Source organism: Streptomyces sp. NPDC052721 (assembly GCF_040678315.1).
Taxonomy (GTDB): domain Bacteria; phylum Actinomycetota; class Actinomycetes; order Streptomycetales; family Streptomycetaceae; genus Streptomyces.
In genome coordinates this window covers 46,658-102,534 of record NZ_JBFATL010000028.1, presented here as the reverse complement: position 1 = coordinate 102,534, position 55,877 = coordinate 46,658, and the positions used below count along the sequence as shown (strand labels likewise).

The window sequence follows — 55,877 nt, the reverse complement described above, 5'->3', positions numbered from 1 at the left end:
AGCCCGGACACGGTCAAGGTGTCGTACAAGCAGTCCACCGACAACTCCGTCAAGGTGATGGACACCTACCTCGCCGGCATGAAGAAGCAGTTCGAGCACCAGCACCCCGGCAAGAAGGTCGAGTTCGTGCCGATCAAGGCCCCGGACTCGGAGTACTACACCAAGCTCCAGCAGATGCTGCGCTCGCCCAGGACCGCTCCGGACCTGGTCTACGAGGACACCTTCCTCATCAACTCCGACATCACCAGCGGGTACTTGAAGCCGCTCGACCCCTATCTCGCCAAGTGGCCGGACTGGCGCCAGTTCATCGACACCGCGAAGGCCGCGGCCAGGGGGCAGGACGGGAAGACGTACGGCGTCCCGGACGGGACCGACACCCGCGGGCTGTGGTTCGACAAGCGGGTGTTCCGGAAGGCCGGGCTGCCGCTGGACTGGCAGCCGAAGACCTGGGACGACGTCCTCGCCACCGCCCGCACCATCAAACGGAAGGTCCCCGGCGTCGTCCCGCTCAACGTCTACACCGGCAAGCCGGCCGGTGAGCGGGCCACCATGCAGGGCTTCGAAATGCTCCTGTACGGCACGGGCGACGGTACACAGGACCCGCTGTACGACAGCGGCAGCAAGAAGTGGATCACCGGGTCGCAGGGCTTCAAGGACTCGCTCGCCTTCGTGGAGACCGTCTACCGGGAGAAGCTGGGCCCGGACGTCTCCGACGCCCTCGACCCGAACTTCAACACCACCGTCAACGGCGAGCTGCTCCCCCAGGGCAAACTCGGCATCGCCCTCGACGGCTCCTGGCTGCCGTATGCCTGGCTGCCGGGCAGCGGGCACGAGTGGCCGGACTGGTCGAAGCAGCTGGGGCTCGCGGCCATGCCGACGCAGGCCGGGCAGGCGCCCGGCAAGGTGAGCATGTCCGGCGGCTGGACCTGGTCCATCCCGGCCAAGGCGGCCAATCCCGACCTCGCCTTCGAGTTCGTCCGGACGATGCAGACGAAGGACAACGCCCGGAAGTGGTACATCGCCAACTCCGGGATCGCCGTACGCAAGGACGTCGCCGCCGATCCGAAGTACGTCGGCGCCCAGCCCGGCATCAAGTTCTTCACCGACCTGGTGGCCAGCACCCACTACCGGCCCGCGTACCCGGCGTACCCGAAGGTGTCGACCGCCGTGCAGGAGGCCATGGAGGCGGTCACGACCGGTGACCTGTCCGTGGAGAAGGCGGCGAGCGAGTACGACGCCACGCTCAAGGACGTCACCGGCGGCCAAGTGGTCCGGAAGTGAGGCGCCGGAACCCGGCCGTCCGGGTCCTCCCGGTCGCCCCCGCCCTGGTCCTGCTGCTCCTGTTCCTCGCCGGGCCGATCGCCTACTGCGTCTGGATCGCCTTCACCGACCTCCAGCTGACCGGCCAGGCCCACTCCTCCTTCGTGGGCTTCGCCAACTTCCGCAGGGCGTTCCAGGACGACGCGTTCCTGAACGCCGTCTGGCTCACCCTGGTGTTCACGGTGCTGTCCTCGCTCGTCGGGCAGAACACGCTGGGGCTGGCGCTGGCCGCGCTGATGAAGCGTGCGTCGAAGCCCGTCCGCACCCTCACCGGCGCCGTGGTCGTCACCGCGTGGGTGCTGCCGGAGGTCGTCGCCGGGTTCCTGCTCTACGCGTTCTTCCGGCGCGAGGGCACCCTGAACGCCATCCTGGACTGGCTCCATCTGCCCCGCCAGAACTGGCTGTTCACGCTGCCCATCCTCGCGGTGTCCTTCGCCAACGTCTGGCGCGGGACGGCGTTCTCGATGCTGGTGTACTCCGCCGCGCTGGACGAGATCCCCGCCGAGGTCACGGAGGCCGCCGAGGTGGACGGGGCCGGCGGCTGGCGGCGGCTGTGGCACGTCACGCTGCCGATGATCCGGCGTTCCATCGGCACCAACCTCATGCTCAACACCCTCCAGACGCTCTCCGTCTTCGGGCTGGTCTGGGTGATGACCCGGGGCGGGCCCGGTGACCGGAGCCAGACACTGCCGCTGTTCATGTACGAACAGGCCTTCCAGAACAGCATGATCGGGTACGGCACCGCGGTCGCCCTGCTCCTGCTGGTCGTCGGCTCCCTGTTCTCCGTCGTCTACCTGCGGCTGCTGCGGACGGAGGTCTGATGGCCAGGAACCGTGCCTCCCGGCGGTTCGCCGCCGATGTCTCGCTGCTGGCGGTGGCCGCCGCCTTCGCGCTGCCCCTCGCCTGGGTGCTGCTGTCCGCCGTGGACCCGCACGCCGGCCTCCGGGTCAGGGTCCCGGACGGCCTCACCCTGGCCAACTTCGACGCGATCCTGACCCCGGACATCACCTACACCCCGCTGCTCAACAGCCTCCTCCTGTGCGGGGGCGCCACGGCGCTGACCGTCGGCTGCGCCGCCCTCGCCGCGTATCCGCTGTCCCGGTTCCGGTCCCGGCTGAACCGGCCGTTCCTGCTGACGATCCTGTTCGCGACGAGCCTGCCCATCACGGCGATCATGGTGCCGGTGTACGCCCTGTTCGTCCGGGTGAACCTCATCGACACCCTCCAGGGCACGATCCTCTTCTTCGCCGCCTCCCAGCTGCCGTTCGCCATCTGGCTGATGAAGAACTTCATGGACGGCGTGCCGACGGAGCTTGAGGAGGCGGCCTGGACGGACGGGGCCTCGGCGGCGCAGTCCCTCGTCCGGATCGTGCTGCCGCTGATGGGGCCGGGGCTCGCCGTCGTGACCGTGTTCTCGTTCGTGATGATGTGGGGGAACTTCTTCGTCCCGTTCATGCTGCTGCTCACCCCGGAGCAGATGCCGGCCTCGGTGAGCATCAACGACTTCTTCGGCAACCGGGGCATGGTGGCGTACGGCCAGCTCGCCGCGTTCTCGGTGATCTACTCGACGCCGGTGATCCTTCTGTACGTCCTGGTGGCACGGCGGCTGGGCGGCGGGTTCGCGCTCGGCGGCGCGGTCAAGGGGTGAGCCGGAGGGGTTCCGTCCGTTGCCTGGCGAACGGCCGGAACTGTGCGTTCCCACCATCCGTGGTCCTGTCCGAACGGACGGTGGCCATCCCGTCGCCGCACCCCTAGCGTGTGGCGGGTGCGCCAACCCTCAGCTCCTGCGTTCAACGCCCCGGCGGCCCGCCGGCTGCGCGCCGCGCTCGGTATGGGCCCCGAGCACGTCGCCCACGGCTTGCGGGCCTCGTACGGGCTGCCGTATGTCACACCCGATCTGGTGATCGCCTGGGAACGCGGTGCCGTCAGCCCGGGCAATTTCGAACTGACCGCTCTCGCGGGCGTGCTGTGGTGTTCTCCGGGCGAACTCCTCGGCCGCCCGCGGACCCTGCGCGAGCATCGCATCGCCCGTTCCGTCGCGCCCGAGGACGTCGCCCGTGCCGTCGGCACGGACCTGCGGTCGTATCTGCGGATGGAGGAGAGCGGGCAGTGGCGGGGCGACGAGCGCCAGTCGGCCGCGCTCGCCCAGGTCCTCGCTCTCGCCCTGCCCGACTTCGTCGCCGTCACCGGCCGCGAGGCGAAGCTCGCCGGCCTGCTGCGCAGCGCGGTGACCACGCGCCGGCAGGCCTATGTGCGGCCGGTGCGCAAGCTGGTGCCCCTGGAACCGGACGTCCTCGACGGGGCGCTGCAGGAGCTGCACGAGGACTACCAGGGGCACATGGCCGCCACCCTCAGCTGGGGTGGCGGCAGCAGGAGCGCCAGCGATTCCGGGCGGGAGTTCCTCGACCGGGTCGTGGAGAACTTCTGGACGGCGGTGGAGAAGCGGACCGCCTAGAAAACCGACTCCGCCTCGTCCATCCGGTCCTTCGGCACCGTCTTCAGCTCGGTGACGGCCTCCGCGAGCGGCACCATCACGATGTCGGTGCCGCGCAGCGCGGTCATCCTGCCGAACTCGCCGCGGTGGGCGGCCTCGACGGCGTGCCAGCCGAAGCGGGTGGCGAGGACACGGTCGTACGCGGTGGGGACGCCGCCGCGCTGGACGTGACCGAGGATGACCGGCTTGGCCTCCTTGCCCAGGCGCCGCTCCAGCTCGTACGCCAGCGCGGTGCCGATGCCCTGGAAGCGCTCGTGGCCGAACTGGTCGATCTCGCCCTTGCTGTAGTCCATGGTGCCCTCGGCGGGGTGGGCGCCCTCGGCGACGCAGATGACGGCGAACTTCTTGCCGCGGGCGAACCGCTCCTCGACCATCTTGACCAGGTCGGCGGGGTCGAAGGGGCGCTCGGGCAGGCAGATGCCGTGGGCGCCGGCGGCCATGCCGGACTCCAGGGCGATCCAGCCGGCGTGCCGGCCCATGACCTCGACCACCATCACCCGCTGGTGGGACTCGGCGGTGGTCTTCAGGCGGTCCATCGCCTCGGTGGCCACGCCGACGGCCGTGTCGAAGCCGAAGGTGCGGTCGGTGGAGGAGATGTCGTTGTCGATGGTCTTGGGCACGCCGACGACCGGGAGGCCGGCGTCGGAGAGCATCCGGGCGGCCGTCAGGGTGCCCTCGCCGCCGATCGGGATCAGCGCGTCGATGCCGAACTCCCCGACCATGTCGGTGGCCCGCTCGCAGGCCTCGCGCAGCCGGTCGCGCTCCAGCCGGGAAGAGCCGAGGATGGTGCCGCCGCGGGCCAGGATGCCGCTGACCGCGTCCAGGTCGAGGGTGCGGTAGTGACGGTCGAGCAGACCCCGGTAGCCGTCCTCGAAGCCGATGACCTCGTCGCCGTACTGCGCCACCGCCCGGTGCACGACCGACCGGATCACGGCGTTCAGGCCGGGGCAGTCGCCGCCTGCGGTGAGAACTCCGATACGCATCGTGCTGTGTCTCCTGCTCGCTGTCGTGTGCCGGTGAGCCGCTGTCGATTCTTTCACGTCCACCGAGCCAGCGAGATCCTGACGGGCGCCTTATCCGTCGGCAGGGGTATTGTCAAGAGGGTCCTGCTCACCTCGGTGGGCGATTTTTATGCCGAAGAGGCGACGAAAGCGACATGAGGAACGGAGTGGACACGTGACGCGCAGCGTGTACGTGACCGGGATCGACCGCGGTGACGGACGCCAGGTCGTGGAGCTGGGGGTCATGGAACTCCTGACCCGGCAGGTCGACCGGGTGGGCGTGTTCCGTCCGCTCGTCCATGACGGCCCGGATCGCCTGTTCGAGCTACTGCGGGCCCGGTACCGCCTCGCGCAGGACCCGGCGACCGTCTACGGCATGGACTACCACCAGGCGTCCGCGCTCCAGGCCGAGCAGGGCACCGACGAGCTGGTCTCCGCCCTCGTCGACCGCTTCCACCTGGTGGCCCGGGACTACGACGTCGTCCTGGTCCTGGGCACCGACTTCGCCGACACCCAGCTGCCGGACGAGCTGTCGCTGAACGCCCGGCTCGCCAACGAGTTCGGCGCGTCCGTGATCCCGGTGGTCGGGGGCCGCAAGCAGTCCGCCGAGTCCGTGCTGGCCGAGACCCGCAACGCCTACCGCGCCTACGACGGCCTCGGCTGTGACGTGCTCGCCATGGTCGCCAACCGGGTGGACCGCGAGGACCGCGACGAGATCGCCGAGCGGCTCGCGAACCGGCTGCCGGTGCCGACGTACGTGGTCCCCGACGAGCCCGCCCTGTCCGCGCCGACGGTCGCGCAGATCGGCCAGGCCCTCGGCGCCAAGGTGCTGCTCGGCGACGACTCCGGGCTCGCCCGGGACGCGCTGGGCTTCGTCTTCGGCGGCGCCATGTTGCCGAACCTCCTCGGCGCCCTGACCCCGGGCTGCCTGGTCATCACTCCGGGCGACCGCGCCGACCTGGTCGTCGGCTCGCTCGCCGCGCACAGCGCCGGCACGCCGCCGATAGCCGGTGTGCTGCTCACCCTGAACGAGGTGCCGAGCGAGGAGATCCTCACCCTCGCCGCCCGCCTCGCCCCCGGCACCCCGGTCCTCTCGGTGTCCGGCAACAGCTTCCCCACCGCCGAGCAGCTGTTCTCCCTGGAGGGCAAGCTGAACGCGGCCACCCCGCGCAAGGCGGAGACCGCGCTCGGCCTGTTCGAGCGGTACGCCGACACCACCGACCTGGCCCGCCGGGTCTCGGCGCCGAGCAGCGACCGGGTCACCCCGATGATGTTCGAGCACAAGCTGCTGGAGCAGGCCCGCTCCGACAAGCGGCGGGTCGTGCTGCCGGAGGGCACCGAGGAGCGGGTGCTGCACGCGGCCGAGGTGCTGCTGCGCCGCGGCGTGTGCGACCTGACCCTGCTCGGTCCGGTCGACCAGATCCGCAAGAAGGCCGCCGACCTCGGCATCGACCTCGGTGACACCCAGCTGATCGACCCGGCCACCTCCGAGCTGCGCGACGCCTTCGCCGAGAAGTACGCGGCCCTGCGCGCCCACAAGGGCGTCACGGTCGAACTGGCCTACGACGTCGTGTCGGACGTCAACTACTTCGGCACCCTGATGGTCCAGGAGGGCCTGGCCGACGGCATGGTGTCGGGCTCGGTGCACTCCACGGCGGCCACCATCCGGCCCGCCTTCGAGATCATCAAGACCAAGCCGGACACGTCGATCGTCTCGTCGGTGTTCTTCATGTGCCTCGCCGACAAGGTGCTGGTCTACGGCGACTGCGCGGTCAACCCGGACCCCGACGCCGAGCAGCTCGCGGACATCGCCGTCCAGTCGGCGACCACGGCCGCGCGGTTCGGCGTGGAGCCCAGGATCGCGATGCTGTCGTACTCCACGGGGACGTCCGGGTCGGGCGCCGACGTGGACAAGGTGCGCGAGGCCACCGAGCTGGCCCGCTCGCGCCGGCCCGACCTGAAGATCGAGGGCCCGATCCAGTACGACGCGGCCGTGGAGCCGTCCGTCGCCGCCACCAAGCTGCCCGGCTCCGAGGTCGCCGGGCAGGCCAGCGTGCTGATCTTCCCCGACCTCAACACCGGCAACAACACCTACAAGGCCGTGCAGCGCTCGGCCGGCGCGATCGCCGTCGGCCCGGTGCTCCAGGGTCTGCGCAAGCCGGTCAACGACCTGTCCCGGGGCGCGCTCGTCCAGGACATCGTCAACACCGTGGCCATCACGGCGATCCAGGCCCAGAGCCCCGCCCAGGCCCCCGGCGCGAACCAGTCCCCCAGCGAGAAGGCGTCCCAGCAGTGACCTCCCCCACCCGTGTCCTCGTCCTCAACTCCGGCTCCTCGTCGGTGAAGTACCAGCTGCTGGACATGCGGGACAGCAGCCGGCTCGCGGTGGGCCTGGTCGAGCGCATCGGCGAGCAGACCTCCCGGATCGAGCACACCTGCCTCACCAGCGGCGACACCCGTGAGCGCACCGGGCCGATCGCCGACCACGACGCCGCCCTGAAGGCGGTCGCCGAGGAGCTGGCCCGGGACGGCCTGGGCCTGGACTCCCCCGAGCTGGCCGCGATCGGGCACCGGGTGGTGCACGGCGGGATGTTCTTCACCGAGCCCACCGTCATCGACGACGAGGTGCTCACCGAGATCGAGCGGCTGATCCCGGTCGCCCCGCTGCACAACCCGGCCAACCTCACCGGCATCCGCACCGCGCGGGCGCTCCGCCCCGACCTGCCCCAGGTCGCCGTCTTCGACACCGCGTTCCACACGACGATGCCGGAGCCGGCGGCGCGCTACGCGATCGACCCGAAGATCGCCGACCGTCACCGCATCCGCCGCTACGGCTTCCACGGCACCTCGCACGCCTACGTCTCGCGTCGGACCGCGCGGCTGCTGGGCAAGGACCCGTCCGAGGTCAACGTGATCGTGCTGCACCTGGGCAACGGCGCCTCCGTCTCCGCCGTCGAGAAGGGGCGGTGCGTGGACACCTCCATGGGACTGACCCCCTTGGAGGGACTCGTGATGGGTACGCGATCCGGTGATCTGGATCCGGCCGTCATCTTCCATTTGGCCCGGGTTGGGGATATGTCCATGGACGAGATCGACACTCTTCTCAACAAGAGGAGCGGTCTGTTCGGTCTGTGCGGGGACAACGACATGCGGGAGATCCGCCGCCGGATCGACGAGGGCGACGAAGAGGCCGCGCTCGCCTTCGACATTTACATTCACCGGATCAAGAAGTACATCGGCGCCTATTACGCGGTGCTCGGCACGGTGGACGCGGTGGCCTTCACCGCCGGGGTCGGCGAGAACGCGGCACCGGTGCGGGAGGCGGCCGTCGCGGGGCTGGAGGGCCTGGGCCTGGCGGTCGACCCGGAGCGCAACGCCGTACGCGGCGGGGAACCGCGGCTGATTTCACCGGAGTCCGCCCGGGTGGCGGTCGCGGTGGTGCCGACGGATGAGGAACTGGAGATCGCGACGCAGACCTACGCACTGGTCGGAAAGAACAACTGAATAGCACCTGAGCGGTGTGGCACTCATTTGTATCTTCCGCCAGACGGAATATTCCGTAGCGAAACAAACCGATAGGATCGCCCCATGCGCCGTTCGAAAATCGTCTGTACTCTCGGCCCCGCGGTCGACTCCCACGAGATGCTCGTCGCCATGATCGAGGCGGGCATGAACGTGGCCCGGTTCAACTTCAGCCACGGCACCCACGCCGAGCACCAGGCGCGGTACGACCGCGTCCGGGCCGCCTCCAAGGAGACCGGCCGTCCCATCGGCGTCCTCGCCGACCTGCAGGGCCCGAAGATCCGTCTGGAGACCTTCGCCGAGGGTCCGGTCGAGCTGGAGCGCGGTGACGAGTTCGTCATCACGACCGAGGACGTGCCGGGTGACAAGCACATCTGCGGTACGACGTACAAGGGGCTGCCGGGCGACGTCTCGCGCGGCGACCAGGTCCTGATCAACGACGGCAACGTCGAGCTGAAGGTCCTGGACGTCGAGGGGCCGCGGGTGAAGACGATCGTCATCGAGGGCGGTGTCGTCTCCGACCACAAGGGCATCAATCTGCCCGGCACGGCCGTCAACGTGCCCGCGCTGAGCGAGAAGGACGTCGAGGACCTGCGCTTCGCCCTCCGCATGGGCTGCGACCTGGTCGCGCTGTCCTTCGTCCGGGACGCCAAGGACATCCACGACGTCCACCGCGTCATGGACGAGGAGGGCCGCCGCGTCCCCGTCATCGCCAAGGTGGAGAAGCCGCAGGCGGTGGAGAACATGGAGGACGTCGTGATGGCGTTCGACGGCGTGATGGTCGCCCGCGGTGACCTCGCCGTCGAGTACCCGCTCGAAAAGGTCCCCATGGTGCAGAAGCGCCTGATCGAGCTGTGCCGGCGCAACGCCAAGCCGGTGATCGTCGCGACCCAGATGATGGAGTCGATGATCACCAACTCGCGTCCGACCCGCGCCGAGGCCTCCGACGTCGCCAACGCGATCCTGGACGGCGCCGACGCGGTCATGCTGTCGGCCGAGTCCAGCGTGGGCGCCTACCCGGTCGAGACGGTCAAGACCATGTCGAAGATCGTCACCGCCGCCGAGCAGGAACTGCTCTCCAAGGGCCTGCAGCCCCTCGTCCCCGGTAAGAAGCCGCGCACGCAGGGTGGTTCGGTGGCCCGTGCCGCCGCCGAGATCGCCGACTTCCTCGGCGGCAAGGGCCTGGTCGCCTTCACCCAGTCCGGCGACACCGCGCGCCGGCTCTCCCGCTACCGCGCGATCCAGCCGATCATCGCCTTCACCACCGACGAGGGCACCCGTAACCAGCTCACCCTGAGCTGGGGCGTGGAGTCGCACGTCGTGCCGTTCGTGAACACCACCGACGAGATGGTCGACCTGGTGGACCAGGAGATCGCCCGGCTCGGCCGCTTCGAGACGGGCGACACCCTCATCATCACCGCGGGTTCGCCCCCCGGCGTCCCCGGCACCACCAACATGCTCCGCGTCCACCACCTGGGCACCATGAGCAACTGACCGGTCCGGCACGGGTCTTGTACGGCACCGAGGGCGCCCCCTGCGACAGGGGGCGCCCTCGGTGTGTTGCGGCTCCCGAACTGGCTTGTACGACCGCTCAGTCGGTCGTGTACACGTGCATGCCCGGCACGTGCAGGTTGCCGCCGAACTGGGCCGCCTGGGTCACCTTGACGTCGGTGAAGTAGATCAGCGGGATGTTCAGCGGGGGCGGGCTGTCGGGGCTGAACGTCACCGGGATCAGCCCGAACAGGTTGCCCGAGATGCTCTCGGTGTACATCACCGTGTCGCCGCCGGTGATGGTGGACGTCGAGCCCTTGGCCGCCTGGACGTGGTACGTCTTGTTCGCCTGCTTGTCCTTCACCGTCTGGTGCAGGTCGCCGATGTCGGTGCCGCCGGAGATGACGTACTTCAGCACCTTCTTGGTGGTGCCGCCCGCCGTCTTCACCTCGACGATGCCCTGGTAGTCGGCGCCCTTGAGGAGCAGGGAGCTGGCGTTCAGGTACCAGGGGTCGTCCGCCACCGGCACCTTGTTGTCGACGCCGCCCTCGTCGTCCGTGGCCACCGGGCAGTCGTCGGCCGAGGCGGACTCGCTCGCCGACGGGCTCGGCGTGGCCGACGCGGTCGCGTCCCCGGCCGCCTTCGTGGCGTCCCCGGCCGTCTTGGAGACGGTGCCGGTGGTGCCCTCGACGGTGTCCTTGGCCGTGTCCGTGGCCTTCTTCACCGTGTCCTTGACGGTGTCGGAGGTGCCGCCGCCGGAGTCCTTGCCGCCACTGGACGAGGTGCCCGTGGACGACGTGTCGGAGGTGCCCGCGGCGGACGACTGGGACGCGGACGGCGTCGGGGCCGGCGTCTGCGACGACGTACCGGAGTCCTTGTCGCCGCCGGTGAGGAGGTCACCGAGCGTGTCGCCGATGGTGTCGAGGACGTTCCCGCCGCCGCTCTGGGTCTGCGACTGCGTCGGCGTGGTCGTGTCACCGCTGGAACCCGAGCCCGAACCGGAACCCGATCCCGAACCCGAGCCCGCCGAACCGGAGTCCGAGGAACCGGAGCCGGAGCCCGAACCGGAGCCGGAGGACCCCGAGGTCGCGGTCGGCTCGGGCGTGTCCTTGTCGCCGGAACCTGAATCCGACGAAGAGGTGCCGCCCGGCTCCTGTGTCTTCCCGCTCCCGGTGGTCTCCGACGGCGACGGCGAGGCCGGCGTGCTCTGGGACGCGGACGGCGACGGCGAGGCCGAGGGGTCCTTGGAGCCGTCGTCCAGCGCCTTCACGCAGTCCTTGTACTCGTCGGCCGTCAGGCTCTTCGCCGACGTCGACGGGGACGGGCCGCCGTTGTTGTCGGCGAGGGCGAGCGTGGAGGTGAAGCCCATGCCCATGAGCACCGCCGTGGGCATGGCCACCGAGGCTATCGCCTTGCCGGCCGGCATGTGGAACCTGGTGAACAGCGGCTTTCTGGGGGCCGCGTGGCGGGGCCCGGTTCTCGCGCGGGACCCGTCCACGTCGGTCCCGCGGGTCACCTCGTCAGCCGGCACTGTGCCTCCCGTTCGCCCCGTTGGCCGGGCTCGTTCCTGACAGGTCGTTCTCCCACGGCGCCTTGTACGGCCCGGCCGGGCCCGCGCCGGCCGCCGGGGTCGTGCCCTGGTCCGGCAGCGGGGCCGTGTCGGGGGCGCCGCCCTCGTCCGGGGTGGCCCCGGCCGGCGGCTGCTGCTGCGGAGGCGCGCCCGGCGCCCAGGCCACGGCCAGCGCTCCGCCGATCAGCGCGAGCAGGAAGCCGATGACGAAGCCGCCGAAGTTGGACACGGGGATGGACACCAGCGCGAGCAGGATCGCGGCGACTCCCGCGAAGGTCCGTACGTGCTTCTGGAACCAGAGGCTGATGCCCAGGACGATGAGCAGCACACCGATGATCAGGGACCCGGCTCCCGCGGTGGTCGCCATGGCCAGCGTCAGGTGTCCGAGCTGGAGGTGGGCGTACGGGAAGTACATGATCGGAAGGCCGCCGAGCATGACGAACAGACCGGCCCAGAACGGCCGCGTGCCCCGCCAGGCGCGGAACTGCAGCCTCCGGCGGGTGAACTGGCCGGGTGCGGCGGCAGGAGTCTCGGCGCTCATGGAAAACAGCTCCCTGGTGCGGCGTTGCTGTGGTGGTGATGTGTGCCGCGTGTGAGGACGCGGCCGGAGTGTGGACGGGCGGGGGCGCCACCGGCTCCCCCGCCCGTCAGCGAGTGCTTAGTAGCACTCCTTGACACCCGTCGACAGCGACATCTTCAGGCCGCTGAGCTTGAAGGTTCCGGCGGTGGTCGCCCACGCCGTCTGCTTCACGTCGGACAGCGTGGCCTTGTCGGCCTGCTGGGCGAACCCGTACGGGTTGGCCTGCTCGCCGCCGCCCTTCATGCCCGGACCCTTGGAGGCGTCCTTGGCGGCCACACCGATGTCGATGTTCTCGAACGTCGCGTCGGCGTTGAGGTCGGCAACGTCGATGTAGATGTTGTCGGCCTGGACCTTGTCGTGGCCCGCGCCGCCGGCCCGCAGGATCAGGCTGACGTTGCCGAAGATCGGCACGTCGGGCGTGACCACGGACTGGCACAGGTTGGTGATCTCGGCGTGCTTGAACGCCGAGACGGCCACCGGGTGGGCCGTCTTCTTGCCGTCCAGCGTGTAGCCGCTGTCGATGGCGCCGTACTGCGAGAAGCCGGTGCCGACGAGCTGGTCGGCGGACACCTTGAACGACTGGCCGGACACGCTGAACGAGGCGGCGAGAGCACCCTGCGCGAGGGCGACACCTATACACGCCGTGGCGGCCACGCTGGGCACCATGACCACAGCGAACCGCTTCCATCTGGTCCCGCCACGCACCTGGGACTCCATATTTCCTCCTTCTCGGACGTACATCTCCTGGCCCGGGCTCGCCCCGAATCAGCGGCTCAGCCGGGCAGGGATGGGAGAAGTGCTACGTCCTCGGGAAGGAGAGCGCCCGCGCTCGGCGGCGCGAACCGCGCCCGAATCACCGGCGATCACCCCCGAGCGACAACCACTGGTCGCGCCTGACACGCATCACGCACAACCCTGCTGGGCAGGCTTCGCCGGCCGGCGAAGACCCCCCTGCCCTAGACCCGGCGCCACTGCCGCCGGCTCTGCTCGGTGGGGACCCAGAGTCTCCCGGTGACCCGACCGGCTGCCGGGGTACGGGAATGGACCGAGCGTCGCCGATCGTGGTGCATTCTCGGCCTGGACACAAGGGGGTTCGTTACTGGCTAGTAACGGCGGGATAACCGGAGGACGACCGACCGGTCTCGGAGTGCGACGCTCGGTGGCATCGAAGGGCAGAGCAAAGCCGTTGATCCCTGGACGAATCCAGACAGACCAACGGCCTCGTTTTACTCGCAGTAACAGTGACCGCGATTACCAAGATTTGGTAAAGTGCGGCCACCGCGACGCCTCGTCGGCAAACCTTTCACCCCGGCATCACAAGCCGTGGCGTTTAGCGACTGGTCAGAACAGGGCGCGCGCGAGCGCCCTGCGTGCGCCCACCACGCGCGGGTCCTCCTGGCCCACGACCTCGAACAGCTCCAGCAACCGGAGCCGTACCGCCTCCCGGTCGTCACCCGCCGTGCGCTGCACGGTCTCGATGAGCCGCCCGAAGGCGTCCTCGACGTGCCCGCCCACCAGGTCCAGGTCGGCGGCGGCGATCTGCGCCTGCGCGTCCTTCGGCTTGCCGGCGGCGTCCTGGCGCACCTTCTGCGGGTCCATGCCCTGCACCCGCTGGAGCAACTCGGCCTGCGCCAGGCCCAGTTTGGCCTCCGGGTGGGCCGGGTCGTCGGCCAGCACGTTCTTGTACGCCTGGACGGCCCCGCCCAGGTCGCCGGCGTCCAGCGCCTGCGCGGCGGCGTTCAGCGCGGCGTCGTACGGCCCCTCGGGCGCCGCGGCCTGCGGGGCACCGCCCGGCTCCGCGTCGGGGTCGACGGTCAGACCGGTCAGCCCGAAGCGCTGCTCGGCGACCGTCACGAGCTGGTCCAGGGTCTGCCGGATCTGCTCCTCGCCGGCCACCCCCTGGAAGAGCGGCAGCGCCTGGCCCGCCACGACGGCGAACACGGCCGGGATGCCCTGGATCCCGAACTGCTGCATCAGCATCTGGTTGGCGTCGACGTCGATCTTGGCGAGGAGGAAGCGCCCGTTGTACTCGACGGCCAGCCGCTCCAGGACCGGGCTCAGCTGCTTGCAGGGCTGACACCACTCGGCCCAGAAGTCGATGACGACCGGGACTTCGGCGGAACGCTGCAGGACGTCCCGCTCGAACCCCGCCTCATCGACGTCGATGACGAGATCGGCCGGGGAGACGGCCCCCGTCCCGCCCTGCCGGGCGGCTTCGGCGCGCGCCTGCTCCGCCTTGGCCTTGGCCTCCTGGGCCGCCTTCACCGCGGCGAGGTCGACGACACCGCTCATGGACATGTTCCGTGGCTGCATGCGTCTATCCTCCCCCGATCCCGCGTCTGATGAAAAAAAGCGATGTGCGGCGCCGGGTCCCCACCCCACGCCTGGTGGTCGTCGCTCGCGTACGTCCCTCACGAGCTTTCGCTACGACCCGTAGCGTAATGCCATGAGGGCGCCGCGCGACACCACGCCCCGGTGATCTCCCTCACGACCGCACAGATCCCGCCGGTTATGGTCAGGGGATGCAGAGCCGCACTCCCGCCAGCCGTACCGGGCGCCCGCGCAGCGCCGCCGCGGACACCGCGATCCTGGCCGCGACCCGGGAGGCTCTGGTCGAACTCGGCTGGTCGAAACTCACCCTGGGGGACGTCGCCACGCGGGCCGGGGTTGCGAAGACGACGCTCTACCGCCGCTGGGCCGGCAAGAACGAGCTGGTCGTGGACGCCGTGGCGGAACTCTTCGACGAGCTGGAACTCCCCGACCGCGGCAGCCTCGCCGCCGACATCGAGGGCGTCGTACTCCAGTTCGCCGCGATCCTGGCCCGGCCGGAGGCCAAGAGCGGCCTGATGGCGGTGGTCGCCGAGGCCACCCGCGACGACGCCCTGCGCGAACGCGTCCGCGCCTCCATCGTGGACCGCCAGATGCGCCTGGTCCTGGAGGGCCGCGCCCGGGCCCAGCGCCGCGGCGAACTGCCCCCGGAACCGGACCCCGGAGAGTCCGCCCGCACGGTGGACCTCATCTTCGACGTGGTCGCGGGCGCGGTGGTCCACCGCACCCTGGTCAGCGGCAAACCGGCGGACGAGAACTGGGTCCGCAGCTTCACGCGGCTGCTGCTGCTGGGGCTCACCTCCCAGCCGGCCGAGCCGGATGGCGGGTGAGCACAGGCCGGGAAGTCCAGGGGGCGGAGCCCCCTGGTGGGCCCCCACGAGCCAACGGTGCCTAGAAGCCGGCCGGCTCCGTGTACACCCCCCACTCGTCCCGCAGCACCCCGCAGATCTCCCCCAGCGTCGCCTCGGCCCGCACAGCCTCCAGCATCGGCTCGATCATGTTGGCCCCGGACCGGGCCGCGGCGAGCATCCCGTCCAGCGCCGCCCGCACGGCCGCCTCGTCCCGCGCGGCCTTGCGCTCGGCGAGCACCCGCACCTGCTCCCGCTCCACCTCATGGCTGACCCGCAGAATCTCCAGGTCACCGGTGACGGACCCGGTGTGGACGTTGACGCCGACGACCTTCTTGTCCCCCTTCTCCAGCGCCTGCTGGTACCGGAACGCGGACTCCGCGATCTCCCCGGTGAACCACCCGTCCTCGATCCCGCGCAGGATCCCGGACGTGATGGGCCCGATCGGGTGCCGCCCGTCCGGGTGAGCCCGCAGCCCCCGCTCCTTGATCTGCTCGAAGATCTTCTCCGCGTCCGCCTCGATCCGGTCCGTCAGCTGCTCGACGTACCAGGACCCGCCCAGCGGATCGGCCACATTGGCGACCCCGGTCTCCTCCATCAGCACCTGCTGGGTGCGCAGCGCGATCTCCGCGGCCTGCTCGGAGGGCAGGGCAAGGGTCTCGTCGAGCGCGTTGGTGTGCAGCGAGTTGGTCCCGCCGAGCACGGCGGCCAGCGCCTCCACCGCCGTACGCACCACGTTGTTGTACGGCTGCTGCGCGGTCAGCGAGACTCCCGCGGTCTGCGTGTGGAACCGCAGCCACTGCGCCTTCTCGGACGTCGCGCCGTACACGTCCCGCATCCACCGCGCCCAGATCCGGCGGGCCGCCCGGAACTTGGCGATCTCCTCGAAGAAGTCGACGTGCGCGTCGAAGAAGAAGGACAGGCCGGGCGCGAAGACGTCGACGTCGAGACCGCGGCTGAGCCCCAGCTCGACGTACCCGAACCCGTCCGCCAGCGTGTACGCCAGCTCCTGCGCGGCCGTGGCCCCGGCCTCCCGGATGTGGTACCCGGAGACGGAGAGCGGCTTGTACGCCGGGATGCCCGCCGCGCAGTACTCCATCAGGTCGCCGATCAGCCGCAGATGGGGCTCGGGCTGGAAGAGCCACTCCTTCTGGGCGATGTACTCCTTGAAGATGTCGGTCTGGAGGGTCCCGTTGAGCACCCCCGGATCGACGCCCTGCCGCTCGGCGGCGACCAGGTACATGCAGAAGACGGGCACGGCGGGCCCGCTGATGGTCATGGAGGTCGTCACATCCCCCAGCGGGATGTCCTTGAACAGCACCTCCATGTCGGCGGCCGAGTCGATGGCGACCCCGCAGTGCCCGACCTCGCCGAGGGAGCGGGGATCGTCGGAGTCACGCCCCATGAGCGTCGGCATGTCGAAGGCGACGGACAGACCCCCGCCGCCGGCGGCGAGGATCATCTTGTACCGCTCGTTGGTCTGCTCGGCGTTGCCGAACCCGGCGAACTGCCGGATCGTCCAGGTACGGCCGCGGTAGCCGGTCGGATGGAGCCCGCGCGTGAAGGGGTACTCCCCGGGCCAGCCGATCCGCTCGAATCCGTCGTACCTGTCGCCCGGTCGGGGCCCGTACACCGGCTCCACGGGGTCGCCGGAGAGCGTGGTGAAGTCCGCGTCGCGCTTGCGCGCGGCGTCGTAGCGGGCCTGCCAGCGTCGGCGGCCCTCCTCGATGGCGTGAGCGTCCATACCCTCGAATTTACTTGGACGTCCTAGTAAATGTCGATGGCAGACCGCCGCACGGCATCCGTACGGCGGTACCCGCTACGCCTTGGCGACGGCCGGGGTCTCGTCGGCGACCCGGGCCTCCAGCTCCTGGCTGACCTTGCGCTCGACGAAGAAGGCGGCCGTGGGGATCGTCCCGGCCAGCAGCACCCACAGCTGCTTGCCGACCGGCCACTTCGCCTTGGATCCCAGGTCGAACGCGAAGATCAGGTACACGACGTAGAGCCAGCCGTGCGCGATACCGACGACCTTGACGAAGCTGTCGGCCCCGTCCAGCTCCAGCCCGTACTTGGCGATGCAGCCGAGGGTCAGCAGCACCAGCAGCACACCGGTGACGTAGGCCATGACGCGGTAGCGGGTCAGCACGCTCTTTTTCATGGAGTCGAGCGTAACCACCCGTTCCGGGAGATCTTGCCCCGGGTCACTGCTCCTCGAAGTCGTGCGCCGCGATCCGCAGCGGGCGCAGCAGCGCGAAGATCTCCTGGCACTCCTCGGCGTCGTACACCCCGAGCCCGAAGTCCATGGCCATCAGGTCGCGGGTGGCCGCGTCGACCACCTCGCGCCCCTTGTCGGTGATGACGGCGAGCGTGCCGCGCCCGTCGTTGGGGTTGGGCCGCTTGGCGACCAGCCCCGACCTCACCAGCCGGTCCACCGTGTTCGTCACGGACGTGGGATGCACCATCAGCCGCTCACCGATCTTGGACATCGGCAGCTCACCGGCCTTGGAGAAGGTGAGCAGCACCAGCGCCTCGTACCGGGCGAACGTCAGCCCGTACGGCTTGACCACCGCGTCCACCTCGGAGAGCAGGATCTGCTGCGCCCGCATGATCGAGGTGATCGCGGCCATGGACGGCACCTTCCCCCACCGCTGCTTCCAGAGTTCGTCGGCGCGGGCGATGGGGTCGAACGGGAGGCTGAGAGGCTTCGGCACGTCATCAGACCCTACCGGCCGGTCATATGCCGGTCAGCTCCGTCTCGCCTTTCGGTCCCCGGCCGCTCACGAGCGCGTACCGACGGCTCCGGGCGGGCAGCCGATCCAGGGCGCGGGGAGCCGCATGACCAGCCATGACGCACCCGCACCCGCCCGCGGACCCCGGCCACGCGAGCTGTCAGCCGCGCCCCCGCCGCCGCAGCTGATGCCGGACGGCCCGCTGGGCGACCGGGCCCAGGGACTCCACCGCGGCGACGAGCGCGCCCAGCTGTTCCAGGGCATCGAGCGCCGCGTGCGCGCCGGCCTCGTCCACTCCCTCGTACAGTTCGATGCCGACGAACGACGCGGCCACCGCCCGCGCCAGCCCCGCCGGGTCGGCGAACTCGCCGAAGGGGGTCGCCGCCAGCACGCGTCGGAGCACCTGCTCGATCTCGTTGATCCACAGCCGCAGACCGTCGGCCGTCGCCGGACCCAGTGCGGCGTGCGTGGGGGCGCCGGCCAGCAGCTGGCCGAGGAGGGCCACATGGCCGCCGGCCCGCTCGTGCTCATGGATCTCGCGGCCGACGGCGAGGAGTTCGGAGAGCGAGTCCACCGCGGCGAGGCGCTCGCGGTACCGGGCCACGGCCTTCCGCGCGCCGTACCGGCAGGCCGCGGCGAGCAGCTCGTCCACCGATCCGAAGTGGTAGAAGACCAGCGCCTGGTTGACCCCGGCCGCCGCCGCCACCGTACGGGCCGACGTCTTGGCGATGCCCTGCTCGGTGAGCGTCCGCAGCGCGCCCTCCAGCAGCTTCGTCTTGGTCTCCTGCGCCTTCGCGGTCTCCGGGCTCACGCGCGCGCCTCCTCCCGCACCGGGCGCAGTCCGGGCCGTACGCCGCGGGTACGGACGTCGGTGTACGACACGGTGAAGGAGCCCTCGTAGCCGAAGAGCGGACCGAACCAGCGGTTCACCACGCGGACGCGGATACGGAAGCGGCCGGCCGTCTCGTCGTACGACTCCCGTACCTCGGCCGTCGCGCCGATGAGTTCGGGGACGCGGACGTCCACCGGGCCCTCCCGGAACCGGTGCGCGCCGGAGCGGATGAGCAGGGAGCCGTCGGGTTCGGCGTGGAAGCGCAGGTCGGTCGCGAGGTGCTGGTGGGTGCCGAGGTAGTCGAGGACGCGGTCGCCGCGGGGGCCGAGCACCATCTGGGCGTCGAAACGGCGGGCGCGGCCGGGCAGGTGGAAGGTGCGCACGAAGCTCACCGTCTCACGGCCGAACGTGTCCGTGTACGGCACGTTCTCGATCATGAAGGGGACGTTCCGGCCGGCCCTCGGGACCAGGATGTTCCGGGTGGCGCCCAGGGCGAGGAACGGTTTCACGAAGGCCGGACCGTGCCAGATCCGGTCCATCACGCCCCGGCCGGTGCATGCCTCGCCGCCGGCCAGGCCCACCGAGAAGCGGCGCCGCAGGGCGGGGTGGAGGCGCTGGAACCCGGGTCCCATGGCGGTCTGGAAGATCGAGGTCATCGCTGCTCCTCCAGGGCGCGCAGGAGGTGGGGCGCGCGGGTCCGGGTGGCGGGGGCGCGCAGGCAGCGGCGGGCGGCCGGGGTGCCGGCGAGCGGTGCCTTGAACAGGGCCAGGGAGACGCCGAGCAGGAGCAGGAGCGGGCAGAGGTAGGCCAGCGAGTCCGCGAAGGGGCCGGACGGGCCGGGGAGCGAGCCCCGTCCCAGTCCGGTCAGGCACAGGGCGAGCAGGAGCGCGCGGACCGCGAGTTCAGCCAGCCAGCGGTACAGGGCCCGCTCGGGGGTGATGCCCCGCTCCAGCCACAGCCGGAGCCGGTCGAAGGACCAGGCGGTGGCCCAGCCCATGAGCGGGCGGAACAGCAGGCGGTCGGCGAGGGCGCCGGGGGCTCCCCAGCGGGGGCGGTAGTCGTAGCCGGTGAGGAAGCGGACGCCGTGGGCGTCGGGGACGTAGCGCCAGTAACCGCTGCCCTCGGCGATAAGGGAGAGGGGGTGCGGGGAGGCGAAGCGCAGGGCGGAGGTGCGGGTGCCGTCGGGGCGTTCCTTCTCGCCGGCGGCCACGCCGGTGCCGGAGACCGTGAGGAACGGCAGCACGCGCGTGGCGTACCGGAAGCGCTGCGGCTCGCCCTCCGCGCGCGGGAGGTACTCGATCTCGGTGAAGCGCAGGTCCCAGCGCTGGTGGCGGGCGGGGTCCTGGGTGCGGGCCCATAGCTCGTCGAGGTCGGCGCGGATGTGCGTCTCTGTGTAGAGACCCATGTGTTCCCCCACGTGAGCACGGAGTTTGAGCGAATGCTCAAACCCTCTGGCGCCGAACGTACACCTTTTTGAGCAGTCGCTCAAAGGGGTGGTACGACAAAACCCCGGCCCTGTGGGACCGGGGGTTTCGCCGACGGGCCGCGTTACTGGGCCAGGTGCCGTTCGACGGTCTCCACCTTGGACGTGAGCCCGTCGGTCACGCCGGGCCGGATGTCGGCCTTGAGGACGAGCGAGACCCGCGGGGCGCGCGCCTCCACGGCGGCGACGGCCCGCCTGACGACGTCCATGACCTCGTCCCACTCGCCCTCGATCGAGGTGAACATGGCGTCGGTGCGGTTGGGCAGGCCCGACTCGCGGACCACGCGGACGGCGTCGGCGACGTACTCCCCCACGTCCTCACCGACACCGAGGGGCGTCACGGAGAAGGCGACGATCATGCGTTCACGACCCCTTCCTTGCGGGCACGGGCGGCGATGACGGCGTCCTCGGCCTCGCGGCGCAGCTTGCGCTCGGCGAAGAAGCCGCCGGTGGGCAGCACCGACAGGACGAAGTAGAGGGCCGCCGTCCCCAGCGGCCACTTGGCGCGGTTCCAGGCATCAGCCCAGAAGATCACGTAGAGGATGAAGAGGACGCCGTGGACCGCGCCCATCACGGGGACCGCGTTGAAGTCCGTGGTCCGCTTCAGCACCGAGCAGAGGAGCAGGATCAGGAAGGACACGGCCTCCGGGGCCGAGACCAGTCGGAGACGGCGGAGGGCGGTGGCGGTCTTGATGTCCACGGGTCACCTTCGGTGGGAGAGTCGTTTGTGAACGCACGCACAAGCGTTCCCCCATTGTGGCAAACCGCGCCCTTAGGGGTCCGCTCAGGGTGGGTCTCCACCCATGGGCCCTGTTCCGTCCACCCGCCCGGCCGCTACTTTCGCAGCGTGGCGATGTTCCGGCTCCAAGGGAGCAAGGTCCTCGCCGTCGACATGACCGGGGACGCCGTGAAGGCGAAGAACGGCTCGATGGTCGCGTACGACGGGCAGATGGCCTTCAAGAAGCTGAGCGGTGGCGGCGAGGGGCTGCGCGGGATGGTGACCCGGCGGCTCACCGGTGAGCAGATGACGGTGATGGAGGTGAAGGGACACGGGACCTGCTGGTTCGCGGACCGGGCGTCCGAGATCAACCTGGTGAGCCTCCAGGGCGACAAGCTCTACGTCGAGGCGGGCAACCTGCTGGCGACGGACGCGGGGCTCAGAACGGGCACGACGTTCACGGGGCTGCGCGGGGCCTCGCAGGGCAACGGCCTGTTCACGACGACCGTGGAGGGCCACGGCCAGGCGGCGATCGTCTCGGACGGGCCGGCGGTCGTCCTGCGGGTCAGCCCGCAGTACCCGCTGATCGTCGACCCGGGCGCCTACGTGGCCCATCAGGGCAATGTCCGGCAGTCCTTCCAGTCCGGTGTGACGTTCCGCACGCTCCTCGGGGAGGGCGGCGGCGAGGCCTTCCAGATCCGCTTCGAGGGCGACGGCCTGGTGTACGTGCAGCCGAGCGAGCGGAACACGATCGCGGGGGACCTGTGAGATGACCTTCCGAGAGATCAACTCCAAGATGGTCGAGGCGACGGTGGCACCGGGGCAGCGGCTGTTCAGTCAGCGCGGCGCGATGCTCGCCTACCGGGGGGACGTGTCCTTCACGCCCAACGTCCAGGCCGGCCAGGGCGCGCTGATGTCCATGATCGGGCGCAGGGTGGCCGGCGAGGCGACCCCGCTGATGACCGTGGAGGGCAGCGGCACGGTCTTCTTCGGGCACGGCGGCCACCACGTCCATGTGATCACCCTCACCGGCGACACGCTCTACGTGGAGGCCGACCGGCTGCTCGCCTTCGAGGGCACGCTGCGACAGGGGACGATGTTCATGGGCTCCCAGGGCGGGGTCATGGGCATGGTGCGCGGACAGGTCACGGGCCAGGGCCTGTTCACGACGACCCTCCAGGGGCAGGGCGCGGTGGCCGTGATGGCGCACGGCGGCGTCTTCGAGATCCCGGTCACCCCGCAGCGCCCGGTCCATGTCGACCCCCAGGCCTACGTCGCCCACCACGGCGACGTCCGCAACAAGCTGTCCACCGCGCTCGGCTGGCGCGACATGGTGGGCCGGGGCTCCGGCGAGGCCTTCCAGCTGGAACTGAGCGGCAACGGCACGGTGTACGTCCAGGCCTCGGAGGAGAAGCTGTGAGCACCTACGGAACTCCGGGCGCCGGGCCGGCCGTGTACGACCCGATGACACTGCCCGCCGACGACAACGTGAACACGTACACCTTCTGCGTGGAGCTGAAGGGCGGGCAGTGGTTCCTGCAGAAGGGGAAGATGATCGCCTACTACGGGACGATCGAGTTCAACGGCATCGGGCACGGGCGACTCGACCGACTTGTCCGTACGTCGTTCCATTCGCCACTGCACGCGAGCGACTGGGTCGTCGCCGAGGGCTCCGGCAAGATGCTGCTGGCCGACCGGGCCTTCGACGTCAACTCCTACGACCTGGACGACGGGAACTTGACCATTCGCGCGGGCAATCTGCTCGCTTTTCAGCCAAGTCTCGCGCTCAAGCAGTCGATCGTGCCGGGTTTTCTGACCCTTATCGGAACCGGAAAGTTTGTGGCCGCATCTAACGGGCCGGTGGTGTTCATGGAACCTCCGATCCGGGTCGACCCTCAGGCGCTCGTCGGGTGGGCCGACTGCCCGTCCCCGTGCCATCACTACGACCACGGGTACCTGACGGGTGTACTGGGCGGTCTACGTGCGATGACGGGGCTCGGCGGGGTCTCCGGGGAGGAGCACCAGTTCGAGTTCGTGGGCGCCGGGACGGTCCTGCTGCAGTCGACGGAGACCCTGATGGCCGAGGGGGCCACGGGGGCGATTCCTCCCGAACCGGGGGTGCCGGGCGGTGGCGGAACGGCGCCGAGCGGACACAGTCCGCAATCGTCGGGCGTACCGCGCCTTCCCGGACAGCTGGGGGACCTCCAGCGTCGCTTCGGGCTGTGAGCGGTAGTCTGCGGAGTGTGACGTCGAACGCGTGCGCACTGTCACACCATCCGAAGTAGTTCGTCATTCAACTTCTTAGGTAGACTTCATTCATGGAGACCGAGACGGCCACGCGCTGGCTGACCGATGCGGAGCAGTGCGCTTGGCGCACCCACCTGGAGGTCAACAGGCTGTTGACGTACCAGCTCGAAAAGGATCTGCAGCCGTTCGGCCTGACAATGAACGACTACGAGATCCTGGTGAACCTGTCCGAGTCGGAGGACGTGCGGATGCGGATGAGCGACCTCGCCTCCGCGACGATGCAGTCCAAGAGCCGGCTCTCGCACCAGATCACGCGTATGGAGAACGCGAACCTGGTGCGCCGCGAGAACTGTGACACGGACCGGCGAGGGCTGTACGCCGTGCTCACGGAGCAGGGCATGGAGACGATGAAGAAGGTCGCGCCGCACCATGTCGCGTCGGTGCGGCGGCACTTCATCGATCTGCTGTCGCCGGACGCGCTGATGGAACTGGACAAGGCGCTGAAGCCCATCGCCGAGCATCTGCGGGGGCAGCGGGGGCGTCCCTGAGCAGGGCTTGCCGGCTCAGGGTGCGGTAGCTGGGCGGGGGTGGGCCGGCGCTAGTGGGGATGCCTCCCCCAGACGGGCCGTCCCCAGCCCACCCGTGCCGCCCCGGCGACGCGACTGCCCGCGGCCACGGCGGCTACCAGGGCGGTTCCGCCCGCAAGGGTGAAGCACAGGGGCAGCGGCAGTCGGCCGATCAGCAACCCGGCCGCCATCGCCCCGCCCGAGCTACCCGTGTTCACCGCCATGTTCACCCATGCCCCAGCCTGCGTACGGGCGCTCTCGGGGGCCGATTCGTCGGCCAGCAGGTAGGCCGTCGTCAGGGCCGGGGCGATGAACGCTCCCGCGCAGGCCATGGCCGCCGTGAGGGTCCACAGGCCGGGGGCCAGGCCGGCTGCCGCGAGCACCAGGCCGAGGCCCGCCCCGAACCGGCACAGCCGGGCCCGGGCGCTCGTACGCCACCGCACCACCCCGTTGGCCAGGCCGCCCAGCGCGCTCCCCGCGGAAAGCGCGCCCAGGACCCAGGGGACCAGGGCGGGGTCGTAGGAACGTTCCGTGGCGAAGGCCATCACCAGCAGTTCCACGGCGCTGAGAGCCAGCCCCGCACCGAGGGCGACCACGACCGAGGGCAACAGCCCCCGGACCAAGGCGGCCCCGTCCCCGGCCGGCCGTACCCCAGCGGATCCCTCCTTCCGAGGCGCCGGGCGCTGGGCGGCCATCGTGGGGGACGTGACGAAGGCGCACGTGCCCCCGACGTTCAGGGCCGCGCTGAGGAGGATTCCCGCGGCCGGTGGGGCGAAGCCCCCGAGTGTGGCGATCAGGGCCGGGCCGGAGACGTACAGCAGTTCCTCGGCGACGCCGTCCAGGCTGTAGGCGCGTTGCAAAAGGTCCCGGTCCGTCACCAGTTCGGACCACAGGGCACGCATGGTCGGGCCCAGCGGGGGCGCGCAGGAGCCCGCGAGGGCGGCGGTGAGGCCGATGGCCGCCGCCGGTGCGCCGGGACGCCAGGTCAGGACGGCCAGGACGCCCAGCAGGGCGCCGTACAGCGTCGACATCGGCGGCAGGGCCCGGCGCGGGCCGTGGCGGTCGATCAGCTTGGCCCGCAACGGCATCAGGAAGACGGTCGTGGCGCCGAACAGGGACAGCACGGTGCCGGAGACGGCGTAGGACCCGGTGGCGTGGGTGACGGACAGCAGCACCGCGAGCGAGACCATGCCGTAGGACAGGCGGGCCGTCAGGGCAGCGGTGAAGGTGCGGCGCGCATGCGGGACGCGCAGGACGGCGGCGTACGAGGGCCGCGAAAGGGGCGTGGACACGCGGGGTTCCTCTGGGAGAGGCGAAAGAGGGGACACCGAAGGGCGCGATGGCCGTGTGTCCGGCCCCGCGATCCCGGGTGCGCTCTACGCCAAGGAGAGGAACATGCCGGTCAACGTAGCAGCGTGATCACCGCTTCGGCGACCCTCAGCCCTCGATCAGCCTCACGACCAGCCCGTCCGCCGCACGGGAGGACTCCCACGCACCGCCGACGATCCGCGCGCGACTCCCGCCTCCGTCACCCGCGCAACCAGCCCCTCCACCGCACGGCAGAAGTCCAGCCCACCGACGAACGACGATCCGCGCACGACCCCGCCCTCAGCCCTCCGTCAGGCCCGTGACCAGTTCGTCCGCCGCGCGGTACGGGTCGAGTTCGCCGGCGACGATCCGTTCGGCGAGGGCGCTGAGGCGGCGGTCGCCGTGCAGGTCGCCGATGCGTTCGCGGAGGGCCGTCACCGCGATGGTCTCCACCTCGCGGGCCGCGCGGGCCTTCCGGCGCTCCGCGAGGATCCCGCGCTCCTCCATCCAGGCCCGGTGCTTCTCCAGGGCCTCCACGACCTCGTCGAGGCCCTCCGCGCGTGCCGCGACCGTCTTCACGATCGGCGGGCGCCAGTCGCCGGGGCCCCGGGCCTCGCCCAGGCCCAGCATGTGGTTCAGCTCGCGGGCGGTGGCGTCGGCGCCGTCCCGGTCGGCCTTGTTGACGACGTACACGTCGCCGATCTCCAGGATTCCCGCCTTCGCCGCCTGGATGCCGTCGCCCATGCCAGGGGCCAGGAGGACGACGCTGGTGTCCGCCTGGGAGGCGATCTCCACCTCCGACTGGCCCACACCGACCGTCTCGACCAGGATCACGTCGCAGCCGGCCGCGTCCAGCACCCGGATGGCCTGCGGGGCCGCCCAGGCCAGGCCGCCGAGGTGGCCGCGGGTCGCCATGGAGCGGATGTAGACGCCGGGGTCGGAGGCGTGCTCCGACATCCGGACCCGGTCGCCGAGCAGGGCGCCGCCGGAGAACGGCGACGACGGGTCGACGGCCAGGACGCCGACCCGCTTGCCCTGCTTGCGGTACGCGGTGACGAGCGCGGAGGTGGAGGTGGACTTGCCGACGCCCGGTGAGCCCGTCAGGCCGACCACGTACGCGTTGCCGGTCAGCGGGGCCAGCGCCGCCATGACCTCCCTCAGCTGCGGGGACGCCCCCTCCACGAGGGAGATCAGCCGGGCCACGGCCCGCGGCCGGCCTTCCCTGGCCTGGGCCACCAGAGAGGAGACGTCCTGCATCACAGCTCCGTTCACTTCACCGACGTACCGGAATCAGACCTGACGTACCGGAATCAGACCTACGGTGTCTCAGGCCTTCGGTACCCGCACGATCAGCGCGTCACCCTGGCCACCGCCGCCGCACAGCGCCGCCGCGCCGACGCCGCCGCCGCGCCGCTTGAGCTCCAGCGCCAGGTGGAGCACGAGCCGGGCACCGGACATGCCGATCGGGTGGCCCAGCGCGATCGCGCCGCCGTTGACGTTCACCTTTTCCGTGGACACGCCGAGGTCCTTCATTGACTGCACGGCGACGGCGGCGAAGGCCTCGTTGATCTCGATGAGGTCCAGGTCGGAGACCTCCAGGCCCTCCTTCTTCAGGGCGTGCTGGATGGCGTTCGACGGCTGGGACTGCAGCGAGTTGTCCGGGCCGGCCACATTGCCGTGCGCGCCGATCTCGGCGAGCCAGGTCAGGCCCAGCTCCTCGGCCTTGGCCTTGCTCATCACGACCACGGCCGCCGCACCGTCCGAGATCTGTGAGGAGGAGCCGGCGGTGATCGTGCCGTCCTTGGCGAAGGCGGGGCGCAGCTTGCCCAGGGACTCGGCGGTGGTGTCACCGCGGATGCCCTCGTCCTTGCTGAACAGCACCGGCTCGCCCTTGCGCTGCGGGATCTCCACCGGGGTGATCTCGGCCTCGAACAGGCCGTTCTTCTGGGCGGCGGCGGCCCGCTGGTGGGACAGGGCGGCGATCTCGTCCTGCTCGGCGCGGCCGATGCCGAGGCGGGTGTTGTACTTCTCGGTGGATTCGCCCATCGGGATGTTCTCCCACGGGTCGGTCAGGCCGTCGTAGGCCATCGCGTCCAGCATCTGGACCGCGCCGTACTTGTACCCTTCGCGGGTCTTGGGCAGCAGGTGCGGGGCGTTGGTCATGGACTCCTGGCCGCCCGCCACGACGATGTCGAATTCACCCGCTCGGATCAGCTGGTCGGCGAGGGCGATGGCGTCGAGGCCGGAGAGGCACACCTTGTTGACGGTGAGCGCCGGGACGTTCATCGGGATGCCGGCCTTGACGGCGGCCTGGCGGGCCGGGATCTGGCCGGCGCCGGCCTGCAGGACCTGGCCCATGATCACGTACTGCACCTGGTCGCCGCCGATCCCCGCACGGTCGAGGGCGGCCTTGATCGCGAAGCCGCCCAGGTCGGCTCCGGAGAAGGACTTCAGCGAGCCCAGCAGCCGCCCCATGGGCGTCCGGGCGCCCGCGACGATCACCGAGCTGGTCGTTCCAGAAGACATGAGGTGCGATCCCCTTCCAGCTGTACACAGCCGAGGAGTGAACGAGGGTTTACTTCGAATGTACTGAGCCGTTGGACATGGCGTCACCGGCCCGTCGGTGTGATCGCGCGCACGTTGCGTAACCATCCGGGGAGCGCTGCACTGAATCCATGCTGACGCGAATCGACCACATCGGGATCGCCTGCCACGACCTCGACGCGACCGTCGAGTTCTACCGGGCCACGTACGGCTTCGAGGTGTTCCACACCGAGGTCAACGAGGAGCAGGGCGTGCGGGAGGCCATGCTCAAGATCAACGAGACCTCGGACGGCGGCGCCTCCTACCTCCAGCTGCTGGAACCGACCCGCGAGGACTCGGCGGTCGGCAAGTGGCTCGCGAAGAACGGGGAGGGCGTCCACCACATCGCCTTCGGTACGGCGGACGTCGACGGGGACGCCGCGGACATCCGCGGAAAGGGCGTCCGGGTGCTGTACGACGAGCCACGACGCGGCTCCATGGGGTCGCGGATCACCTTCCTGCACCCCAAGGATTGCCATGGCGTTCTCACAGAACTGGTCACTTCGGCCCCTGTTGAGTCACCTGAGCACTGACCCCCGTACATAAGGGCCGGTAGGGTTGGGGGCGGTCGTCCCTGAAACGGGGACGGCCGCATGCCGGGGTCCGGGTTTCGGGGGACGAGCGTCGGGGCAGCAGCCCGTGCTCCGCCGTCTGTCTGACACCATTCCCCGGGGGCCCCGTTCGGCGGATGGACGGAGCTCGTTGGAGAAGCTGACCAGGGGACGGATGGGACCGCGCAGTGCGGGGCTACGAGAGCCAGGAGCGAGAGCCGGCGGCTGACGTCGACCACCTCTCTCGGTTCGAGGCCGAGATGAAGCGGCTGAGGACCGAGCGCGAGAAGGCGATCCAGCACGCCGAGGACCTCGGCTACCAGGTCGAGGTGCTGCGCGCCAAGCTGCACGAGGCGCGGCGCACCCTCATGACCCGGCCCGCCTACGACGCGGGTGACATCGGCTACCAGGCCGAGCAGTTGCTCCGCAACGCCCAGATGCAGGCCGAGCAGCTGCGTCAGGACGCCGAGCGGGAGCTGAGCCAGGCCCGCGCGCAGACCCAGCGCATCCTGCAGGAGCACGCCGAGCAGGCCGCCCGGCTCCAGGCCGAGCTGCACCAGGAGGCGGTGACCCGGCGCCAGCAGCTGGACCAGGAGCTGGCCGAGCGCAGGGCCACCGTCGAGTCGCACGTCAACGAGAACGTGGCCTGGGCCGAGCAGCTGCGGGCCCGCACCGAGCAGCAGGCCCGCCGGCTGCTGGAGGAGTCCCGCGCGGAGGCCGAGCAGGCGATGGCCGCCGCCCGCGCGGAGGCCGAACGGCTGACCCGGGAGGCCAGGGAGCGGCTGCAGAGCGAGGCCGAGGCGGCGCGCGCGGAGGCGGAACAGATCCTGCGCCGGGCCCGCACGGACGCCGAACGGCTGCTGAACGCGGCCTCCACGCAGGCGCAGGAGGCCACCGAGCACGCCGAGCAGCTGCGGACGGCCACGGTCACCGAGTCGGACGCGGCCCGCCGGCAGGCCGCCGAGCTGAGCCGGACCGCCGAGGAGCGGATGGCGGCGGCCGAGGAGGCGCTGCGCAAGGCGCAGGCCGAGGCCGAGAAGGTGGTCACGGAGGCGAAGGAGGCCGCCGCCAAGGCCCTCGCGAGCGCCGAGGCCGCCAACGAGACGCGCACGCGTACCGCGAAGGAGCAGGTCGCCCGGCTGGTCGAGGAGGCCACCAAGGAGGCCGAGCAGACCAAGTCCGAGGCCGAGCAGCTGGTCGCGGACGCCCGCGCGGAGGCCGAGAAGATCGTCGCCGAGGCGGCCGAGAAGGCCCGCTCGATCACCGCCGAGGAGACGGCCACTCAGCTGTCCAAGGCGGCCAAGACCGCCGAGGACGTCCTCAACAAGGCGTCCGAGGACGCCCAGAAGACCACCAGGGCCGCCGCCGAGGAGGCCGAGCGGATCCGTTCGGAGGCCGAGGCCGAGGCGGACCGGCTGCGCGCCGAGGCGCACGACATCGCCGAGCAGCTCAAGGGCGCGGCGAAGGACGACACCAAGGAGTACCGCGCCAAGACGGTCGAGCTGCAGGAGGAGGCCCGCCGTCTGCGCGGCGAGGCCGAGCAGCTGCGCGCCGACGCGGTCGCCGAGGGCGAGTCGATCCGTGCCGAGGCCCGCCGGGAGGCGGTGGCGCAGATCGAGGAGGCGGCCAGGTCCGCCGAGGAGCTGCTGGCCAAGGCCAAGGCGGACGCCGACGAGCTGCGGCAGACCGCGACCGCCGACAGCGAGAAGGTCCGCACCGAGGCCATCGAGCGGGCCACCAGCCTGCGCCGGCAGGCCGAGGAGACCCTGGAGCGCACCCGCAAGGAGGCCGAGCGGCTGCGCGCCGAGGCCGCCGAGCAGGCCGAGACGGTCCGGTCGGACGCCGAGAAGGCCGCGCGGCAGCTGCGCGAGGAGACCGAGAAGGCCGTCGAGTCCCGTCGTGTCGAAGCCGCCGAGGAGTTGAGCCGGCTTCAGACCGAGGCGCAGGACCGGCTGGCGTCGGCCGAGCAGGCGCTGACGGACGCCCGCGCGGAGGCGGCCCGGATCCGCCGGGAGGCCGCCGAGGAGACCGAGCGGCTGCGCGCGGAGTCCGCCGAGCGGATCCGTACGCTCCAGCAGCAGGCCGAGGCCGAGGCCGATCGGCTGCGCAACGAGGCCGCGTCCGACGCGTCCGCCTCCCGCGCCGAGGGCGAGGCCATCGCCGTACGGCTGCGGTCGGAGGCCGCCGCCGAGGCCGAGCGGATGAAGGCGGAGGCGCAGGACACCGCCGACCGGGTGCGCGCGGAGGCGCAGGCCGCCGCCGAACGCCTCGGCACGGAGGCGTCCGAGACGCTGGCCGCCGCGCAGGAGGAGGCCGCCCGGCGCCGCCGCGAGGCCGAGGAGCTCCTCGGCGCCGCCCGCGAGGAGGCCGACCAGGAGCGGCAGCGGGCCCGCGAGCAGAGCGAGGAACTGCTGGCCTCCGCCCGCAAGCGCGTGGAGGAGGCGCAGGCCGAGGCCACCCGGCTGGTGGAGGAGGCCGACCGGCGCGCCACCGAGATGGTCGCCGCCGCCGAGCAGCACGCGCAGCAGGTGCGTGACTCCGTCGCCGGGCTGCACGAGCAGGCGCAGGAGGAGATCGCCGGTCTGCGCTCGGCCGCCGAGCACGCGGCGGACCGTACCCGCCGGGAGGCCGAGGAGGAGGCGGACCGGGTCCGCGCCGACGCCTACGCCGAGCGGGAGCGGGCGAGCGAGGACGCCTCCCGGATCCGGCGCGAGGCGAACGAGGAGTCGCAGGCCGCGAAGACGCTGGCCGAGCGGACGATGGCGGAGGCCATCGCGGAGGCCGAGCGGCTGCGCGCGGACGCGGGCGAGTACGCCCAGCGGGTGCGCACCGAGGCGTCGGACGTGCTGGCCGAGGCCGACCAGGCGGCGGCCCGTACCCGGGCGGACGCCCGCGAGGACGCCAACCGCATCCGCTCCGACGCGGCCACCCAGGCCGACACCCTCATCACCGAGGCCCGCAACGAGGCCGAACGGCTCCAGACCGAGACGATCGCGGAGGCCGAGCGGCTCCAGACGGAGACCGCCGCCGAGGCCGAGCGGATCCGCACGGAGGCGTCGGAGACGCTCACCGAGGCCAACGAGGCGGCGGCCCGTACCCGGGCGGACGCCCGCGAGGACGCCAACCGCATCCGCTCCGACGCGGCCGCCCAAGCCGACACCCTCATCACCGAGGCCCGCAACGAGGCCGAACGGCTCCAGACCGAGACGGCCGCCGAGGCGGACCGGGTCCGTGCCGAGGCGGTCGCGAACGCCGAGCAGCTGCTCGGGGAGGCGACCGCCGAGGCGGAGCGGCTGCGTGCCGAGGCGGCCGAGACCGTCGGTTCCGCGCAGGCGCACGCGGAGCGGGTGCGGGCCGAGGCCGAGCGGACGAAGGCGGACGCGGAGGCGGAGGCCGAACGGCTCGTCAACTCCGCGCGCCAGGAGGCCGAGCGGACCCTGGACGAGGCCCGCAAGGACGCCAACAAGCGGCGTTCGGAGGCGGCCGAGCAGGTCGACAAGCTCATCACGGAGACCACGGCCGAGGCCGACAAGCTGCTCACCGAGGCGCAGCAGCAGGCGCTGAAGACCACCGCGGACGCCGAGTCGCAGGCCGACACGATGGTCGGCGCGGCCCGCAGCGAGGCCGAGCGGATCGTGTCCGAGGCGACCATCGAGGGCAACTCGCTGGTGGAGAAGGCCCGGACGGACGCGGACGAGCTGCTGGTCGGCGCCCGCCGGGACGCCACCGCGATCCGGCAGCGCGCGGAGGAGCTGCGCGACCGCATCACCAGCGAGATCGAGGAGCTGCACGAGCGGGCCCGCCGCGAGGCCGCCGAGGCGATGAAGGCCACCGGCGACCGCTGTGACGCGCTCATCAAGGCCGCCGAGGAGCAGCTGGCGAAGGCCGAGGCCAAGGCCAAGGAGCTGGTCTCCGAGGCCAGCTCCGAGGCGGGCAAGGTGCGGATCGCCGCGGTCAAGAAGGCGGAGGGGCTCCTCAAGGAGGCCGAGCAGAAGAAGGCCAGCCTCGTCAAGGAGGCCGAGGAGCTGAAGGCGGAGGCGATCCGCGAGGCCCGGCGCACGGTCGAGGAGGGCAAGCGGGAGCTGGAGATCCTGGTGCGCCGGCGCGAGGACATCAACGCGGAGATCTCCCGGGTCCAGGACGTGCTGGAGGCGTTGGAGTCCTTCGAGGCCCCCGGGTCCGGCAAGGACAGCGGAGTCAAGGCGGGTGCCACGGTGGGCGCCCCTCGTTCGGGTGGCAAGTCGTCAGACAGCTAGCGTAAGAGGTACGTTCGGGTGTCTTCTGGGGGCTTTGCCCGACTCCTTGGCAAGCCGTCCGCCGGTCAGCCACCCAAAAGGGGTGCCATTCTCCAGATCAAAACCGTATCTGCTCGATGACACACCGCTTCGGCCCCTAGGATTCCCCTTATCACCTCACTCACCGGTCTCATTCGACAGGAACCCCATGAGCGACACTTCCCCCTACGGCTTCGAGCTTGTGCGGCGTGGATACGACCGCGCTCAGGTGGACGAACGTATCTCCAAGCTCGTCTCCGACCGTGACAGCGCTCTCGCCCGCATCACCGCCCTGGAGAAGCGCATCGAGGAGCTGCACCTCGAAACGCAGAACGCCCAGGCCCAGATCACGGACGCCGAGCCGTCGTACGCGGGTCTCGGCGCGCGGGTCGAGAAGATCCTGCGCCTGGCCGAGGAAGAGGCCAAGGAGCTGCGTGAGGAGGCCCGGCGCGCGGCCGAGCAGCACCGCGACCTCGCCGAGTCGGCGGCCCAGCAGGTCCGCAACGACGCCGAGTCGTACGCGGCCGAGCGCAAGGCCAAGGCCGAGGACGAGGGCGTCCGGATCGTCGAGAAGGCCAAGTCCGACGCGGCCCAGCTGCGCGCCGAGGCCCAGAAGGACGCGCAGTCCAAGCGCGAGGAGGCGGACGCCCTCTTCGAGGAGACCCGCGCCAAGGCCGCGCAGGCCGCCGCCGACTTCGAGACGAACCTGGCCAAGCGCCGCGAGCAGTCCGAGCGCGACCTGGCCTCGCGTCAGGCCAAGGCCGAGAAGCGTCTCGCCGAGATCGAGCACCGCGCCGAGCAGCTGCGCCTGGAGGCCGAGAAGCTGCGCACCGACGCCGAGCGCCGCGCCCGCCAGACGGTGGAGACCGCCCAGCGCCAGGCCGAGGACATCGTGGCCGACGCCAACGCCAAGGCCGACCGGATCCGTTCGGAATCCGAGCGCGAGCTCGCGGCGCTCACCAACCGCCGCGACAGCATCAACGCCCAGCTGACGAACGTCCGCGAGATGCTCGCCACGCTGACCGGCGCCGCGGTGGCCGCGGCCGGCACGTCGACCGACGACGAGCCGATCTCCCGGGGCGTTCCGGCGCAGCAGTCCCGGTAGGTCCGGTAGTCGTAGTCCGGGTAGTCGTACGGCGCCTGAGGGGCGGTGGGACCGGGTCCCGCCGCCCCTTCGCCGTTGCCAGGGCCTGCCGCTGCCGGAGGTGACCCCGGGCCGACGCCGGCGGCGACGCCCTCGCTCATCCCGCACACCGACTCGCGCACCGGCGCCCGCAGCGTCCAGCGGCGGTCGCCGTCGTGGGCGTCGTAGGCGGCCAGCGCGTCGCCGCGCATCCGGACCACGGTCGAGCCGTGCGGGCCCACGGTCCCACGCCCTCGGCCCGGACGCGCGACGGCCGGCTCCGGGCGATGTGGCCGGCGGAGGTCAGAGGGGGCATCCGCGCCCGCTCGAGTGGCAGCCGCCCCGAGCCCGTCTTAGCGTGGCCGCATGATCGAGCTGGACGGGCTGACCAAGCGGTACGGCGAGAAGGTGGCGGTCGATGACCTCACCTTCACCGTCCGGCCGGGCATCGTGACGGGGTTTCTCGGGCCGAACGGCGCCGGGAAGTCCACGACCATGCGGATGATCCTCGGCCTCGACCGCCCCACCGCCGGCGATGTCCGGATCGACGGCACGCACTACGACCGGCTGAAGGACCCGCTGACGTACATCGGCGCGCTGCTGGACGCCAAGGCCGTGCACGGCGGCCGGAGCGCCTGGAACCACCTGCTGTGTCTCGCGCAGAGCAACGGCATCCCGGAGCGCCGGGTGGCGGAGGTCCTGGAGACCGTCGGGCTGACCGCCGTGGCCCGGAAGAAGGCCAAGGGGTTCTCGTACGGCATGGGGCAGCGGCTCGGGATCGCCGCCGCGCTGCTCGGGGACCCGCGGATCCTGATGTTCGACGAGCCGGTCAACGGCCTCGACCCGGAGGGCATCCACTGGATCCGGAACCTGATGAAGTCACTGGCCGCGCAGGGCCGGACGGTGTTCGTGTCGAGCCATCTGATGAGCGAGATGGCGCTGACGGCCGATCATCTGGTGGTCATCGGGCAGGGGCGGCTGCTCGCGGACACCTCCATGGCCGACTTCATCCGGACGAACTCGCGGTCGTACGTGCGGATCCGCTCCCCGCAGCGCGAGCGGCTGCTCGACGTGCTGCACCAGGCCGGGATCACCGTCGTGGAGGCGGGCGGCGGGGCGCTGGAGGTGGAGGGCGGCAAGGCGGAGCAGATCGGTGAGCTGGCCGCGCGGTACGGGCTCGTGCTGCACGAGCTGAGCCCGCGGCAGGCATCGCTGGAGGAGGCGTTCATGCAGCTGACGGCACAGGCGGTGGAGTACCACGCGCAGGCCGGTCCGCATTCCGCCCCGCAGGACTGGGGCGCCGGCTGGAAGGGGGCCTGACACATGGCGGCCGTACAGGTCATCCGGTCCGAGTGGACCAAGATCCGGTCGGTGGCGTCCACGGTGTGGACACTGTCGCTGGCCGTGGTGGTCACCGTCGGCCTCGGGACGCTGATCTCCGCGCTGTCGAACCGGCAGTTCGCGAACATGCCCGCGCGGGAGCGGGTCTCCTTCGATCCGACGGTCGTCAGCTTCGCGGGCATGACCCTCGGCCAGCTCGCGATGATCGTGTTCGGGGTGCTCGTCGTCTCCACCGAGTACAGCACCGGCATGATCCGGGTCTCGCTCGCGGCCGTACCCCGGCGGGGCACCTTCCTGTTCGGCAAGGTCGCGGTGGCCGCCGCGCTCGCCCTCGCCGTCGGCATGGTGACGAGCTTCGCCGCGTTCTCCCTCGGCCAGGCCATGCTCGGCTCCCACCGGGCCGCCATCGGCGACCCGGGCGTGCTGCGCGCGGTCTTCGGCGGCGGGCTGTACATGACCCTGATCGCGGTGTTCTCCATGGGCGTCGCCGCGATGCTGCGCTCGCCGATGCTGTCCCTCGGCATCCTGATGCCGTTCTTCTTCCTGATCTCGAACATCCTCGGCAACGTCGACGCCACGAAGAAGATCGGCCGCTTCCTGCCCGACCAGGCCGGCAGCCGGATCATGCGGGTGGTGCCGCGCATGGCCGACGACACGCCCTACGGCCCCTGGGCCGGGCTCGGGATCATGGCCTTGTGGGTGATCGCCGCGCTGGCCGGCGGCTACGTCCTCCTCAAGCGCCGGGACGCCCAGTAGGCACGGTCGTCACGCAATGTAGTGCTCTGGCTTTACTTTCTTTTGGGCGGAACCGTCAGCGCCTCGATATCCTCCTAACCCTTACGGGGGCGTGTGCCCCGCTGTCCTGAACCTTTCGATGGGTGCGGAGCATGATCGAGGCTGTCGGCCTGACCAAGCGCTACGGCGACAAGACCGCCGTGTACAACCTTTCCTTCCAGGTGCGGCCAGGAGCCGTGACCGGCTTCCTCGGGCCGAACGGCTCGGGCAAGTCCACGACGATGCGGATGATCCTCGGGCTGGACAACCCCACCTCCGGGTCGGTCACCATCGGCGGCTACCCGTACCGCAAGCTGCCCAACGCCCCCCGGCAGGTCGGCGCGCTGCTCGACGCCAAGGCCGTGCACGGCGGCCGGAGCGCCCGCAACCACCTGCTGAGCCTCGCCCAGCTGTCCGGCATCCCGGCCCGGCGGGTGGACGAGGTGCTCGGCGTCGTCGGCCTCCAGGACGTGGCCAAAAAGCGCTCCAAGGGCTTCTCGCTCGGCATGGGCCAGCGCCTCGGCATCGCCGCCGCGCTGCTCGGCGACCCGCAGGTGCTGCTCTTCGACGAGCCGGTCAACGGCCTCGACCCCGAGGGCATCCTCTGGGTCCGCAACCTGATGAAGGCCCTCGCCGCCGAGGGCCGTACGGTCTTCGTCTCCTCCCACCTGATGAGCGAGATGGCGCTGACCGCCGACCACCTCATCGTCATCGGGCGCGGACAGCTGCTCGCCGACATGAGCGTGAAGGACTTCATCTCGGCCAACTCGGCCGACTTCGCGCGCGTCCGCACGCCCGACACCGAGCCGCAGCTGCGCGAGAAGCTGACCTCCGCGCTCACCGAGGCGGGCGGGCACGTGCTCCCCGAGCAGGACGGCGCGCTCCGGGTCACCGGACTGCCGCTGCCCCGGATCAGCGACCTCGCGCACGAGTCGGGTGTCCGGCTGTGGGAGCTGTCCCCGCACCAGGCCTCGCTGGAGGAGGCGTACATGCGGATGACGCAGGGCGCCGTGGACTACCGCTCGACCATCGACCAGAAGGCGGGCCTCCAGCAGCCGCTGCCGCCCGGCGCGCAGCCGCCCATGCCGGTACCGGGCCAGGGCCAGCCCGGCTGGTACGCCCCGCCGCCGCCCCAGCAGGGCGGCCAGCCCTTCGCGATGCCTCCCGCGAGCCCGTACGGTGGCGCCCCGGCGGCCGGCTACGGCGCTCCGGGCACGGCACCGGGTTCGGCGCCCGGCGGGGCGGCGGGAGCGGCGGCAGGGGCCAACCCGTACGCCCAGCCGAGCGCCCCGGGGCAGCCGGCGGCGCCTGCCCAGCCGGCCGCGCAGGCCCCCTCCGCCGGCTCGGCGCCGCAGGGCCCGCCGCCCGCCCTGGCCAAGGCGACTCCGGCCGCCGCCCCGCAGGCCCCCGCCGCTCCGCCCGCCCCGCAGCAGGCGCCCGCGGCGGCTCCCCCGGCCCCCGCTCCCGCCTCCGCCCCCGCCGACCCGACCCAGCCCGAGGACGCCCGATGAGCACCCACCAGCCCCCGATGCCGCAGGCCCCGGCCGCCGCGCCCCATTGGCAGGCGGCGCCCGGCGGCCCGTACCCCGGCTACACCTCGCCCATCCCGGTCGTGCGCACCCACATCGGGCACGCGCTGGCCTCCGAGTGGACGAAGATCAGGTCGGTGCGCTCCACGATGTGGACGCTCGGCGTGTTCGTGCTGCTCGTCCTCGGCATCGGCCTGCTGGCGGGCGCGCTGGTCGAGGCCAACTCCGAGTCCGAGAGCCTGCGCGGCGAGAACCCGCTGTCGTTCGGCTTCTTCGGCCTGCTCCTCGGCAGCATCTGCATCATCACGCTCGGCGTGCTGACCACGGCGTCGGAGTACGGCACCGGCATGATCCGGACGACGATGACCGCGTGCCCCAGCCGGGCCCGGGTGCTCGCCGCCAAGTCGATCGTGTTCTTCGCCGTCGCCTTCGTCGTCACGCTGGCCACCTCCGGCTTCGTGGCCATGGTCCAGGCGTCCATGCTGGAGAACACCGGCGCCCGCACCCCGACCGGCGGTGACTGGTTCAAGGCCACCGTCGGCATCAGCCTCTACATCGCGCTGCTCGGCCTGCTCTCGCTGCTCATCGGCTCGGTCATCCGGCACTCGGCGGGCGCCATCACCATCATGATCGGCGTGCTCCTCGCGCCGCTGGTGCTCGCGCTGTTCATGGTGACGGAGTCGCTGGACAAGCTGCGCGAGTGGCTCTTCGAGTACTCGATCCCGAACCAGCTGAGCGTCTTCTACGCCAACTCCCTGACCGAGTCCGGCCCGTCCGGCTGGGACCCGCTGTGGATCATGACCGGCCTGACGGCGGCGGTGTACGCGGGCGCGTACGCGCTGCTCCAGAGCCGGGACGTGTAAGAGCCGGGACCTGTAGCCGTACGGCTCAGAACCTCGGCGCGTTACGGGACCGCTGCACCCGCGTGGTGCGGCGGTCCTTCGCGTTCCAGCAGGCCTTGTGCCAGTGGCGGCGATCGTCGACGCCCGCGTACTCCGGCCAGGCCACCACGTGCGGGACACCGGAGGGGATCAGCTGGTCGCAGCCCGGGCAACGGTAGGTCTTGCCCTCCGCGCCGGCCCCGGCGACATGGCGCACACTCCACTCCTCGCCCTGCCAGCTCTCCGTGGACTGCCAGCCGCCGTACCGGCCGGCGCGGTCGTCCTCGGCGCTCCGGCCCGACGATCCGGCTGCCTTGGGTCGGTTGCGACGCGGGGACACGGGACACCTCTCGGGGCTATACAGGAAGCACGGCTCCATCCAGCCTACGCGTCACGGAGACGGGTACGCGTCGGGTACGCGTACGGAACCAACCCGTACAAGTCCCCCTCCACGGCCAGCCATTCTGCAGACAATCCGCAAATCTCTTCGGCCCGGCCGTGTCCTGGGCACGTGTCAGACGGTTATGCCGGGTGGGGGAGCTCCGGTCGGAGCCAAGGAAGCAGGAAATGCGATGCACGTAGGAAGTTTTGTGCTGGCGGCCCAGTTCCCGGGCCAGGGCCCGGGGGAGGCCCTGCACCGGGCGGTCCGCTCGGCGGAGGTCGCCGAGCAGTCCGGGCTGGACGCGGTCTGGCTCGCCGAGCACCACTTCGTGCCCTACGGCACATGCCCGTCCGCGGTCACCCTGGCCGCGCTGCTGCTCGGCCGCACCCGTCGCGTCCGGGTCGGCACGGCCGTCAGCGTACTGCCCACGGCCCACCCGGTCGCCCTGGGCGAGCAGGCCGCGCTGCTGCATCTGACCAGTGGCGGGCGGTTCACGCTGGGCATCGGGCGCGGCGGCCCCTGGGTGGACCTGGAGGTGTTCGGCACGGGACTGGAGGCGTACGAACACGGGTTCCCGGAGTCGCTCGATCTGCTGCTGCGCTGGCTGAGCGAGCCGTCCGTGGCGGCCTCCGGAGAGCGGTTCTCCTTCCGCGAGGTGCCGGTCGTCCCCCGCCCGTCGGAGGCCCTGACGGACGCCCCGGGCCCCGAGGTCGTCCTCGCCTGCACCTCACCGGCGAGCGTACGGCTGGCCGCCGAGCGCGGGCTGCCCATGCTGCTCGGCATGCACGTCGGCGACGAGGAGAAGGCCGAGATGGTCGCCCTCTGGCGGCGCTGCGCCCGCGCGGCGGGCCGGCCGGCCGAGGAGATCGCGGGCGCCGCCCATGTCTCCGCCGGGGTCTGCCAGCTCGCCGACCGGCGCACGGACGCGGTGGAGACGCTGCTGAAGGCGATGCCCGGCTGGCTGCGGCAGGGTCTGGACGCCCATGTGACGGTGGACGGACGGGCGCGCGCGATGCGCGACCCGTACGCCTACACCGAACTGCTCTGCGGGCTGCATCCGGTGGGCACCCCGCGGCTCGCCGCCGACCGGCTCGCGGCGACGTCGGAGCGCACCGGCATCTCCCGCTTCGCCCTCCTGGTGGAGGGCTCGGGCGACCTCGCGGCCACGGAGGAGAACCTACGGCGTCTGGGCGCCGAGGTGCTGCCCCAGCTGCCCTGACCGGCCTCCCACGCGCAAGCCGCCTGGGGGGCTTGCCGCCCCGGTCCTCAATGCACCTCCCCCGCGGGTGGAGCGGCAAGCCGGTGGCTGTCCGTCTCGGCCGTACCGGATCCGCGCGTCAGCAGTCCCGGAGTTCCGGCGACTGGTTCAGCAACTGGCTGCGCACCGACGTGAAGCGGGCCAACGTCTCGTCCACCGAGGCGTCCAGCGGGAACACCGCCACGCGGTGGCAGTTCTGGAAGGCCAGCCGCACACCGAAGTGCCGCTGCAACGCGCCGCGTATCGCGTCACTCGCGAGCGCACGCAGCAGCTGACCGCGTGCCTGCTCGTCCGGCGGGGGCGTCTGGTTGTCGGCGAAGGGTCCGCCGTCCACCTTCAGCTGGGCCACCAGGGAGCTGATCATCTCCCATGCGTAGGGCAGGGAGGTCCGGACGCAGTCGACGAATGCTGCTTCGTCGACCTCGCCTCGCTCGGCCTGTTCGAGTAGGGCCGGTGAGACGTCGAGCGACATGGGTTCTCCTCTCGCACCCCCGAAGAGCAGGGGTTGCCGGACAGATAGGGGAGTTCGCGATTTCGAACACGCTCAGTACAGGGGCCGCGACCTCCCGTTCCTACGGTAGGCAACGGTAGGTGACCACACCAGCAGAACGCGTATATGAACCGATCCCGTTACGCCCACAATCGGCCAGGGATGAACAAGAGTTTCAAGGGACAAATGGGGCGATCCACTGGGAGCTGGGCGGACGGATCGCGAGCACCGGCGGGCGTCGAGTAGCGTTGCCGACCATGCGTCTCGTCATTGCCCGATGCTCGGTCGACTACGCCGGCCGGCTCACCGCCCACCTGCCCTCGGCCCCGCGACTGATCCTGGTCAAGGCGGACGGCAGCGTCTCCGTCCACGCCGACGACCGGGCCTACAAGCCGCTCAACTGGATGTCGCCGCCCTGCACGCTGAAGGAGGGCACGGGCGAGGACGAGGGCGTGTGGACCGTCGTCAACAAGGCGGGCGAGAAACTGATCATCACGATGGAGGAGATCCTCCACGACTCCTCGCACGAACTCGGTGTGGACCCGGGTCTGATCAAGGACGGCGTGGAAGCACACCTCCAGGAACTGCTCGCCGACCGCATCGAGACGCTGGGCGACGGATACACCCTCATCCGCCGCGAGTACATGACGGCGATCGGGCCCGTGGACATCCTGTGCCGGGACGCCGACGGCCGGACAGTGGCGGTCGAGATCAAGCGCCGGGGCGAGATCGACGGCGTGGAACAACTGACGCGCTACCTCGACCTGTTGAACCGCGACCCGCACCTGGCCCCGGTCCGCGGCATCTTCGCCGCCCAGGAGATCAAGCCCCAGGCCCGCGTCCTCGCCACCGACCGCGGCATCAACTGCCACATCCTGGACTACGACGCCCTACGCGGCATCGAGGACGACAAGCTCCGCCTGTTCTAGCGACGGGCTCCGCCTGTTCCAGCCCCGTTCTGCTGCCGCGCACCCCTAGGTCCTGTCTGGCAATTCACGTCTGCCGGGCGACGACGCGCATTGTCAGACAGGCCCTAGGCACCGTCGCGGCGGGAAAGCGTGCTGCCCGCTACGACGGTGCCGGAAGGTTGCGTCGTCACATCACCGTGCCGGTCGTCCCCGGTGCCGTTTCGGACGCCGATGCGCTGCTCGACGTCCCCCCGGCGGAGCCGTCCGTGCCGCCTGTCGTCGTGCCGCCGGTGTCGCCGCCCGTGGTGCCCCCGGTGGTGCCGTCCGTCGAGCCGCCGCTCGTCGTGCCGTCCGTGGTGCCGCCGGTGCCCCCGGTGGTGCCGCCCGTCGTGCCGGTCGAGCCTCCGGTTCCGCTCCCACCGGTGGGCGTACCACCGGTCGTCGAACCGCCCGTGCCGCCGCTCGTCGTGCCGCCGGTCGTCGAACCGCCCGTGGAGCCGCCGGTCGTACTGCCCGTCGTCCCACCGGTCGACCCACCGGTCGTGCCGCCTGTCGTACTGCCGCTCGACCCTCCCGGCTTCGGTGACGTGGACGGTGAGCCGGAAGAGGAGTGGGAACCGGAGGGCTTGACGCTCTCCGAGGGGCGGGACGGGGCGGCGGGCGGTGCCGGGTCGTCCGCCGTGCCGTACGTGCCGTCGGGCCCCGGTGACGTGGGCCGGCTGCTGGCCGAGCCGGTGTCGCCGGTGTCCGTCGGCCCCGTGCCGAGACCTCCGTCGCCGATGTCCTGGCCGGCGGACGGGTTGGCGTCGACCTTGCCGGCCGGGTTGCGGCCCGCGTCGTCGGAGGAGGTCATGCCGAGCGTGACGACCGTACCGAGCACGGCGGCGAGCAGCGCGCCGGAGCCGGCCGCCACCAGGTTGCGCCGGGCCAGGCGCCGGATGCCGCCCCGCGGCTGGGGCGCGGAGATCCGCTGGGTGACGGCGGTGTCGTACGGCGCCGGCGTCCGCTCCTCCTGCCGTACCTCCGCCGGCTCCTGCCCGGCGGGCGGCGCCGGCGGGAGTCCGGGCGCCTCGCCCGCGCGGTCGGCGAGCAGGGCCAGGGCGCGGCGGCCGGCGACCGTGCCCCGCTTGTCGGCGAGGGCGCCGCGGAGCCCGCTGGACGCCTCCAGTTCGGCGCGGGCCCGGTCGAGTTGGCCGGTGCAGAGTGCGAGGATGCCCAGCTCGTGGTGGAAATAGGCTTGTTCGGTCACCTCACCGGACAGCCGGGAGGCTTCCGCGCCGGACCGCAGGGCCCGTTCCCAGGCGCTCCAGTGGAGTCCGGCGGCGAATGCGGGCGCGGCCGTGCGGGCCAGGCGTACGGCGCTGCTCTCCTCGCCCTCGACGGGCGGGACCGTCCGCGGTACGACGGCGGCGAGCGCGGCCAGGACCGCGTCCGCTTCCGCGCACACCCGCTCGGGGGTGACGGAGGGGTGGCCGGCCCACCAGGCGTAGTGCTGGGCTGCGGTGTCGGCGTGGCCGGGGGCGTCGTCGGCGTACCCGGCGGCCTCCAGCTGGGTCTGCACGCCGGCCGCGAGGCGGTAGCGGGGGCCGGCCGGGGAGACCAGGCCGCAGCTCGCCAGCTCGCCGAGGGCGGCGTCCGCGTGGGTGTCGCCGACCAGCGCGGGCAGGTGCGCCTGGTGGGGGATCTCGCCGCCGAGGGCGACGGCGAAGCGGAGGGTGGCGCGGGCGGAGGCGCTGAGCCGGGAGGCGAGCAGCGGGGCGGGGCCCGCGGCCTCGCCGAGGGAGGGCAGCGGGACCTCGTCCTCCAGGTCCACGGGCTGGTCGGCGGGCCGGCGCACGTCCTCGAAGACGCCGTGCTCGTCGACCGCGCCGGTGGCGGCCCGCAGTTGGTCGCGCTGCCGGAGCAGGGCGCCGGCCTGGACGAACCGCAGGGGCAGCCCCTCGGACTCGAACCAGAGGTCGCCGGCCCAGTTGGCCTCCTCCTCGGTGAGCACCCGGCCGACGGTCCGCTCCAGGATCTCCACGCCGGCGGCGCGGTCGAGGCCGCCGAGGAAGACCTCCTCGACCTCCGACCCGGCGGAGGGGGCGGGCACGTCGGGGGTGGCGGCGAACAGGAACGCGCACTCGGGGGTGGCGTCGAGCAGTTCGTCCAGTGCGGTGCCGCCGAACTCCAGGTCGTCCAGGACGACGACCGCGCCGATCTCCTGGACGCAGGCGAGGAGTTCGTCCCGGTCGGGGCGGTGACGGGGGGCGTCGTAGACGGCGTGGAACAGGTCGTGCAGGAGGTCGCCGGCCGTGCGGTGGAAGCCGCTGAGGCGGACCACGCCGTCGGGGGCGAGGTCCAGGCAGTCCTCGGCGACCAGGTCGAGCAGGGCGGTGCGGCCGGAGCCGGCCGGGCCGGTGAGCCGGACCGAGCGGCCCCGGGCCAGGAGGCGGACCAGGCGTTCGCGTTCGTCCTGGCGTTCCAGCAGGGAGGGGGCGGGCTGGGCGGGGCCGGGCGGTACGGGCGGCAGGGCGGCGCGTTGCGTTTCGGCGCGCTCGGCGGCGGTGCGCTTGCGGGGCCTGCCGGGGAGTTCGGCCGGCGGGCAGGGCTCTATCTCGCTGCCGTCGACCGGATTGACGGTGAGTTGCAGGTCGCCGGTGACGAGCTGGGCCATGCGGGCGGGCACGGCCGGGCCCGCGGCGAAGTCGGAGGTGAGGGAGTCCCGGGGCGGGCGGCGGCTGTTCGCCTGGCCGTGCTCTTCGGAGCCCGGGTTGATCGGGTCGATCGGCTCGATCGGGTCCATGGGTTCAAGCCCCCCAAAAGCGTCGTGTGCCCGTGTTTGCGGCCCCTCCCGGCCTTGTCGCACACCGCGCTGTCGCTTCTGGTCCGGGCCCGCTCGGTCGAGGGTTGCGAGGCGGCGGGCGACCGCACCCTAAACCTTCGCCCAGTGTCTCCGACAGGGCGGGGTGCCGTGCGGTCCGAGACGTCACGGTCTTGTGAGGATTGCGTGCCTCACACCCGGGGCAGCGACTCCACCCCGATGCCGCCCTCGATGGCGAGGATGCGGTGCAGCCGCGTCGCCACCAGCAGACGCTGCATCTGCGGAGGGACGTCCCGCAGCACCAGACGGCGCCCGCAGCGGCCGGCCCGCCGGTGGGCACCCATGATCACCCCGAGTCCGGTGGCGTCCCAGGAGTCCAGTTCGGACAGGTCGAGCACCAGGTCGCCGACTCCGGTGTCGACGGCCGAGTGCAGGGCCGTACGGGCGTCCGCCGCGCTGCGGACGTCGAGGCGGCCCCCGACGACCAGCTCGGCGTGGTCGCCCCTGATGTACATATGCGCTCCCCGTTGAGTGCGGTTGGCGTACTCGGTGACGGTGCTGTGCAACGTCTGACTGTTCGGGTGGCGGTGCGGTTGCTGCTTGTAAGCGAACCGATACCGAATTCACCCCGGGGAGTGAATCGCCCGGGGTGGTTGTGCGTGATCGGGTTGACTCAGTACTTGTAAAAGCCCTGCCCGCTCTTGCGGCCGATGTCACCGGCATCCACCATCCGGCGCATCAGCTCCGGCGGGGCGAACTTCTCGTCCTGGGACTCGGTGTAGATGTTGCTCGTGGCGTGCAGCAGGATGTCCACGCCGGTGAGGTCGGCGGTGGCGAGCGGGCCCATGGCGTGGCCGAAGCCCAGCTTGCAGGCGAGGTCGATGTCCTCGGCCGTGGCGACGCCGGACTCGTAGAGCTTGGTCGCCTCGACCACGAGGGCCGAGATGAGCCGGGTGGTGACGAAGCCGGCGACGTCCCGGTTGACGACGATGCAGGTCTTGCCGACGGACTCGGCGAACTCCCGGGCGGTGGCGAGGGCTTCGTCGCTGGTCTTGTAGCCGCGGACCAGCTCGACGAGCTGCATCATCGGCACCGGCGAGAAGAAGTGCACGCCGACGACCCGTTCGGGGCGCTCGGTCGCCGCCGCGATCTTGGTGATCGGGATGGCGGAGGTGTTGGAGGCGAGCACGGTGTCCTCACGCACGAGCTTGTCGAGCGCGCGGAAGATCTCGTGCTTGACCTCCAGCTTCTCGAAGACGGCCTCCACCACGACGTCGGCGTCGGCGGCGGCGTCCAGGTCGGTGGTCGGGGTGATGCGCGCGAGGGCGGCCTCGGCGTCCCCTGCCGCCAGCTTCCCCTTGCCGACGAACTTGTCGTACGAGGCCTTGATACCGTCGGTGCCGCGCTTCAGCGCCTCCTCGGTGACGTCACGCAGGACGACGTCCCAGCCCGCCTGCGCGGCGACCTGGGCGATGCCGGAACCCATGAGACCGGCCCCGATGACGGCGAGCTTCCGTGCCACTCCGACTCCCTATGAACGCGGTGAAAGGTCTGCCTCTCGGCGGACCATAGCGCTCCGGCGCCGCTGTGTGACCGGTAAGTAACGCGCGTCACGTCCCATTTGACGGAGATCACACCGGCAGGGGTACGGGGCGGAGGAGGCGACTCCACGAGCCGGGCGGCCGGTGAGTGGGCGTCAACCCGTACCGGTACGGCACCACTCCTTCCGGCACCGCGGTCGCGTGCACGCCGATACGCTCTGCGTTCAGAGCGTCACACCGTGATCAGGAAGGGGGTGCCCCATGCCGATGCGCAGGGCGATCACCGGACGCAGTCAGGAGCCCCGCCGGCGTTACGCGGAGGAACTTCGCCTGCTCCGCACCTCCAGGGGGCTGAGCCTGCGGGAACTGGCCAGGACGGTCGGCTGGGACCCCTCGCTCTTCAGGAAGCTGGAGAGCGGGGAGACACTCGGCGGCCCCGAGGTGGCCGAGGCGCTGGACAAGTACTACGGCACGCCCGGACTGCTGCTGGCCATGTGGGAGATGGCCGTGGCCGACCCGACACAGTTCAAGGAGCAGTACCGGCGGTACATGACGCTGGAGGCGGAGGCGGTGAGCCTCTGGCACTTCGGAGTGAGCACCGTGCACGGTCTGCTCCAGACGGAGGCATACGCCCGTGAGCTGCTCGTCCTTGGCGGCTACGAGGGCAAAGAGCTGGAACAGCAGGTCACCGCGCGTGCCGGGCGACGGATGGTACTGGAGGGAGAGGGCGCCCCACCGTTCCGCGCCATCATGGCCGAGTCAGTGCTGCGCACGGGCTTGCCCGACGCCAGGGCGTGGAGGGAGCAGTTGGACCACCTCCTGGACGTGTCGGAGCACCGGAACATCACCCTCCAGGTACTGCCGGACAGTTCGGGCCCGCACGGCCTCGTGAGCACCGACGTCATGTTCCTGCGACTGACGAGCGGCACCCCCGTGGCGTACCTGGAAAACGCGTACCATGGCGAACTGGTTGAGGAAAATGCCGCAGTTGAGCGGCTGCAACGTGCGTACGATGCGATGCGCGACCAAGCGCTGACCCCTGACCAGTCGCGCAAGTTCATCCTGCGGATGTTGGAGGAAGTGCCGTGCGAGCCATCGACATGACCGGCGTGACGTGGCGCAAGAGCAGCTACAGCAACCCCGACGGCGGCGAGTGCCTCGAAGTCTCCGACGACCTCTACCTCGCCGCCCGCGTGCCTGCCGGCGCCATGACCGGCGTGACCTGGCGCAAGAGCAGCTACAGCAACCCCGACGGCGGCGCCTGCCTTGAAGTCTCCGACAGCCTCTCGCCCGCCGTGCCCGTCCGCGACAGCAAGGCCCCCGACGGTCCCGCCCTCCTCTTCGCGGCCGGGCCCTGGTCGTCGTTCGTCGCCGCCGTGCGGACGGGGGCGCTCCGCTAGGTCCTGTCGTCAAACTCCCGTCGTCCGCCCGGAGGGCGGGCCGCGCGGCAGACGGGAGTTTGACGACAGGGCCTAGGGCTCGCCCCGGACGGCGTAGCCGAGGACCTTCTCGCTCAGCAGGTCCTCGATGTCGTCCAGCAGGACCAGTACCTCTCGTGACACCTCGGCCGGTCTGCGCCCCGCGAGCATCGCGCGGCCGATGGTGGCGAAGACGGACTGGTGGATCCAGCAGATCTGACCGGCCATCAGGTCCGGCAGGGGGTCGTCGGCGGTGGCGCCGGTCTCCTCGCGCAGAGCCGCCTCCAGGGAGTCGTGGATCTCCTGCTGGAGACTCCACAGCCGGGAGCGCAGCGGCGGGGCCTCGTGGATGACGCGCACGAAGCGGTCGTATCCCTCCATCAGGCCGACCCGGGGTGAGACGGCCTCGACCTCGCCGCGCAGTTCGCGCAGGACGGCGCGCGCGGCGGACTCCCCGGCGTCCCGGCCCCGGACCCAGCGGGCGAGCCGCTCGGCCACGCCGGCGGAGCGGTCGAAGAAGAGGTCTTCCTTGGCGGGGAAGTAGTTGTAGACCGTGTTGACGGAGACGTTGGCGGCCTCGGCGATCTCCGCGACGGTCACCGCCTCGAAGCCGCGCTCCAGGAACAGCCCCGTGGCGACATCCGAGATGTACTGCCGGGTCTGCCGTTTCTTCCGCTCCCTGAGCCCCTCTGCCATGCCCGCATCCTAACTTCGCTGGGTGCGCTGAAAACTTGGGGTCATTGCAAAATTTCAGGGACTCTGTTTTTCTGAGGGCATGGCAGCAGTCATCAGCACGGCGGGCCTGGCCCGCACCTTCCAGACGAAAGCCGGCCCCGTCGACGCCGTCCGCGGCATCGACCTCACCGTCCGCGAGGGCGAGATCCTCGGCTTCCTCGGCCCCAACGGCGCGGGCAAGAGCACCACCCTGCGGATGCTCACCACCCTGCTGAAGCCGACCGGCGGCGCGGCCACCGTCGCCGGCCACGACCTCGCGACCGATCCGGCGGGGGTGCGCCGGGTGAGCGGCTACGTCGCCCAGTCCGGCGGGGTCGATCCGCAGATCACCGTGCGGGAGGAACTGGTCACCCAGGGCCGGATGTACCGCCTGCCGAAGGCGGAGGCGGTCGCCCGCGCCGGGGAACTGGCCGCGGACCTGGACCTCACCGACCTCCTGGACCGGAAGACCGGCGCGCTCTCCGGCGGTCAGCGGCGCCGCCTGGACATCGCGATGGCGCTCACCCACCGCCCGAAGGTGCTCTTCCTGGACGAGCCGACGACCGGCCTGGACCCCGGAAGCCGCGCCGACCTGTGGGACCTGGTCCGCCGGCTGCGCGACACGCACGGTACGACCGTCTTCCTGACCACCCACTACCTGGACGAGGCCGACGCCCTCGCCGACCGTCTGGTCATCATCGACCGGGGCACGGTCGCCGCCGAGGGCACCCCGAGCGCGCTCAAGCTCCGCCACGGCGGCTCGCTCGACGCCACCCTCCAGGACACCTTCCTCGCCGTCACCGGCCGCGGGCCCTCCCCGGCCGACACCGCCCCGCTAGCCGTTTAGGACCGGACATGCTTCTCCACGACACGGCCCTCGTCTACGGCCGCTATCTCCGTCAGTCCCTGCGCTCCCGCTTCGCCCTGCTCTTCGGCGTGCTGACGCCCCTGCTGTACCTGCTCTTCTTCGGCCCGCTGCTCACCGGTCTGCCCCTGGGCGGACAGGGCAGCTCCTGGCAGGTGCTGGTCCCCGGCCTGCTGCTCCAGCTCGGCCTGTTCGGCGCCCTGTTCGCCGGGTTCACGGTCATCGTCGAGAAGGGACAGGGGGTGGTGGAGCGGATGCGGGTGACGCCGGTCAGCCGGCTCGCCCTGCTGCTCGGCAGGGTGCTGCGGGACGCCACGGTGTTCGTATTCCAGGCGGTGCTGCTGGTGCTGGCCGCGCTGGTGATGGGCCTGCGCGCGCCACTGGCCGGCGTTCTGATCGGCTTCGCGTTCGTCGCCCTGCTCACGCTCTCGCTCGCTTCGCTGTCGTACGCGCTCGGCATGAAGGTCCGCACCCCGCAGGAGTTCGGCCCGCTGATCAACATGGTGTCGATGCCGTCGATGCTGCTGTCCGGCCTGATGCTCCCGATGACCCTCGCGCCCGCCTGGCTGGACCTGCTGTCGCACTTCGTCCCGTTCCGCTATCTGGTGGACGCCGTCCGGGACGCGTACGTCGGCGAGTACACGAGCGCGCACATGCTCTACGGCGTCCTGGTCGCCGTCGGCTTCGCCGTCCTGGCCGTGACGGCGGGCACACGGGTGTTCCGGACGGCCGGGGCGTAACTACGCTGGCCACATGGTCAACCTGACGCGCATCTACACGAGGACCGGCGACCGGGGCACCACCAGCCTCGGCGACATGAGCCGGGTGCCCAAGACGGACCTGAGGATCTCCGCCTACGCGGACGCCAACGAGGCCAACGCGGTGATCGGCACCGCCGTCGCGCTGGGCGGCCTGGACGAGGAGATCGTCGCGGTCCTCACCCGCGTCCAGAACGACCTGTTCGACGTAGGCGCGGACCTGTCCACGCCGGTGGTGGAGAACCCGGAGTTCCCGCCGCTGAGGGTGGAGCAGTTCTACATCGACCGGCTGGAGGCGGACTGCGACCGCTTCAACGAACGGCTGGAGAAGCTGCGCTCCTTCATCCTGCCGGGCGGCACCCCGGGCGCCGCCCTGCTGCACCAGGCGTGCACGGTCGTACGCCGCGCCGAGCGCTCCACCTGGGCGGCCCTGGAGGTGCACGGCGAGACGATGAACCCGCTCACCGCCACCTACCTGAACCGCCTCTCCGACCTGCTGTTCATCCTGGCCCGCAGCGCCAACCGGGAGACCGGCGACGTGCTGTGGGTGCCGGGCGGGGAGCGCTAGGCCCGCCGGTCTAGTCGCCGGTCCGGCCGTCGATCAGCTCGCGCAGGATGTCGATGTGGCCGTTGTGGCGGGCCGTCTCCTCGATGAGGTGGAGCAGGATCCAGCGCAGGTCCACCGCGCTGCCGTCCTTCCGCTTCGTCCGCGCCTTGGTGTCCAGGTCGTGCGCGGCGACCAGTTCGTCGTGCCGGGCGGCCTCCTCGGCGTACTCGTCGAGCAGCCGGGACAGCGGGATGTCGACGGCGATCCGCATCTCGCGGTCGGGGTCCTCGTCGGTCCAGGGGCCCTCGTCCGGCTCCCCCAGGAAGACGACGCGGAACCAGTAGTACTCGACCCAGCGCAGATGGCTGAGCAGCCCGCTCAGGGTCATCAGCGGCGAGCCGGGGAGGATCGCCTTCACGGCGTCCTCGTCGGAGAGTCCCTCGCACTTGGCCCGCGCGGTGGCGCGGACGTAGGAGAGGAAGGTGGTCAGCTGGGTGCGTTCGTCCCAGGCGGGAGGCGTGTCGGTGCGTGTCATCGCGGCGATGATGTCCCGGCGCCCGCCTCGGTGTCGACAGACTTTTCGGCAGCCCCGCCCTCCCGCTTCCGCTTCGGGAAGAGCGTGTAGCTCGCGGCGACGACCACGTTGACGCCGATCACCCACAGCATGCGCTGCTGCCAGGCCCGCAGCGGGCCGGTGTCCCCGGAATCGCCGACGTACCAGACCGCGCCCTGGAGCAGGGCGAGGGCGACGGCCGAGGCCAGGATCCAGCGGGCCGCGACCTTCCACTCGTGGACGGCGCGGGCCGTGCCGTACTTCGGCGGCCTCACCGGGGGCGGGCCGCCGGCGAAGCGGTGGGCCACCCGGGCGTCCGCCCACCTGATGGTGGAGTGGCCGAGGCCGGCCGTGAAGCCGATGTAGACCGCGGCGAGGCCGTGCCGCCAGTCCGGTTCGGCGCCGTTCTTCAGGTCGATCGCGGTGACGGCGAAGAGCACGGTCTCCAGGAGCGGCTCGCACAGCAACAGGGCCAGGCCGGTGCGCGGCATCCGGAACACGTACCGGAAGGCCAGCCCGGCCGCCAGCAGTACCCAGAACGCCACCTCGCAGGCGATGATCAGTCCGACGATCACGGTTCGCTCCCCTCGTCCACCCTTCCAGGCTCCCGGGCCGGACCGCCGGTTTCGTCGTCGGCGCAGAGGAGACCGCCGTAAGCGAAAGTCGCACTCGGGGACCCTCCCCCGGAAGCAGGCGGCCCGCCCCCGAGCCGTGTTGGATGGGGGCATGCCCCTCCCGCTCCCCCGCCCGCACCGCGACGACCTGCGCATCGCCGTGGGCGGGCTGCTCGGCGGGGTGCTGCTGTGGGCACTGGGGATCCATCCCCGTCTGGCGTCCGACAGCCTGGTGCTGTGGCACGCGCCGTGGGCGCCGCTGGTGCCGCTGGCGGTGACCTCCGCGTGCGAGCCGCTGCGCCGGATCCGGCCGCGCGCCGGCCTGCTGATCGGCACGGCCGCGCTGACCGTGGACACGGTGACCCTCGGCAGCATCGTCACGGTCGTGCTGTACACCGACCTGGTGTACGCGGCCGTCCTGTACGGCACCCCGGCCTCCGCCCGCCGCATCCCGTGGATCACCGGGATGCTGACGGTCGTCGGCGGGATCGTCCCGGCGGCGCTGTGGCGGGATCCGCAGGGCCTGCTGATCGGTGTGGGTGTCGGGGTGGTGGCGCTGGCCCCGGCCGCCACCGGCGCCCTGGTGCGCAACCACCGGGACGCCGCCGAGGCGGCCCGGCTGCGCGCGGAACAGACCGCGCTGCTGGCCGAGATGGACCGCGTCCAGGCGGTCACCGCCGAACGGGCCCGGATGGCGCGGGAGTTGCACGACATGGTCGCCAACCATCTGTCGGCCATCGCCATCCACTCCACGGCGGCGCTCTCCCTCGACGACCCGAAGACCTCCTGGGACGCGCTGGCCGTCATCCGGGAGAACAGCGTGGAGGGGCTGGCCGAGATGCGCCGGCTGATCGGCCTCCTGCGGGACAGCGCCGGGGACCGGGAGCCCGCCGCGTCCCCCACGCTGGACGGGCTCGGCGCCCTGGTCGAGCGGGCTCGGGCGGGCGGTCTGGACGTCACGCTCGACGCCGGCCACGGCAAGGTGCCGGCGCCCGTGGAACTGGCCGCGTACCGGATCGTGCAGGAGTCGCTGACCAACGCCCTGAAGCACGCGGCGAAGGGGCGCGTCCGGGTCTCGCTGCGGCAGCGGGACGGGAGGCTGGACATCCGGGTGACCAGCCCGTACCGGCCGGGCGACGGCCCGCGCGCACCCGGCTCCGGTTCCGGCCTCACCGGGATGCGGGAGCGGGCCGCGCTGCTCGGCGGCACGTTCGAGGCCGGACCGCGAGGCGCCCTGTGGGCCGTACGCGCCACGCTTCCGCTCACCGAAGGAGACCCCGCATGATCCGTGTCCTGGTCGCCGAGGACCAGTCCGCCGTCCGCGCCGGGCTGGTCCTGATCCTGCGCAGCGCGCCGGACATCGAGGTGGTCGGTGAGGCGGCGGACGGCGAGCAGGCGGTCGGGCTGGCCCGGAGCCTACGGCCGGATCTCGTCCTGATGGACGTGCAGATGCCCCGCCTCGACGGGGTGTCCGCGACCCGGCGGATCGTCGCCGAGCGGCTCGCGGACGTGCTCGTGCTGACCACGTTCGACCTCGACGAGTATGTGTTCGGTGCGCTGCGGGCGGGTGCGGCCGGGTTCCTGCTGAAGAACACCGAGGCGCGGGAACTGCTGGAAGCGGTGCGGACGGTGGCGCGCGGGGAGGGGATCGTCGCGCCGGCCGTGACCCGGCGGCTGATCGCGGAGTTCGCCGCGGCTCCGGCGCGGGAGGCGGAGGCCGACCCGGCCGTGCTGGACGGTCTCACCCGGCGGGAGCGGGAGGTGCTGGGCTGTATCGGAGAGGGCCTGTCGAACGCGGAGATCGCGGCCCGGCTGGACATGGCGGAGGGCACGGTGAAGACGCACGTCAGCCGGGTGCTGGCCAAGCTGGAGCTGCGCAGCCGGGTGCAAGCGGCGGTTCTCGCCCGGGAGTTGGGGGTCTAGCGCACCCCGCCGCCCAGGAATGGTCCAGACCTATTGACGGGTGGTCCAGACCTTTCTACCCTCGCAGCACCGTGGGCGTGAAGGCTCAGTCATGCCCCTGACACCCCCGACGACGAGGGAGGCGCAGCATGCGCTTCAGACACAGAGCCGCGGCAGGGTTCGCGACCCTGTTGCTCCCCCTGGCCGGCCTGGTCGGACTCGCGAGCCCCGCCCAGGCGGCGGCGAACGCGACGGCCAGTTTCACCAAGACGAGCGACTGGGGCACCGGCTTCGGTGGTCAGTGGACCATCAAGAACACCGGTACCAGCAGCATCAGTTCCTGGACCGTCGAATGGGACTTCCCCTCCGGCACGTCCGTCACCTCCGCCTGGGACGCGGACGTCACCAGCTCCGGCACCCACTGGACCGCGAAGAACAAGTCCTACAACGGCACCCTCGCCCCGGGCGCCTCCGTCTCCTTCGGCTTCAACGGCGCGGGCTCCGGCTCCCCGTCCAACTGCAAGCTCAACGGCGACAGTTGCGATGGTACGACCGTCCCCGGCGACGCGGCCCCCTCCGCCCCCGGCACCCCGACCGCCTCCTCCGTCACCGACACCTCGGTGAAGCTCTCCTGGAGCGCGGCCACCGACGACAAGGGCATCAAGAACTACGACGTCCTGCGCGACGGCACCAAGGTCGCCACGGTCACCACCACGTCGTACACCGACACCGGCCTGACCGCCGGCACCGACTACTCCTACACCGTGCGGGCCCGCGACACCGCCGACCAGACCGGCCCGGTCAGCGGCGCGGTCAAGGTGCACACCACCGGCGGCGGCACCACTCCCCCGCCCACCGGCGACAAGGTCAAGCTCGGCTACTTCACCGAGTGGGGCATCTACGGCCGCAACTACAACGTCAAGAACCTGGTGACGTCCGGCTCCGCGGCCAAGATCACGCACATCAACTACGCCTTCGGCAACGTCACCGGCGGCAAGTGCGCGATCGGCGACTCCTACGCCGACTACGACAAGGCCTTCACCGCCGACCAGTCGGTCAGCGGCGTCGCCGACACCTGGGACCAGCCGCTGCGCGGCAACTTCAACCAGCTGCGCCAGCTGAAGGCCAAGTACCCGAACATCAAGGTGCTGTGGTCCTTCGGCGGCTGGACCTGGTCCGGCGGCTTCGGCGAGGCCGCGAAGAACCCGGCCGCCTTCGCCCAGTCCTGCTACGACCTGGTCGAGGACCCGCGCTGGGCCGACGTCTTCGACGGCATCGACATCGACTGGGAGTACCCCAACGCCTGCGGTCTGTCCTGTGACACCAGCGGGGCCGCGGCCTTCAAGAACCTGATGTCCGCGCTGCGCGCCAAGTTCGGCTCGAACAACCTCGTCACCGCGGCCACCACCGCCGACGGCTCGGCCGGCGGCAAGATCGAGGCCGCGGACTACGCGGGCGCCGCCCAGTACGTCGACTGGTACAACGTGATGACGTACGACTTCTTCGGCGCCTGGGACGCCAAGGGGCCGACCGCCCCGCACTCCCCGCTCACCTCGTACGACGGCATCCCGAAGGCGGGCTTCACCACCGCCGACGCGATGGCCAAGTTCAAGGCGATCGGCGTGCCCGCGAAGAAGCTGCTCATCGGCATCGGCTTCTACGGCCGCGGCTGGACCGGCGTCACCCAGGACGCCCCGGGCGGCACGGCCACCGGCCCGGCGACCGGCACCTACGAGCAGGGCATCGAGGACTACAAGGTCCTCAAGACGTCCTGCCCGGCCACCGGCACCGTCGCCGGCACCGCGTACGCGCACTGCGGCAGCAACTGGTGGTCGTACGACACCCCCGCCACCATCAAGTCGAAGATGGCCTGGGCCAACGGCCAGGGCCTCGGCGGCGCCTTCTTCTGGGAGTTCAGCGGCGACACCAGCGACGGTGAGCTGGTGAGCGCCATCAGCGGCGGTCTGGGCTGACGCCCCGCCCACCGGAGAGGCAGGCAGGCCGTGTCCTGCCTGCCTCTCCGGCTCCGCGCCCGGCGGGTCAGATGCCGGGCGCGGGCACCCGTGTGTACGTCAGGCCGTTGCTCGTACCCGCGGGTGTGGTCACCGTGACGGCGAGCGGCCCGGCGGAGCCCACGGGAGCGACGGCGGTGATCTGCGTCGGGGAAACCACGGTGAAGGACGCGGTCGTGGTGCCGAACCGGACACTGGTGGTGGTCGCCAGGCCGGTGCCGGTCAGCGTGACGACCGTGGCGGAACCCGCCGGTCCCTGATTGGGCGAGAGGGACGTCAGCACCGGGGCGTCGAGGAAGACGTAGCCGAGGGGGCCGCTGACGCCGCCGGGTGTGGTCACCGTGACGTCCGTGGTGCCGGGCGCGTGACTGGGCGTCACCGCGGTGATGTGGGTGGCGGAGTTGACGGTGAACGAGGCCGCCGGCGTCCCGCCGAACGACACCGCCGTCGTACCGAGGAGGTCGTTGCCGGTGACGGTGACCGTGGTGCCGCCCGCCGTGGGCCCGGAGGCAGGGGCGAGGGCGGTCAGCGACGGCTGGGCGGCGTAGTAGAAGAACGCGTTGGGATCGTTGGAGTTGCTGGTGCCACTGGGGGTGGTGACCGTGACCGCCGCGGCCCCGGCCACGTGGGCCGGACTGACCGCCGTGATCTGCGTACCGCTGTTGACGGTGAAGGACGCCGCCGCCACCCCACCGAACGACACCCCCGTCGCCCCCGACAAATTCGCACCCGTCAACGTCACCGCCGTACCACCCGACACCGGACCCTGACTCGGCGAAACAGACGACACCGACGGCACAGCCACATAAGTGAACGTCACCGCATTACTCGTACCACCGGGCGTGCTCACCGTGACCGCCACCGACCCCGCCGCATGAGCCGGACTCACCGCCGTGACCTGCGTACCACTGTCAACCGTGAACGACGCCGCCGCCACCCCACCGAACGACACCCCCGTCGCCCCCGACAAATTCGCACCCGTCAACGTCACCGCCGTACCACCCGACACCGGACCCTGA

At 71.3% G+C, this 55,877-nt stretch carries 54 protein-coding genes (1 of these 54 cut by a window edge); 29 read left to right on the top strand and 25 right to left on the bottom strand.

The window, feature by feature from the left end; all coding sequences use genetic code 11:
- The 4 genes from AB0L21_RS25365 to AB0L21_RS25350 all read left to right on the top strand — a co-directional run.
- A protein-coding gene (locus AB0L21_RS25365) for an extracellular solute-binding protein (RefSeq protein WP_365786527.1) crosses the window boundary here: on the top strand, positions 1–1,281 show its 3' portion. The gene continues 111 nt to the left of window position 1, outside the view; only the last 1,281 of its 1,392 coding nucleotides appear in the window; its start codon lies beyond the left edge, outside the window; it ends in the stop codon at positions 1,279–1,281.
- Positions 1,278–2,141, top strand: a complete 864-nt coding sequence (locus AB0L21_RS25360) for a sugar ABC transporter permease (protein WP_365700658.1) — start codon at positions 1,278–1,280, stop codon at positions 2,139–2,141. The genes AB0L21_RS25365 and AB0L21_RS25360 overlap by 4 nt, the downstream gene beginning before the upstream one ends.
- A complete protein-coding gene (locus AB0L21_RS25355; RefSeq protein ID WP_365700656.1) occupies positions 2,141–2,968 on the top strand; it encodes a carbohydrate ABC transporter permease in 828 nt (275 codons plus the stop codon). The genes AB0L21_RS25360 and AB0L21_RS25355 overlap by 1 nt, the downstream gene beginning before the upstream one ends.
- Positions 2,969–3,076: 108 nt before the next feature.
- Positions 3,077–3,775, top strand: coding sequence for an XRE family transcriptional regulator (locus tag AB0L21_RS25350; protein ID WP_365786525.1), 699 nt, complete (start codon positions 3,077–3,079; stop codon positions 3,773–3,775).
- Here the strand turns inward: AB0L21_RS25350 and AB0L21_RS25345 are convergent.
- Positions 3,772–4,797, bottom strand: a complete 1,026-nt coding sequence (locus AB0L21_RS25345) for an ATP-dependent 6-phosphofructokinase (protein ID WP_365786523.1) — start codon at positions 4,795–4,797, stop codon at positions 3,772–3,774. The genes AB0L21_RS25350 and AB0L21_RS25345 overlap by 4 nt on opposite strands.
- Positions 4,798–4,990: 193 nt before the next feature.
- On the opposite strand from AB0L21_RS25345, the gene pta reads away from it, so the two are divergent.
- From pta to pyk, 3 genes are all read left to right on the top strand, one after another.
- A complete protein-coding gene (gene pta / locus AB0L21_RS25340; RefSeq protein ID WP_365700650.1) occupies positions 4,991–7,111 on the top strand; it encodes a phosphate acetyltransferase in 2,121 nt (706 codons plus the stop codon).
- Positions 7,108–8,319, top strand: coding sequence for an acetate kinase (locus AB0L21_RS25335; protein WP_365786521.1), 1,212 nt, complete (start codon positions 7,108–7,110; stop codon positions 8,317–8,319). The genes pta and AB0L21_RS25335 overlap by 4 nt, the downstream gene beginning before the upstream one ends.
- 84 nt (positions 8,320–8,403) lie before the next feature.
- Entirely contained in the window at positions 8,404–9,831 is a 1,428-nt protein-coding gene (gene pyk / locus AB0L21_RS25330; protein WP_365700639.1) for a pyruvate kinase, read from the top strand.
- A 97-nt stretch (positions 9,832–9,928) separates the two neighbouring features.
- Here pyk and AB0L21_RS25325 read toward each other — a convergent pair whose 3' ends face one another.
- The 4 genes from AB0L21_RS25325 to AB0L21_RS25310 all read right to left on the bottom strand — a co-directional run bounded on the left by AB0L21_RS25325 (position 9,929) and on the right by AB0L21_RS25310 (position 14,291).
- Positions 9,929–11,359 carry a hypothetical protein gene (locus AB0L21_RS25325; RefSeq protein WP_365700637.1) on the bottom strand — a complete coding sequence of 477 codons (1,431 nt, stop codon included), beginning with the start codon at positions 11,357–11,359 and terminating at the stop codon, positions 9,929–9,931.
- Positions 11,349–11,939 carry a DUF6114 domain-containing protein gene (locus AB0L21_RS25320; protein ID WP_365700635.1) on the bottom strand — a complete coding sequence of 197 codons (591 nt, stop codon included), beginning with the start codon at positions 11,937–11,939 and terminating at the stop codon, positions 11,349–11,351. Before AB0L21_RS25320 ends, AB0L21_RS25325 begins: the two co-directional genes overlap by 11 nt.
- 117 nt (positions 11,940–12,056) lie before the next feature.
- On the bottom strand, positions 12,057–12,695 hold the full coding sequence (locus AB0L21_RS25315; RefSeq protein WP_365700633.1) for a DUF6230 family protein: 639 nt from the start codon (positions 12,693–12,695) through the stop codon (positions 12,057–12,059).
- A 624-nt stretch (positions 12,696–13,319) separates the two neighbouring features.
- Positions 13,320–14,291 (bottom strand): tetratricopeptide repeat protein, encoded by a 972-nt coding sequence (locus tag AB0L21_RS25310; protein WP_365786519.1) that lies wholly within the window; start codon positions 14,289–14,291, stop codon positions 13,320–13,322.
- A gap of 209 nt (positions 14,292–14,500) precedes the next feature.
- On the opposite strand from AB0L21_RS25310, the gene AB0L21_RS25305 reads away from it, so the two are divergent.
- The gene (locus AB0L21_RS25305) at positions 14,501–15,136 is read left to right on the top strand and encodes a TetR/AcrR family transcriptional regulator (RefSeq protein WP_365700629.1); all 636 of its coding nucleotides are present in this window, start codon (positions 14,501–14,503) and stop codon (positions 15,134–15,136) included.
- Between the two features lie 61 nt (positions 15,137–15,197).
- On the opposite strand, the gene AB0L21_RS25300 is transcribed toward AB0L21_RS25305, so the two are convergent.
- From AB0L21_RS25300 to AB0L21_RS25265, 8 genes are all read right to left on the bottom strand, one after another.
- Positions 15,198–16,898, bottom strand: a complete 1,701-nt coding sequence (locus tag AB0L21_RS25300) for a methylmalonyl-CoA mutase family protein (protein ID WP_365700627.1) — start codon at positions 16,896–16,898, stop codon at positions 15,198–15,200.
- 75 nt (positions 16,899–16,973) lie between these two features.
- Positions 16,974–17,312, bottom strand: coding sequence for a DUF3817 domain-containing protein (locus tag AB0L21_RS25295; RefSeq protein WP_365700625.1), 339 nt, complete (start codon positions 17,310–17,312; stop codon positions 16,974–16,976).
- A gap of 43 nt (positions 17,313–17,355) precedes the next feature.
- The gene (locus AB0L21_RS25290; RefSeq protein WP_365700623.1) at positions 17,356–17,865 is read right to left on the bottom strand and encodes a MarR family transcriptional regulator; all 510 of its coding nucleotides are present in this window, start codon (positions 17,863–17,865) and stop codon (positions 17,356–17,358) included.
- Between the two features lie 178 nt (positions 17,866–18,043).
- Complete coding sequence (locus AB0L21_RS25285) at positions 18,044–18,694, bottom strand: TetR/AcrR family transcriptional regulator (protein ID WP_365700621.1); 651 nt, start codon at positions 18,692–18,694, stop codon at positions 18,044–18,046.
- A complete protein-coding gene (locus tag AB0L21_RS25280) occupies positions 18,691–19,371 on the bottom strand; it encodes a DUF4166 domain-containing protein (RefSeq protein ID WP_365700619.1) in 681 nt (226 codons plus the stop codon). Before AB0L21_RS25280 ends, AB0L21_RS25285 begins: the two co-directional genes overlap by 4 nt.
- Positions 19,368–20,120, bottom strand: a complete 753-nt coding sequence (locus AB0L21_RS25275; RefSeq protein ID WP_365786517.1) for a hypothetical protein — start codon at positions 20,118–20,120, stop codon at positions 19,368–19,370. Before AB0L21_RS25275 ends, AB0L21_RS25280 begins: the two co-directional genes overlap by 4 nt.
- A 143-nt stretch (positions 20,121–20,263) precedes the next feature.
- The gene (locus tag AB0L21_RS25270) at positions 20,264–20,557 is read right to left on the bottom strand and encodes an MTH1187 family thiamine-binding protein (protein WP_189891742.1); all 294 of its coding nucleotides are present in this window, start codon (positions 20,555–20,557) and stop codon (positions 20,264–20,266) included.
- Positions 20,554–20,898: a DUF3817 domain-containing protein gene (locus AB0L21_RS25265; RefSeq protein WP_171152742.1), complete on the bottom strand. Its 345-nt coding sequence runs from the start codon at positions 20,896–20,898 to the stop codon at positions 20,554–20,556. Before AB0L21_RS25265 ends, AB0L21_RS25270 begins: the two co-directional genes overlap by 4 nt.
- 153 nt (positions 20,899–21,051) lie before the next feature.
- Here AB0L21_RS25265 and AB0L21_RS25260 point away from each other — a divergent pair, with 153 nt between their 5' ends.
- From AB0L21_RS25260 to AB0L21_RS25245, 4 genes are all read left to right on the top strand, one after another.
- On the top strand, positions 21,052–21,684 hold the full coding sequence (locus AB0L21_RS25260) for an AIM24 family protein (protein WP_030656173.1): 633 nt from the start codon (positions 21,052–21,054) through the stop codon (positions 21,682–21,684).
- Between the two features lies 1 nt (position 21,685).
- The gene (locus tag AB0L21_RS25255) at positions 21,686–22,336 is read left to right on the top strand and encodes an AIM24 family protein (protein ID WP_365786515.1); all 651 of its coding nucleotides are present in this window, start codon (positions 21,686–21,688) and stop codon (positions 22,334–22,336) included.
- Entirely contained in the window at positions 22,333–23,142 is an 810-nt protein-coding gene (locus AB0L21_RS25250) for an AIM24 family protein (protein ID WP_365786513.1), read from the top strand. The genes AB0L21_RS25255 and AB0L21_RS25250 overlap by 4 nt, the downstream gene beginning before the upstream one ends.
- Positions 23,143–23,234: 92 nt before the next feature.
- Positions 23,235–23,711 (top strand): MarR family transcriptional regulator, encoded by a 477-nt coding sequence (locus AB0L21_RS25245; protein WP_365700611.1) that lies wholly within the window; start codon positions 23,235–23,237, stop codon positions 23,709–23,711.
- Between the two features lie 50 nt (positions 23,712–23,761).
- On the opposite strand, the gene AB0L21_RS25240 is transcribed toward AB0L21_RS25245, so the two are convergent.
- The 3 genes from AB0L21_RS25240 to AB0L21_RS25230 form a co-directional block, all read right to left on the bottom strand.
- On the bottom strand, positions 23,762–25,021 hold the full coding sequence (locus AB0L21_RS25240; RefSeq protein ID WP_365786511.1) for an MFS transporter: 1,260 nt from the start codon (positions 25,019–25,021) through the stop codon (positions 23,762–23,764).
- Between the two features lie 316 nt (positions 25,022–25,337).
- Entirely contained in the window at positions 25,338–26,294 is a 957-nt protein-coding gene (gene meaB, locus AB0L21_RS25235; RefSeq protein ID WP_365786509.1) for a methylmalonyl Co-A mutase-associated GTPase MeaB, read from the bottom strand.
- 69 nt (positions 26,295–26,363) lie between these two features.
- Positions 26,364–27,563, bottom strand: a complete 1,200-nt coding sequence (locus AB0L21_RS25230; RefSeq protein WP_365700603.1) for an acetyl-CoA C-acetyltransferase — start codon at positions 27,561–27,563, stop codon at positions 26,364–26,366.
- A gap of 149 nt (positions 27,564–27,712) precedes the next feature.
- On the opposite strand from AB0L21_RS25230, the gene mce reads away from it, so the two are divergent.
- The 7 genes from mce (at position 27,713) to AB0L21_RS25195 (ending at position 38,075) form a co-directional block, all read left to right on the top strand.
- Positions 27,713–28,153 carry a methylmalonyl-CoA epimerase gene (mce, locus tag AB0L21_RS25225; RefSeq protein ID WP_030656158.1) on the top strand — a complete coding sequence of 147 codons (441 nt, stop codon included), beginning with the start codon at positions 27,713–27,715 and terminating at the stop codon, positions 28,151–28,153.
- Between the two features lie 206 nt (positions 28,154–28,359).
- Entirely contained in the window at positions 28,360–32,427 is a 4,068-nt protein-coding gene (gene scy, locus AB0L21_RS25220) for a polarized growth protein Scy (protein WP_365786508.1), read from the top strand.
- Between the two features lie 187 nt (positions 32,428–32,614).
- The gene (locus AB0L21_RS25215) at positions 32,615–33,550 is read left to right on the top strand and encodes a cellulose-binding protein (protein WP_365700599.1); all 936 of its coding nucleotides are present in this window, start codon (positions 32,615–32,617) and stop codon (positions 33,548–33,550) included.
- A 384-nt stretch (positions 33,551–33,934) separates the two neighbouring features.
- On the top strand, positions 33,935–34,888 hold the full coding sequence (locus AB0L21_RS25210) for an ABC transporter ATP-binding protein (protein ID WP_365786506.1): 954 nt from the start codon (positions 33,935–33,937) through the stop codon (positions 34,886–34,888).
- 3 nt (positions 34,889–34,891) lie between these two features.
- Entirely contained in the window at positions 34,892–35,665 is a 774-nt protein-coding gene (locus AB0L21_RS25205; protein WP_365786504.1) for an ABC transporter permease, read from the top strand.
- Positions 35,666–35,796: 131 nt separating this feature from the next.
- Positions 35,797–37,194: an ATP-binding cassette domain-containing protein gene (locus AB0L21_RS25200; RefSeq protein WP_365786502.1), complete on the top strand. Its 1,398-nt coding sequence runs from the start codon at positions 35,797–35,799 to the stop codon at positions 37,192–37,194.
- On the top strand, positions 37,191–38,075 hold the full coding sequence (locus AB0L21_RS25195; protein ID WP_365700591.1) for an ABC transporter permease: 885 nt from the start codon (positions 37,191–37,193) through the stop codon (positions 38,073–38,075). The genes AB0L21_RS25200 and AB0L21_RS25195 overlap by 4 nt, the downstream gene beginning before the upstream one ends.
- 25 nt (positions 38,076–38,100) lie before the next feature.
- Here the strand turns inward: AB0L21_RS25195 and AB0L21_RS25190 are convergent, their stop codons facing one another.
- Positions 38,101–38,433: an ATP/GTP-binding protein gene (locus AB0L21_RS25190; protein ID WP_365786500.1), complete on the bottom strand. Its 333-nt coding sequence runs from the start codon at positions 38,431–38,433 to the stop codon at positions 38,101–38,103.
- Positions 38,434–38,665: 232 nt separating this feature from the next.
- On the opposite strand from AB0L21_RS25190, the gene AB0L21_RS25185 reads away from it, so the two are divergent.
- Positions 38,666–39,694 carry an LLM class flavin-dependent oxidoreductase gene (locus AB0L21_RS25185; protein ID WP_365700587.1) on the top strand — a complete coding sequence of 343 codons (1,029 nt, stop codon included), beginning with the start codon at positions 38,666–38,668 and terminating at the stop codon, positions 39,692–39,694.
- Between the two features lie 118 nt (positions 39,695–39,812).
- Here the strand turns inward: AB0L21_RS25185 and AB0L21_RS25180 are convergent, their stop codons facing one another.
- Positions 39,813–40,205 (bottom strand): SCO5389 family protein, encoded by a 393-nt coding sequence (locus AB0L21_RS25180; protein ID WP_030656147.1) that lies wholly within the window; start codon positions 40,203–40,205, stop codon positions 39,813–39,815.
- Between the two features lie 275 nt (positions 40,206–40,480).
- On the opposite strand from AB0L21_RS25180, the gene nucS reads away from it, so the two are divergent.
- On the top strand, positions 40,481–41,152 hold the full coding sequence (gene nucS, locus AB0L21_RS25175) for an endonuclease NucS (protein WP_365700585.1): 672 nt from the start codon (positions 40,481–40,483) through the stop codon (positions 41,150–41,152).
- Positions 41,153–41,318: 166 nt separating this feature from the next.
- Here nucS and AB0L21_RS25170 read toward each other — a convergent pair whose 3' ends face one another.
- The 3 genes from AB0L21_RS25170 to AB0L21_RS25160 all read right to left on the bottom strand — a co-directional run bounded on the left by AB0L21_RS25170 (position 41,319) and on the right by AB0L21_RS25160 (position 45,456).
- Complete coding sequence (locus tag AB0L21_RS25170) at positions 41,319–43,916, bottom strand: ATP-binding protein (protein ID WP_365786498.1); 2,598 nt, start codon at positions 43,914–43,916, stop codon at positions 41,319–41,321.
- A gap of 209 nt (positions 43,917–44,125) precedes the next feature.
- Positions 44,126–44,449, bottom strand: a complete 324-nt coding sequence (locus AB0L21_RS25165) for an STAS domain-containing protein (RefSeq protein ID WP_365700581.1) — start codon at positions 44,447–44,449, stop codon at positions 44,126–44,128.
- Positions 44,450–44,607: 158 nt separating this feature from the next.
- Complete coding sequence (locus AB0L21_RS25160) at positions 44,608–45,456, bottom strand: 3-hydroxyacyl-CoA dehydrogenase family protein (protein WP_365700580.1); 849 nt, start codon at positions 45,454–45,456, stop codon at positions 44,608–44,610.
- Between the two features lie 280 nt (positions 45,457–45,736).
- Between AB0L21_RS25160 and AB0L21_RS25155 the strand changes: the two genes are divergently transcribed.
- Entirely contained in the window at positions 45,737–46,579 is an 843-nt protein-coding gene (locus tag AB0L21_RS25155) for a helix-turn-helix transcriptional regulator (RefSeq protein WP_365700579.1), read from the top strand.
- Positions 46,561–46,875 (top strand): DUF397 domain-containing protein, encoded by a 315-nt coding sequence (locus AB0L21_RS25150; RefSeq protein WP_365786496.1) that lies wholly within the window; start codon positions 46,561–46,563, stop codon positions 46,873–46,875. Before AB0L21_RS25155 ends, AB0L21_RS25150 begins: the two co-directional genes overlap by 19 nt.
- Before the next feature lie 72 nt (positions 46,876–46,947).
- On the opposite strand, the gene AB0L21_RS25145 is transcribed toward AB0L21_RS25150, so the two are convergent.
- Positions 46,948–47,589 carry a TetR/AcrR family transcriptional regulator gene (locus AB0L21_RS25145; RefSeq protein ID WP_365700575.1) on the bottom strand — a complete coding sequence of 214 codons (642 nt, stop codon included), beginning with the start codon at positions 47,587–47,589 and terminating at the stop codon, positions 46,948–46,950.
- 79 nt (positions 47,590–47,668) lie between these two features.
- Here AB0L21_RS25145 and AB0L21_RS25140 point away from each other — a divergent pair, with 79 nt between their 5' ends.
- The 3 genes from AB0L21_RS25140 to AB0L21_RS25130 are packed head-to-tail and all read left to right on the top strand — an operon-like array spanning position 47,669 to position 49,798.
- A complete protein-coding gene (locus tag AB0L21_RS25140) occupies positions 47,669–48,454 on the top strand; it encodes an ATP-binding cassette domain-containing protein (protein WP_365786495.1) in 786 nt (261 codons plus the stop codon).
- An 8-nt stretch (positions 48,455–48,462) separates the two neighbouring features.
- Positions 48,463–49,212 carry an ABC transporter permease gene (locus tag AB0L21_RS25135; protein WP_365786493.1) on the top strand — a complete coding sequence of 250 codons (750 nt, stop codon included), beginning with the start codon at positions 48,463–48,465 and terminating at the stop codon, positions 49,210–49,212.
- Between the two features lie 13 nt (positions 49,213–49,225).
- Positions 49,226–49,798 (top strand): cob(I)yrinic acid a,c-diamide adenosyltransferase, encoded by a 573-nt coding sequence (locus tag AB0L21_RS25130; RefSeq protein WP_365700569.1) that lies wholly within the window; start codon positions 49,226–49,228, stop codon positions 49,796–49,798.
- Between the two features lie 10 nt (positions 49,799–49,808).
- Here the strand turns inward: AB0L21_RS25130 and AB0L21_RS25125 are convergent, their stop codons facing one another.
- Both AB0L21_RS25125 and AB0L21_RS25120 read right to left on the bottom strand, forming a co-directional pair.
- Positions 49,809–50,312: a DinB family protein gene (locus tag AB0L21_RS25125; RefSeq protein ID WP_365700567.1), complete on the bottom strand. Its 504-nt coding sequence runs from the start codon at positions 50,310–50,312 to the stop codon at positions 49,809–49,811.
- Complete coding sequence (locus AB0L21_RS25120; RefSeq protein ID WP_365700565.1) at positions 50,309–50,905, bottom strand: hypothetical protein; 597 nt, start codon at positions 50,903–50,905, stop codon at positions 50,309–50,311. Before AB0L21_RS25120 ends, AB0L21_RS25125 begins: the two co-directional genes overlap by 4 nt.
- A gap of 151 nt (positions 50,906–51,056) precedes the next feature.
- On the opposite strand from AB0L21_RS25120, the gene AB0L21_RS25115 reads away from it, so the two are divergent.
- From AB0L21_RS25115 to AB0L21_RS25105, 3 genes are all read left to right on the top strand, one after another.
- Positions 51,057–52,229 carry a histidine kinase gene (locus AB0L21_RS25115; protein ID WP_365786491.1) on the top strand — a complete coding sequence of 391 codons (1,173 nt, stop codon included), beginning with the start codon at positions 51,057–51,059 and terminating at the stop codon, positions 52,227–52,229.
- Positions 52,226–52,867 (top strand): response regulator transcription factor, encoded by a 642-nt coding sequence (locus AB0L21_RS25110; protein ID WP_365786489.1) that lies wholly within the window; start codon positions 52,226–52,228, stop codon positions 52,865–52,867. Before AB0L21_RS25115 ends, AB0L21_RS25110 begins: the two co-directional genes overlap by 4 nt.
- Positions 52,868–52,995: 128 nt before the next feature.
- Entirely contained in the window at positions 52,996–54,819 is a 1,824-nt protein-coding gene (locus AB0L21_RS25105) for a glycoside hydrolase family 18 chitinase (protein ID WP_365700561.1), read from the top strand.
- 67 nt (positions 54,820–54,886) lie between these two features.
- Here AB0L21_RS25105 and AB0L21_RS25100 read toward each other — a convergent pair whose 3' ends face one another.
- Positions 54,887–55,849: an IPT/TIG domain-containing protein gene (locus AB0L21_RS25100; RefSeq protein WP_365786551.1), complete on the bottom strand. Its 963-nt coding sequence runs from the start codon at positions 55,847–55,849 to the stop codon at positions 54,887–54,889.
- Between the last annotated feature and the right edge of the window lie 28 nt (positions 55,850–55,877).

Coding starts and splice junctions, on each gene's coding strand:
- AB0L21_RS25110 (WP_365786489.1), top strand. CDS start 52,226: ATGATCCGTGTCCTGGTCGCCGAGGACCAGTCCGCCGTCCGCGCCGGG.
- mce (WP_030656158.1), top strand. CDS start 27,713: ATGCTGACGCGAATCGACCACATCGGGATCGCCTGCCACGACCTCGAC.
- AB0L21_RS25140 (WP_365786495.1), top strand. CDS start 47,669: ATGGCAGCAGTCATCAGCACGGCGGGCCTGGCCCGCACCTTCCAGACG.
- AB0L21_RS25180 (WP_030656147.1), bottom strand. CDS start 40,205: ATGTCGCTCGACGTCTCACCGGCCCTACTCGAACAGGCCGAGCGAGGC.
- AB0L21_RS25210 (WP_365786506.1), top strand. CDS start 33,935: ATGATCGAGCTGGACGGGCTGACCAAGCGGTACGGCGAGAAGGTGGCG.
- AB0L21_RS25355 (WP_365700656.1), top strand. CDS start 2,141: ATGGCCAGGAACCGTGCCTCCCGGCGGTTCGCCGCCGATGTCTCGCTG.
- AB0L21_RS25300 (WP_365700627.1), bottom strand. CDS start 16,898: ATGGACGCTCACGCCATCGAGGAGGGCCGCCGACGCTGGCAGGCCCGC.
- AB0L21_RS25205 (WP_365786504.1), top strand. CDS start 34,892: ATGGCGGCCGTACAGGTCATCCGGTCCGAGTGGACCAAGATCCGGTCG.
- AB0L21_RS25310 (WP_365786519.1), bottom strand. CDS start 14,291: ATGCAGCCACGGAACATGTCCATGAGCGGTGTCGTCGACCTCGCCGCG.
- AB0L21_RS25165 (WP_365700581.1), bottom strand. CDS start 44,449: ATGTACATCAGGGGCGACCACGCCGAGCTGGTCGTCGGGGGCCGCCTC.
- AB0L21_RS25230 (WP_365700603.1), bottom strand. CDS start 27,563: ATGTCTTCTGGAACGACCAGCTCGGTGATCGTCGCGGGCGCCCGGACG.
- AB0L21_RS25170 (WP_365786498.1), bottom strand. CDS start 43,916: ATGGACCCGATCGAGCCGATCGACCCGATCAACCCGGGCTCCGAAGAG.
- AB0L21_RS25345 (WP_365786523.1), bottom strand. CDS start 4,797: ATGCGTATCGGAGTTCTCACCGCAGGCGGCGACTGCCCCGGCCTGAAC.
- AB0L21_RS25305 (WP_365700629.1), top strand. CDS start 14,501: ATGCAGAGCCGCACTCCCGCCAGCCGTACCGGGCGCCCGCGCAGCGCC.
- AB0L21_RS25130 (WP_365700569.1), top strand. CDS start 49,226: ATGGTCAACCTGACGCGCATCTACACGAGGACCGGCGACCGGGGCACC.
- AB0L21_RS25155 (WP_365700579.1), top strand. CDS start 45,737: ATGCCGATGCGCAGGGCGATCACCGGACGCAGTCAGGAGCCCCGCCGG.
- nucS (WP_365700585.1), top strand. CDS start 40,481: ATGCGTCTCGTCATTGCCCGATGCTCGGTCGACTACGCCGGCCGGCTC.
- AB0L21_RS25145 (WP_365700575.1), bottom strand. CDS start 47,589: ATGGCAGAGGGGCTCAGGGAGCGGAAGAAACGGCAGACCCGGCAGTAC.
- AB0L21_RS25105 (WP_365700561.1), top strand. CDS start 52,996: ATGCGCTTCAGACACAGAGCCGCGGCAGGGTTCGCGACCCTGTTGCTC.
- AB0L21_RS25115 (WP_365786491.1), top strand. CDS start 51,057: ATGCCCCTCCCGCTCCCCCGCCCGCACCGCGACGACCTGCGCATCGCC.
- AB0L21_RS25185 (WP_365700587.1), top strand. CDS start 38,666: ATGCACGTAGGAAGTTTTGTGCTGGCGGCCCAGTTCCCGGGCCAGGGC.
- AB0L21_RS25275 (WP_365786517.1), bottom strand. CDS start 20,120: ATGGGTCTCTACACAGAGACGCACATCCGCGCCGACCTCGACGAGCTA.
- AB0L21_RS25200 (WP_365786502.1), top strand. CDS start 35,797: ATGATCGAGGCTGTCGGCCTGACCAAGCGCTACGGCGACAAGACCGCC.
- AB0L21_RS25260 (WP_030656173.1), top strand. CDS start 21,052: ATGTTCCGGCTCCAAGGGAGCAAGGTCCTCGCCGTCGACATGACCGGG.
- meaB (WP_365786509.1), bottom strand. CDS start 26,294: ATGCAGGACGTCTCCTCTCTGGTGGCCCAGGCCAGGGAAGGCCGGCCG.
- AB0L21_RS25320 (WP_365700635.1), bottom strand. CDS start 11,939: ATGAGCGCCGAGACTCCTGCCGCCGCACCCGGCCAGTTCACCCGCCGG.
- pyk (WP_365700639.1), top strand. CDS start 8,404: ATGCGCCGTTCGAAAATCGTCTGTACTCTCGGCCCCGCGGTCGACTCC.
- AB0L21_RS25195 (WP_365700591.1), top strand. CDS start 37,191: ATGAGCACCCACCAGCCCCCGATGCCGCAGGCCCCGGCCGCCGCGCCC.
- AB0L21_RS25315 (WP_365700633.1), bottom strand. CDS start 12,695: ATGGAGTCCCAGGTGCGTGGCGGGACCAGATGGAAGCGGTTCGCTGTG.
- AB0L21_RS25135 (WP_365786493.1), top strand. CDS start 48,463: ATGCTTCTCCACGACACGGCCCTCGTCTACGGCCGCTATCTCCGTCAG.
- AB0L21_RS25295 (WP_365700625.1), bottom strand. CDS start 17,312: ATGAAAAAGAGCGTGCTGACCCGCTACCGCGTCATGGCCTACGTCACC.
- AB0L21_RS25270 (WP_189891742.1), bottom strand. CDS start 20,557: ATGATCGTCGCCTTCTCCGTGACGCCCCTCGGTGTCGGTGAGGACGTG.
- AB0L21_RS25215 (WP_365700599.1), top strand. CDS start 32,615: ATGAGCGACACTTCCCCCTACGGCTTCGAGCTTGTGCGGCGTGGATAC.
- AB0L21_RS25125 (WP_365700567.1), bottom strand. CDS start 50,312: ATGACACGCACCGACACGCCTCCCGCCTGGGACGAACGCACCCAGCTG.
- AB0L21_RS25255 (WP_365786515.1), top strand. CDS start 21,686: ATGACCTTCCGAGAGATCAACTCCAAGATGGTCGAGGCGACGGTGGCA.
- AB0L21_RS25280 (WP_365700619.1), bottom strand. CDS start 19,371: ATGACCTCGATCTTCCAGACCGCCATGGGACCCGGGTTCCAGCGCCTC.
- AB0L21_RS25245 (WP_365700611.1), top strand. CDS start 23,235: ATGGAGACCGAGACGGCCACGCGCTGGCTGACCGATGCGGAGCAGTGC.